At 70.0% G+C, this 57,092-nt stretch carries 46 protein-coding genes and 2 pseudogenes (1 of these 48 only partly in view); 23 read left to right on the forward strand and 25 right to left on the reverse strand.

Going from position 1 to position 57,092, the window contains the following annotated elements; genetic code table 11:
* The 3 genes and pseudogenes from CJ022_RS05565 to CJ022_RS05570 all read left to right on the forward strand — a co-directional run.
* Positions 1 to 1,860: pseudogene (locus tag CJ022_RS05565) on the forward strand (TonB-dependent receptor) (it extends 913 nt beyond the left edge of the window).
* Between the two features lie 878 nt (positions 1,861 to 2,738).
* Positions 2,739 to 2,882 (forward strand): hypothetical protein, encoded by a 144-nt coding sequence (locus CJ022_RS17035; RefSeq protein WP_158238360.1) that lies wholly within the window; start codon positions 2,739 to 2,741, stop codon positions 2,880 to 2,882.
* Complete coding sequence (locus CJ022_RS05570) at positions 2,879 to 6,706, forward strand: LamG-like jellyroll fold domain-containing protein (RefSeq protein WP_101925682.1); 3,828 nt, start codon at positions 2,879 to 2,881, stop codon at positions 6,704 to 6,706. Before CJ022_RS17035 ends, CJ022_RS05570 begins: the two co-directional genes overlap by 4 nt.
* Before the next feature lie 371 nt (positions 6,707 to 7,077).
* On the opposite strand, the gene CJ022_RS05580 is transcribed toward CJ022_RS05570, so the two are convergent.
* The 4 genes from CJ022_RS05580 to CJ022_RS05595 are packed head-to-tail and all read right to left on the reverse strand — an operon-like array spanning position 7,078 to position 11,711.
* Positions 7,078 to 7,977, reverse strand: coding sequence for a rhamnogalacturonan acetylesterase (locus tag CJ022_RS05580; protein WP_101925684.1), 900 nt, complete (start codon positions 7,975 to 7,977; stop codon positions 7,078 to 7,080).
* A 49-nt stretch (positions 7,978 to 8,026) separates the two neighbouring features.
* On the reverse strand, positions 8,027 to 9,097 hold the full coding sequence (locus CJ022_RS05585; RefSeq protein WP_101925685.1) for a glycoside hydrolase family 43 protein: 1,071 nt from the start codon (positions 9,095 to 9,097) through the stop codon (positions 8,027 to 8,029).
* Positions 9,094 to 10,719, reverse strand: coding sequence for a carboxylesterase/lipase family protein (locus CJ022_RS05590; RefSeq protein ID WP_101925686.1), 1,626 nt, complete (start codon positions 10,717 to 10,719; stop codon positions 9,094 to 9,096). The genes CJ022_RS05585 and CJ022_RS05590 overlap by 4 nt, the downstream gene beginning before the upstream one ends.
* On the reverse strand, positions 10,716 to 11,711 hold the full coding sequence (locus tag CJ022_RS05595) for an alpha/beta hydrolase (RefSeq protein ID WP_233198618.1): 996 nt from the start codon (positions 11,709 to 11,711) through the stop codon (positions 10,716 to 10,718). Before CJ022_RS05595 ends, CJ022_RS05590 begins: the two co-directional genes overlap by 4 nt.
* Positions 11,712 to 11,846: 135 nt before the next feature.
* Here CJ022_RS05595 and CJ022_RS05600 point away from each other — a divergent pair, with 135 nt between their 5' ends.
* From CJ022_RS05600 to CJ022_RS17040, 5 genes are all read left to right on the forward strand, one after another.
* The gene (locus CJ022_RS05600) at positions 11,847 to 12,683 is read left to right on the forward strand and encodes a 2-keto-4-pentenoate hydratase (RefSeq protein WP_233198619.1); all 837 of its coding nucleotides are present in this window, start codon (positions 11,847 to 11,849) and stop codon (positions 12,681 to 12,683) included.
* Positions 12,680 to 13,675 (forward strand): TRAP transporter substrate-binding protein, encoded by a 996-nt coding sequence (locus CJ022_RS05605; protein ID WP_101925687.1) that lies wholly within the window; start codon positions 12,680 to 12,682, stop codon positions 13,673 to 13,675. The genes CJ022_RS05600 and CJ022_RS05605 overlap by 4 nt, the downstream gene beginning before the upstream one ends.
* Complete coding sequence (locus CJ022_RS05610) at positions 13,675 to 14,214, forward strand: TRAP transporter small permease (protein WP_425490827.1); 540 nt, start codon at positions 13,675 to 13,677, stop codon at positions 14,212 to 14,214. The genes CJ022_RS05605 and CJ022_RS05610 overlap by 1 nt, the downstream gene beginning before the upstream one ends.
* Positions 14,214 to 15,497, forward strand: a complete 1,284-nt coding sequence (locus CJ022_RS05615; protein WP_101925689.1) for a TRAP transporter large permease — start codon at positions 14,214 to 14,216, stop codon at positions 15,495 to 15,497. The genes CJ022_RS05610 and CJ022_RS05615 overlap by 1 nt, the downstream gene beginning before the upstream one ends.
* A gap of 225 nt (positions 15,498 to 15,722) precedes the next feature.
* The gene (locus CJ022_RS17040) at positions 15,723 to 15,992 is read left to right on the forward strand and encodes a hypothetical protein (protein WP_158238361.1); all 270 of its coding nucleotides are present in this window, start codon (positions 15,723 to 15,725) and stop codon (positions 15,990 to 15,992) included.
* 391 nt (positions 15,993 to 16,383) lie between these two features.
* Here the strand turns inward: CJ022_RS17040 and CJ022_RS05625 are convergent, their stop codons facing one another.
* From CJ022_RS05625 to CJ022_RS17425, 3 genes are read right to left on the reverse strand one after another with little or no spacing between them, the layout of a single operon-like run.
* Positions 16,384 to 17,211, reverse strand: a complete 828-nt coding sequence (locus CJ022_RS05625) for a methylglyoxal synthase (protein WP_101925690.1) — start codon at positions 17,209 to 17,211, stop codon at positions 16,384 to 16,386.
* Positions 17,211 to 18,674: a sugar porter family MFS transporter gene (locus CJ022_RS05630; protein ID WP_255407552.1), complete on the reverse strand. Its 1,464-nt coding sequence runs from the start codon at positions 18,672 to 18,674 to the stop codon at positions 17,211 to 17,213. Before CJ022_RS05630 ends, CJ022_RS05625 begins: the two co-directional genes overlap by 1 nt.
* A complete protein-coding gene (locus tag CJ022_RS17425; protein ID WP_233198621.1) occupies positions 18,655 to 19,002 on the reverse strand; it encodes a hypothetical protein in 348 nt (115 codons plus the stop codon). Before CJ022_RS17425 ends, CJ022_RS05630 begins: the two co-directional genes overlap by 20 nt.
* A gap of 220 nt (positions 19,003 to 19,222) precedes the next feature.
* Between CJ022_RS17425 and CJ022_RS05635 the strand changes: the two genes are divergently transcribed.
* The 7 genes and pseudogenes from CJ022_RS05635 (at position 19,223) to CJ022_RS05665 (ending at position 28,314) form a co-directional block, all read left to right on the forward strand.
* On the forward strand, positions 19,223 to 20,836 hold the full coding sequence (locus tag CJ022_RS05635; RefSeq protein WP_101925692.1) for a family 43 glycosylhydrolase: 1,614 nt from the start codon (positions 19,223 to 19,225) through the stop codon (positions 20,834 to 20,836).
* 105 nt (positions 20,837 to 20,941) lie between these two features.
* Positions 20,942 to 21,994, forward strand: a complete 1,053-nt coding sequence (locus tag CJ022_RS05640; RefSeq protein WP_101925693.1) for a LacI family DNA-binding transcriptional regulator — start codon at positions 20,942 to 20,944, stop codon at positions 21,992 to 21,994.
* 645 nt (positions 21,995 to 22,639) lie between these two features.
* Positions 22,640 to 23,488, forward strand: a complete 849-nt coding sequence (gene kduI / locus CJ022_RS05645; RefSeq protein ID WP_101925694.1) for a 5-dehydro-4-deoxy-D-glucuronate isomerase — start codon at positions 22,640 to 22,642, stop codon at positions 23,486 to 23,488.
* 45 nt (positions 23,489 to 23,533) lie between these two features.
* Complete coding sequence (gene kduD, locus CJ022_RS05650) at positions 23,534 to 24,289, forward strand: 2-dehydro-3-deoxy-D-gluconate 5-dehydrogenase KduD (protein ID WP_101925695.1); 756 nt, start codon at positions 23,534 to 23,536, stop codon at positions 24,287 to 24,289.
* An 82-nt stretch (positions 24,290 to 24,371) separates the two neighbouring features.
* Entirely contained in the window at positions 24,372 to 25,010 is a 639-nt protein-coding gene (locus CJ022_RS05655) for an RpiB/LacA/LacB family sugar-phosphate isomerase (RefSeq protein WP_101925696.1), read from the forward strand.
* Between the two features lie 88 nt (positions 25,011 to 25,098).
* A complete protein-coding gene (locus CJ022_RS05660) occupies positions 25,099 to 26,205 on the forward strand; it encodes a GDSL-type esterase/lipase family protein (RefSeq protein WP_101925750.1) in 1,107 nt (368 codons plus the stop codon).
* 565 nt (positions 26,206 to 26,770) lie between these two features.
* Positions 26,771 to 28,314: pseudogene (locus tag CJ022_RS05665) on the forward strand (SDR family NAD(P)-dependent oxidoreductase).
* A 200-nt stretch (positions 28,315 to 28,514) separates the two neighbouring features.
* On the opposite strand, the gene CJ022_RS05670 reads toward CJ022_RS05665, so the two are convergent.
* A complete protein-coding gene (locus tag CJ022_RS05670; protein WP_233198622.1) occupies positions 28,515 to 28,766 on the reverse strand; it encodes a hypothetical protein in 252 nt (83 codons plus the stop codon).
* Positions 28,767 to 28,826: 60 nt separating this feature from the next.
* On the opposite strand from CJ022_RS05670, the gene CJ022_RS05675 reads away from it, so the two are divergent.
* Together CJ022_RS05675 and CJ022_RS05680 are read left to right on the forward strand one after the other, a co-directional pair.
* Positions 28,827 to 29,603, forward strand: coding sequence for an SDR family oxidoreductase (locus tag CJ022_RS05675; RefSeq protein WP_101925752.1), 777 nt, complete (start codon positions 28,827 to 28,829; stop codon positions 29,601 to 29,603).
* Positions 29,593 to 30,093 carry a methyltransferase family protein gene (locus tag CJ022_RS05680; RefSeq protein WP_101925697.1) on the forward strand — a complete coding sequence of 167 codons (501 nt, stop codon included), beginning with the start codon at positions 29,593 to 29,595 and terminating at the stop codon, positions 30,091 to 30,093. The genes CJ022_RS05675 and CJ022_RS05680 overlap by 11 nt, the downstream gene beginning before the upstream one ends.
* Positions 30,094 to 30,099: 6 nt before the next feature.
* Here CJ022_RS05680 and CJ022_RS05685 read toward each other — a convergent pair whose 3' ends face one another.
* From CJ022_RS05685 to CJ022_RS05740, 12 genes are all read right to left on the reverse strand, one after another.
* Positions 30,100 to 30,780 (reverse strand): DUF4124 domain-containing protein, encoded by a 681-nt coding sequence (locus CJ022_RS05685; RefSeq protein ID WP_101925698.1) that lies wholly within the window; start codon positions 30,778 to 30,780, stop codon positions 30,100 to 30,102.
* Positions 30,777 to 31,442, reverse strand: a complete 666-nt coding sequence (locus tag CJ022_RS05690; RefSeq protein WP_101925699.1) for a DUF4124 domain-containing protein — start codon at positions 31,440 to 31,442, stop codon at positions 30,777 to 30,779. Before CJ022_RS05690 ends, CJ022_RS05685 begins: the two co-directional genes overlap by 4 nt.
* A gap of 218 nt (positions 31,443 to 31,660) precedes the next feature.
* The gene (locus CJ022_RS05695) at positions 31,661 to 33,145 is read right to left on the reverse strand and encodes an FAD-dependent oxidoreductase (RefSeq protein WP_101925700.1); all 1,485 of its coding nucleotides are present in this window, start codon (positions 33,143 to 33,145) and stop codon (positions 31,661 to 31,663) included.
* A 112-nt stretch (positions 33,146 to 33,257) separates the two neighbouring features.
* Positions 33,258 to 37,715: a glutamate synthase large subunit gene (gltB, locus tag CJ022_RS05700; protein WP_233198623.1), complete on the reverse strand. Its 4,458-nt coding sequence runs from the start codon at positions 37,713 to 37,715 to the stop codon at positions 33,258 to 33,260.
* 198 nt (positions 37,716 to 37,913) lie between these two features.
* Positions 37,914 to 38,486: an L-threonylcarbamoyladenylate synthase gene (locus tag CJ022_RS05705; RefSeq protein WP_101925702.1), complete on the reverse strand. Its 573-nt coding sequence runs from the start codon at positions 38,484 to 38,486 to the stop codon at positions 37,914 to 37,916.
* Positions 38,487 to 38,505: 19 nt separating this feature from the next.
* On the reverse strand, positions 38,506 to 41,064 hold the full coding sequence (locus CJ022_RS05710) for a DNA topoisomerase I (RefSeq protein ID WP_101925703.1): 2,559 nt from the start codon (positions 41,062 to 41,064) through the stop codon (positions 38,506 to 38,508).
* 150 nt (positions 41,065 to 41,214) lie between these two features.
* A complete protein-coding gene (locus CJ022_RS05715) occupies positions 41,215 to 41,817 on the reverse strand; it encodes an RDD family protein (RefSeq protein ID WP_101925704.1) in 603 nt (200 codons plus the stop codon).
* The gene (locus CJ022_RS17770; protein WP_101925705.1) at positions 41,774 to 42,127 is read right to left on the reverse strand and encodes a DUF4339 domain-containing protein; all 354 of its coding nucleotides are present in this window, start codon (positions 42,125 to 42,127) and stop codon (positions 41,774 to 41,776) included. The genes CJ022_RS05715 and CJ022_RS17770 overlap by 44 nt, the downstream gene beginning before the upstream one ends.
* Positions 42,128 to 42,178: 51 nt before the next feature.
* Entirely contained in the window at positions 42,179 to 43,114 is a 936-nt protein-coding gene (locus tag CJ022_RS05725; protein ID WP_158238363.1) for an RDD family protein, read from the reverse strand.
* Between the two features lie 262 nt (positions 43,115 to 43,376).
* Positions 43,377 to 43,892 (reverse strand): DUF494 family protein, encoded by a 516-nt coding sequence (locus CJ022_RS05730; protein WP_233198624.1) that lies wholly within the window; start codon positions 43,890 to 43,892, stop codon positions 43,377 to 43,379.
* Positions 43,852 to 45,012 (reverse strand): DNA-processing protein DprA, encoded by a 1,161-nt coding sequence (gene dprA, locus CJ022_RS05735; RefSeq protein ID WP_101925708.1) that lies wholly within the window; start codon positions 45,010 to 45,012, stop codon positions 43,852 to 43,854. Before dprA ends, CJ022_RS05730 begins: the two co-directional genes overlap by 41 nt.
* A gap of 78 nt (positions 45,013 to 45,090) precedes the next feature.
* The gene (locus tag CJ022_RS05740) at positions 45,091 to 46,239 is read right to left on the reverse strand and encodes a LysM peptidoglycan-binding domain-containing protein (RefSeq protein ID WP_101925753.1); all 1,149 of its coding nucleotides are present in this window, start codon (positions 46,237 to 46,239) and stop codon (positions 45,091 to 45,093) included.
* A 146-nt stretch (positions 46,240 to 46,385) separates the two neighbouring features.
* Between CJ022_RS05740 and def the strand changes: the two genes are divergently transcribed.
* From def to CJ022_RS05760, 4 genes are read left to right on the forward strand one after another with little or no spacing between them, the layout of a single operon-like run.
* Entirely contained in the window at positions 46,386 to 46,901 is a 516-nt protein-coding gene (def, locus tag CJ022_RS05745; RefSeq protein WP_101925709.1) for a peptide deformylase, read from the forward strand.
* A 9-nt stretch (positions 46,902 to 46,910) separates the two neighbouring features.
* Entirely contained in the window at positions 46,911 to 47,843 is a 933-nt protein-coding gene (fmt, locus tag CJ022_RS05750) for a methionyl-tRNA formyltransferase (protein WP_101925754.1), read from the forward strand.
* Complete coding sequence (gene rsmB / locus CJ022_RS05755) at positions 47,843 to 49,138, forward strand: 16S rRNA (cytosine(967)-C(5))-methyltransferase RsmB (protein WP_101925710.1); 1,296 nt, start codon at positions 47,843 to 47,845, stop codon at positions 49,136 to 49,138. The genes fmt and rsmB overlap by 1 nt, the downstream gene beginning before the upstream one ends.
* 47 nt (positions 49,139 to 49,185) lie before the next feature.
* Positions 49,186 to 50,019 (forward strand): glycosyltransferase family 2 protein, encoded by an 834-nt coding sequence (locus tag CJ022_RS05760; RefSeq protein ID WP_101925711.1) that lies wholly within the window; start codon positions 49,186 to 49,188, stop codon positions 50,017 to 50,019.
* 281 nt (positions 50,020 to 50,300) lie between these two features.
* Here CJ022_RS05760 and CJ022_RS05765 read toward each other — a convergent pair whose 3' ends face one another.
* The gene (locus tag CJ022_RS05765; protein WP_101925712.1) at positions 50,301 to 51,080 is read right to left on the reverse strand and encodes a glycosyltransferase family 2 protein; all 780 of its coding nucleotides are present in this window, start codon (positions 51,078 to 51,080) and stop codon (positions 50,301 to 50,303) included.
* Between the two features lie 113 nt (positions 51,081 to 51,193).
* Here CJ022_RS05765 and CJ022_RS05770 point away from each other — a divergent pair, with 113 nt between their 5' ends.
* Positions 51,194 to 52,120 (forward strand): glycosyltransferase family 2 protein, encoded by a 927-nt coding sequence (locus tag CJ022_RS05770; RefSeq protein ID WP_158238364.1) that lies wholly within the window; start codon positions 51,194 to 51,196, stop codon positions 52,118 to 52,120.
* A 21-nt stretch (positions 52,121 to 52,141) separates the two neighbouring features.
* Here the strand turns inward: CJ022_RS05770 and ribA are convergent, their stop codons facing one another.
* The 4 genes from ribA to CJ022_RS05790 all read right to left on the reverse strand — a co-directional run bounded on the left by ribA (position 52,142) and on the right by CJ022_RS05790 (position 56,453).
* On the reverse strand, positions 52,142 to 53,278 hold the full coding sequence (gene ribA / locus CJ022_RS05775) for a GTP cyclohydrolase II RibA (protein WP_101925714.1): 1,137 nt from the start codon (positions 53,276 to 53,278) through the stop codon (positions 52,142 to 52,144).
* Between the two features lie 169 nt (positions 53,279 to 53,447).
* Positions 53,448 to 54,971, reverse strand: a complete 1,524-nt coding sequence (locus tag CJ022_RS05780) for a PH domain-containing protein (protein ID WP_101925715.1) — start codon at positions 54,969 to 54,971, stop codon at positions 53,448 to 53,450.
* Positions 54,955 to 55,536 carry a PH domain-containing protein gene (locus tag CJ022_RS05785; protein WP_101925716.1) on the reverse strand — a complete coding sequence of 194 codons (582 nt, stop codon included), beginning with the start codon at positions 55,534 to 55,536 and terminating at the stop codon, positions 54,955 to 54,957. The genes CJ022_RS05780 and CJ022_RS05785 overlap by 17 nt, the downstream gene beginning before the upstream one ends.
* Complete coding sequence (locus CJ022_RS05790; protein WP_101925717.1) at positions 55,533 to 56,453, reverse strand: lauroyl acyltransferase; 921 nt, start codon at positions 56,451 to 56,453, stop codon at positions 55,533 to 55,535. The genes CJ022_RS05785 and CJ022_RS05790 overlap by 4 nt, the downstream gene beginning before the upstream one ends.
* A 139-nt stretch (positions 56,454 to 56,592) precedes the next feature.
* On the opposite strand from CJ022_RS05790, the gene dtd reads away from it, so the two are divergent.
* Positions 56,593 to 57,033, forward strand: a complete 441-nt coding sequence (gene dtd / locus CJ022_RS05795; RefSeq protein ID WP_101925718.1) for a D-aminoacyl-tRNA deacylase — start codon at positions 56,593 to 56,595, stop codon at positions 57,031 to 57,033.
* Positions 57,034 to 57,092: the final 59 nt, after the last annotated feature.

Consider the following 57,092-nt stretch of genomic DNA (forward strand, 5'->3'; position numbering starts at 1 on the left):
CCGACCGACCGCCTGGAATTCGCGCTCGATGGGCTGTACTCGAAGATCGACGCGATCCGCGACGAGAAGTACATCGAAGCGATCTCGTTCAGCCGTAGCGGTGCCGGCAAGCCGGAAACGATCGTCCAGGACGGCGTAGTCGACGACAGCGGCGCGCTGGTCTACGGCGAGTTCGACAATGTCGACATCCGCTCGGAAAACCGCCACGACGAGTGGAATACGGTGTTCACGCAGCTGACGCTCGACGGCAAGTTCGACGTCACCGACGACTTCACGATCTCCGGCAAGGTCGGCACCTCGTCGTCGGAGCACGAGAATCCGATCCAGACGACGATCATCATGGACAAGACCAACGTCGACGGTTACAGCTACGACTACCGCGGCGACCGCTACAAGCCGGTGCTCAACTACGGCATCGATCCCACCGATCCGAACGGCTGGACGCTGGCCGAGATCCGCATCCGCCCGCAGTACGTCGAGAACGAGTTCGACACCGCGCAGCTGGACTTCAACTGGAACATCAGCCCGGGCTTCCGCCTCAAGGGTGGCGTGCAGGCCAAGGACTACACGTTCTCGACCCGCGAGCTGCGCCGCTCGACGGAATCGATGACCGGCGTGCCGACCTTCGCCGACGGCAGCTACATCGTGCCGGCGGAACTGACCGGGCAGGCCAGCCTCAGCGGCATCGACGGCTCGCCGGGCACGTGGGTCGTGCCGAACTTCAACAGCATCGCCGAGTTCTTCGACATCTACAGCAACTCCGGCGCGTTCGCCCTCAACGAGCGTGCGCTCAACAGCCGCAGCGTCGAGGAAGAGGACCGCGGCGTCTACCTGCAGGGCGAGTTCTCGACCGACCTCGGTGCGATCCCGTTCTCGGGCAACTTCGGCGTGCGCTACGTGCAGACCACGCAGACCTCGACCGGTACCGCGACGGCCAGCGGCAGCCCGGTGGTGTCGACGGTATCGCGCGAGTACAGCGACACGCTGCCGTCGATGAACCTCGTCGCCGAAGTCACCCCGGACTTCCTGGTCCGTCTGGGCGCGGCGAAAGTGATGTCGCGTCCGGGCCTCGGCTTCCTGACGCCCGGCGTGACGGTCAACGTCAGCGGCGGCGCGCGTACGGTCAGCGGCGGCAACCCGGCGCTCGATCCGATCCGTGCCAACACCGTCGACCTCGGGTTCGAGTGGTACTTCGACGAGGGCGCGATGCTGGGCCTGGGCCTGTTCTGGAAGGACATCGAAACCTTCGTGCAGACCACGCGCGAAGTGCGCAGCTACGCGTCCAGCGGCCTGCCGGCCAGCCTGCTCGAGGGTACCGGCGCGACTGTCAACGACGACTTCGTCTTCAGTGTCCCGCTCAACACGCCGGGCGGCGAGCTGAAGGGCTTCGAGGCCAATTACACCCAGCCCTTCACGTTCCTGTCGGGCCTCTGGAGCAACTTCGGCGCGCAGCTCAACTACACCTACGTCGACTCGCAGATCCAGTACGTGCTGCCTTCCGGCGCGAGCTCGCTGGAGACCGATCTCGTCGGCCTGTCCAAGCACGCGTGGAACGCGACGCTGTACTACGAAGGCACGGCGTTCTCCGGCCGCGTCTCGGCGACCAACCGCGACGACTACCTGCTGCAGGTGCCGGGCACGGAGCAGGGCTTCAACGAGGACGTGCATGGCCAGGACGGCACGACGACGATCGACGCGTCGCTGCGCTATCGCATCAGCGATCAGATCGAACTGAGCCTGGAGGGCATCAACCTGACCAACGAGCCGTCTGCATCGTGGGTCGGCGCAAGCTCGCGCCTGCCGCTGGATTACAGCGAAACCGGTCGCCAGTACCTGCTGGGCTTGCGCTACAAGTTCTGATCCGCGATCCGGGCGGAACACGAGGCCGGGGCGGCGACGTCCCGGCCTTTCTTTTGACGTGCGACGGCGACTGCGATCGCGAGGATCCGTGGCGCCGTCGTGCCGCGCGCTCTTTCGACCGCACCCGCAAACGGGCCCGCGGATGCGATACCCGCATCCCGTGGACGCGCGGAACGAACGCATCCACGCAGGATTTCGGCATCGCCGTCTCGTGGGGTGCAGGCGGAAACGCGTGTGTCCAAGCTCCCGGTGTGTTGCGCTGCAAGATGCTCTCGTCAGGCGCGGCTGTTACGTTGGCGCCCCGAATGACCATCGGTGTCATTTCCCGTGTGCGGCGTTGCGTCGCCCCATTGTCGTCTCGTCCCGGTCGTCCCGAAGACGCGCGCCGGCCTTCCTGGAGAGCGAACCCATGCCGTCCCTCCGTCTGCCACGCCCGCCGCGGGATCGCCCCGCCGCCGTGTTCCGACGCCGCGATGTCGATTCCAGCCCTGGCGTTGCGATGCGTCACCGGGGCGAGGGCGTCGACGACGGAGCCGGCGCGCGCACCGTCATCCGCGTGCCGTGTTGTCGGCCGTGACCGGCACGCATCCTCCGGCGCCCGTGACGTCTCGACATCGCGACGCCCGCAACCAGCGCTCTCGCCGTTCCGGTCCGTGCCGCACGGCCCTCGCGATGTCGCGGACGACAGGCGCGACGTCGACACACGGGCCCGCTCTCATCGACTCCCAGCGTCACCCGCATCCGTCGCGACTGCGGCGGATGCGGGGGCGCGTCTTTCGCCACGTGCGGTCGGGCGACCGCGACGGTCGCTCGTTACGCTGGATACGCGGTCCGGCCAGCGCCGTGACAGCGACGTCCGGCATGGCACCTGGCCGGAGATGCTGCTGCCGCGCGATCTGCCGCGCTGGTGCTCGGCCCGGACCGGCGCGGTGACGCGCGCCGATAATGCGCCGTGCGCGCACCTGACGTCGTCGCCCGGCATGGCCGCCGACCTGTTGTTCTTGTGCAAGGGGAATCCATGAGCCAGCTCCGCAGATCCGTCCTCGCCACCGCGTTCGCGCTGGCGCTGTCCACGCCCGCGTTCGCGGCCGATGCCGCGCCGACCCTGCTGTTCCACGTGTCGGCCGATCAGGATGTCGTCGCCGACACCGCGGCCGGCGAGCCGGTGCCGAACTTCAAGGACAAGGTGCGACTGGTCGACAGCGGCGTGCGTGGCGGTGCGATCGAATGGGACGATGACGGCGTGCTGGCCTGGGACGCGCCCGGCAACATCCAGGCGCAGCGCGGCACCCTCGGCTTCTTCTGGCGCTCGCGCGACGCGGTCGGCGAGGCGCCGTTCGTGATCTTCCGCGTCGGCTACGCCGACCACAGCAGCTGGGACATGGCCTGGCTGCGCATCGACTGGAACGGGCACGGCTTCGATGCCTTCGTCACCGATGCGAATCTCGCGCGTTCGCGCGTGTCGTTCCGACTCGACGCGCTGCCGGCGCCCGACGCGTGGACCCACGTCGCGTTCGCGTGGGACGAGGCGGTCGGCGTGCGCCTGTACATCGACGGCCGCGAAGTCGCGCGCGAGGATCGTCCGGCGAACGCGCAGGCCTCGTTCGACTACGACGCGGGCCTCGACCAGTTCGGCCTCGCGGCGCGCGTGCTGGCGCCGCACCAGGTGCAGAGCCGCTACAACTTCCTGCGTGGCAGCGATTTCGACGACATCCGCATCTACGACCGGATGCTCGACGCGGCAAGCGTGCAGGCCTTGCGCAGCTTCCGCGCACCGACGAGCGCCGTCGGTGATGGCGATCGGGCTGCGGCGTGGGCGTTCCGCCACGGCTGGCAGGACGGCGCGGCGCCGCCGCTGCTGGCCACGCCGACGACATCGATCCGCAAGATCGAATTCACCGACACCAGGGACCTGAAGCAGTGGATGTGGAAGGCCACCGACGGCATCGCCGAAACCACGTGGCCGGGCGTCTACAACCGCTCGCGGCTGCGCGGGCGCGACGACTACTTCCAGCTGCCCGACTGGGACACCTATGTCGACGGCGGCAAGGCGCTCGATCTGACGCTGCCCGACGAGCCGGTCAATCGGGTCGAGATCCGCGGCGCGGCCTACGGCGAGGCGACGTACGGCACCGGTGACGACGACCGGCAGGCGCTGTTCTCGCGGCCGCAGGGTGTGGTACGCAGCGTCGACAGCTTCGAGACGAAGCAGGGCGGCCATCTGCGCTTCGCCAACACCGCGCAGGAAACCCCGATCCAGGAAATCTGGGCCTATCACGTCAGCGATGCCGCCGAGCCGGAAGGCTCGGTCACGCAGGCCTACACGATCCGCAGCAACGCCGAGGTCGACTACACCAATCTCGCCGACCTGCGCGCCTTCATCGACGGCCGCTTCGCACCGGACGAACGCAGCACGGTGCTGGCGCTGCCGGGCCGCGCGGCGTTCCGCGCGCGCGGGGCGACGCCGTCGGCAGCGGCCACGCAGCCGGTCGTGCACGTGCTGGTTCCGTCCGGCATCGGCGATGCGCCCGCCGCGCAGCCGCTGATCCGCAGCTGGGCGCACAGCTGGGAGAACATGTACGACGGGCTCGACGGCATCGCCATCGACATTCCCGCGCTGGACCTGCCGGCGACGCACACCGTCGACGGCGCGCCGGCGATCCCGCTCAACATCCGCATCAAGGATCCGATCTGGCCGGCGCGCGACATGATCGACGTGTCGGTGTCGGTGCGCCCGGGCGAGGCGCGCACGCTGTGGCTGGATCTGCGCGACCGCATTCTCACCGACGACAGCCTGTGGATCAGCATCGCCTCGGCCGCACCGGGCTTCGATGCGGCCGCGCTCGACGGCGCCGAAGTGCGCATGGTCTACAAGCCGCGCGACGAGGCGATTGCCGAGCACGTCACTGATCGCTTCAACCAGGTCCGCGACAACTGGGGCTTTCTGGTCGAGGAACACACGACGTCCAAGCGCCAGCGCCTGTACGCGCGTGCGTATGCGGACATCAGCGATCTGCTGCGCGTCGACCCGGGCCACGCGCTCGGCCGGCTGTACTGGAACTACATGAGCTACAACAGCCAGGGCCGGCCGCCGTTCGAGCAGCCCGAACCGCCCGAAGGCGTGCCGTTGTGGGCCTTCCGCCAGCTCGAGGATCTCAAGGCCGTACGCCGCTTCGTCGAGTGGTGGATCGACGAGCGCCAGGTGGAATACGGCGATTTCGGCGGCGGCATTTCCGACGACAGCGATCTGTCGCAGCAGTGGCCGGGCCTGGCGCTGATGGGCGTGATCCCCGACAAGCTCAACGCCTCGATCACCGCGCTGGCCGACGCGGCGTACGCCAACGACATGTTCGCCGGCGGCCTGTCGAAGATCGAGACCGACGAGCTGCACGCCTACGAGGAAGGCATCAACACCAACAGCGCGATGGTGCTGCTCAACTGGGGCGATCCGCTGAGCATGACGCGGCTGATGGACACCGTGCGCGATCTCGACGAGAAGATCGTGCTGCGCAATCCGCAGGGCCACGTGCTGTTCTCGAGCAACTGGTTCGGCGGCAACAAGGTCTACCGCGAGCCGCGCTGGCAGTGGCAGAAGCCGTATTCGTTCCCGGTGCTGCATCCGGCCTTCGTGCTCGGCGTGTTCAATGCCGATCCGACCAGCCGCGCGATGATCACCGGCCTGGCCGATGGCTATCTCGCCCACGCCTACACCGACGACAAGGGCGCCTGGCAGCTGCCGAACGAGATCAACTGGGCGACGGGCGAGCGCCGCGGCGGCGATCTGTTCGACGGTTCCGGTGGCGCCGACACCATGCACCTCTACTGGGCGGCGTGGCGCTGGACCGGGGACGCCAAGTACCTGCAGCCGCTGCAGTACCGCGTGGACCGCAGCGGGCCGGCGGGTCTGTCGAATCTGGCCGAGAACTACGTCGACGTGCTCGGCAGGCGCGAGGACTGGGGCAAGCGCCTGCAGCAGTCGGCCGACAGCGGCGACACCGGCGTGCAGAGCGTGTTCGCCTGGCAGCAGACCGGCGACAAGGCCTATCTGGAAGCACTGCATGCCGAGGGCATCCAGGCCAAGGCGATGCGCGAATACATGAACACCGAAGGCCACTGGTGGTCGGATCGTGTCGAGGCGCCCAGCGAATTCCTGCAGCGCGCGCGTCTGGGCGGGCTCGCGCTCAAGCGCAACACCACGTATCCGGGCCACACGGTGAGCTGGCGTTTCGCCGACGACGCGCAGGCGGAAACCGTTGCGCTGCTGGTGTCGGCGCCGTCGCGCGAGGCGTTCAAGGTCATCGCCCACAACACCGGCGCGCGCGGTGCCGAGGTGGCGATGACGGGCTGGAACGTCGCGCCCGGCCGCTGGCGCATCACCAGCGGCGTGGACCGCACTGGCGACGAGGCCATCGACGGTCGCGCGCAGACGCGCGAGGTGACGCTGGAATCCAGCAGGTCGGTGGATCTGGCGTTCGCCGCTGGCCAGACCCAGGTGTTCGAGTTCGAGCTGGTCGAAGCCGGTACGCCGGTGGAAACGCGTGCCGACATCGGCATCGGTCGCGGCGACGTGCGCGTGGTCGACGGTGCGGTCGAGGTGACGGTGCACAGTCTCGGCCATGCGGATGCCGCAGGTGGTGTCGCGATCCTCGAGGACGCGCGCGGCCGGGAACTCGCGCGAGCCGAGATCCCCGCGCTCGATGCGCCGCTCGATCTGCGCCCGCGCAACGCGACGCTGCGGCTCGCGCCTGCAGCGGGTGTCGATCCGCGCGGCGGCCGCGTGCGCATCGCGCTGCCGGCGGATGGCGAGGAAATCACGCGGCGCAACAACGTCGCCGACGTGCGTTGATGCAGGCCGTCCGTGCGGTCTTCGGACCGAGGGGACGGCGATCCGCGCGGGCGCGCGGGTGGCATCGGGCCGATGGACGGGAACGCGGCGCGGGATGGCCGCGCAGAGGCGTGAGTGCCTGCGGCCGTTCCGGCATGCGCGCGCACGCGCACGCGGGAGCGTGCTCCGGTAGCGCGGCTATCGCGCGAGCGCTTGCCTGCGGGGAAACCGATTTTCTGTAGGAGCGCGCTCGCGCGCGATGCCGCGTTCCCGGTAGAGCCTCGTTCGCGCGCAAGCGCGCTCCTGCACGCAAGTTGCGGACCGGTCAGTGGTCGCGTTGTGCCCGGACTGTCGTGCTTCCGGCGTCGCGTCAGGCCTGCGGGCGTCTGCGCCTATGGAATCAGGTTCCGCCGCAACGCCGGCACCTGCTGCGCGAGTTCGTCGGCGACGATCGCGGCGAACAATGCGGCGCCTTCGGGGCCGAGATGGGTGTAGTCAAACGCCAGCCTGGCCTGGCCCATGGGTTCGGCGGCGGCGTTGTCCTGCGTGGCGACGGGCGCGGGCACGGCGGTCATCGCCGCATCCGACGTTGCCGCTGCGGGCGTGGCCGGGGGCGGCGTGCCGATCGTCGTGCCGGCCTGCGCGGCAACGACCTGCCCGGGCGATGCAGGTCGCTGCGCGGCGCGCATCGCCAGGACCGGCCCCATGCCCTGCACGAGATCGCGGCTGCGCGCGTGCAGGTCGACCAGCGGGACATCGAGCTCGCGTGCGACCACGCGCGTGGCCTCGGCCCAGGGCGCGAGATCGTCGAGCAGGCGACCGGCCTCGAACTGCCGTCGCGTCAGCGGCGTCACCAGCACCGGATGCGCGCCGGCGGCGCGGATCTCGGCGACGTAGCGGCGCAGGTTCTGCGGGTATTCGGTCGCCAGATCGGTCGAACGGCCCGGCTTGCCCGGCTGGTCGTTGTGGCCGAACTGCACCAGCACGTAGACCGCTTCGAACGGGCCGGCGCGCATCTCGTGCAGGGCGATGTCCCAGGCGCCTTCGGCGCGGTAGCTGGCGGTGCTGCGGCCGCCGCGCGCGAGGTTGACGCAGGCGAGGAGCGAGGCCACGTGGCGGTCGCAGAATGCGCCGCCCCAGCCGCCTTGCACGGCCGTCGTGGAATCGCCGACGAGCACGATCTTGCTGGCGTGGATCGGCGTGGCCGGCGGCGACACCGGAGCGTCCGCTGCGATGGCGTTGAACGGCAGGCACAGCGCCAGACCGAGGGTGGGCAGACGCGGGTGGCGCATGGAGACAGCTCCGGAGCAGGACGTGGGGACGCGCGCCTGGGCGCGGCCGTCAGCGCACGAAGGGATCGATCGTGCGGATGCGGCCATCGGCCTCGTGGACCAGCTCGGCGACCTTGGCGCTACGCAGGTGGGTGCGGTCCGTCAGCTCGGTGTCGTGATAGAAGAGCTGCCAGCGGCCGTCGACCTCGACGATGGAGTGGTGCGTGGTCCAGCCCTGCACCGGCGTCAGCACGACACCGCGATACGTGAACGGTCCGTACGGCGAGTCGCCCGTCGCATAGGCGATGGTGTGGGTATCGCCGGTGGAGTAGGTGAAGTAGTAACGGCCGTCGTGCCGGTGCAGCCAGGCCGCCTCGAAGAAACGCCGGTCGGCGTCGCCGCCGCGCAGCGGCGCGCCCGAGGCGTCGAGCAGCAGGACCTCGCGCGGCGTCTCGGCGAACGACAGCAGAGTATCGGACAGGCGCGCGACCCGAGGCATCAGCGCCGGCGCATCGGGCTGCTGCAGGTCGGTCTCGCCCTTCGAGGCGTCGTAGGTGCCCGAGACCCAGCGCTGCAGCTGGCCACCGTGGATGCCGCCGAAATACAGGTAGCGCGCGCCGTCGTCGTCGACGAACACGGCCGGATCGATGCTGTAGCTGCCGGGGATCGGTGTCGGCTGTGCGGTGAACGGCCCTTCCGGGCGATCGCCGACGGCGACGCCGATGCGGAAGATCCCGTCGGCGTCCTTCGCCGGGAAATACAGGTAATAGCGGCCGTCGCGTTCGGTCGCGTCGGGCGCCCACAGTTGCCGGACCGCCCACGGCACGTCCTCGAGCCGCAGGCCCGGCGCATGCACGGTGACCGGCCCGCCGATGCGGTCCATCGACAGCACGCGGTAATCGCGCATCACGAAGCTGCTGCCGGGTTCATCGTCCAGTGGCGGCTCGTCCACGTCGTGCGACCCGTAGACGTAGACGCGGCCGTCGAACACGTGCGCCGAGGGATCGGCGATGTACAGGTCGCGGACCAGCGGGGCATGGCGGAAGACCGGTGCAATCGCGGCCGGATCGGCCGGTGCGGTCGTCGCGCAGCCCGCGAACAGCGCGGCGGCGAGCGTCAGTGCGGCGGTGCGTCGGATCATTGCGTTCCCCTCTGGACGAACGGAGCCTGCTGGTAGAGGCGGCGCTCGCCGCCGCGCGGGTCGTGTTCGAGTTGCGGCGCGCCATCGAACACCATGGTCTCGCGCGCCGCCATCGAATACGGGACCCAGCTTGGCATGCCGGCGTGGTTGGGGTCGCCGTCGCGCGCGAACGCGAGCAGCGCATCGCGCATCGCGGCCGCGACCGCGCGCGCGTCGGCCGTGTCGCCGGTCTTCGCACCGGCGACGGCGGTGTTGCCGAACACCAGCGGGATGTCGAGCGTATGGAAAGCGCGGCTGCGCCGACCCGCCTCGGTGTCGGGATACCAGTCCAGCTGGTAGGCCCAGGTCCTGTGTCCTGCGCGTGCGCGCGCCTCGAGTTCCTCGATCGCCCCGCGCCAGGAGCGGCCGGCCGTCGTCGCAGCGAAGAACACTTCCGACGGCGTGTAGTCCGGATACAGCCGGCGGTATTCCGCGACGACGACATCGGGATCGAGATCCACGAACTGCTGCGTGCGCAGCCTGTCCGGCAGCGCGTTCCAGTCCAGCGTGAAGTGGTCCGGATCGTTGCCGAGGAAGGCGCGGGTCTCGTCGCGGGTGTTGCCCACGACCAGCGGGATGTCGGCCGACTGCGGCGGCGCGTCGGGCCAGAACGGATGCCGCGGCAGGGTCACGGTGTCGACGACCGGGCCGAAATACAGCGCGCTGCGTTCCACCCGCGACGGATCGCGGACGGTCTGCGCGTCGAGCAGGCGCTGCATCGGCAGCGTGCACAGCGCGTCGACGTCTCCGGGCGCCAGCCCGAGGGCGTCCAGGTAGAGCGCCGCGCGCTGGGTCGCCGCGCGCGGGCCGGCGGCCGTGACCTGCTGGCCGCTCATCGTCCAGGCGCGGTGGAACAGGCCGCGCGCGCTCGGCATCGCCATCAGTGTCGCGATCTTCGCGCCGCCACCCGACTGGCCGAACACCGTGACGTTGCCGGCGTCGCCGCCGAATTCGGCCGCGTGCTGGCGCACCCATTGCAGTGCCTGCACCAGGTCCAGCTGGCCGACGTTGCCCGACTGCGCCAGCGACGCGTCGCCGAGATCGCGCAGGTGCAGATAGCCGAACGCGTTGAGCCGGTGGTTCAGCGTCACCACGACGACATCGCCGTGGCGGCACAGGTGGCCGCCGTCGTAGAGCGGGTCGCTGCCGGAGCCGGTCGTGAAGCCGCCGCCGTGGATGTAGACCAGAACCGGGCGGCGCGCGCCGTCGCGCAGCGCGGGCGTCCACACGTTGACGAACAGGCAGTCCTCGCTGCCCGGTCCTTCGTCGCCGCGTTGCGGCGCGGAGGCGCCATAATCGAGCGCCTCGCGGACGCCGCGCCAGGCGGGTTCCTGCAGCGCCGGCTGGAACCGGCGCGGCGCGGTGTCGGCGCCGTAGGGGATGCCGCGGAACACGTGCACGCCGTCCTCGACGCTGCCGCCGATGCGGCCGCCGCGCACGCGCGCGGAGGTCGCGGGCGGCGACGCGGCGAACAGCGGGGCGATCGGCAGTGCGGCGGCGGTACCCGCCAGCAGGGCCGCGCGCAGCATGCGACGGCGACCGGGGTCGGCGGGCGTGGGGTCGACGATGGAAGATGAGGTCATGGTGCAGTCCGTTCCTGGATCCAGTCGATGGCGAGCGCCGGCCAGGCCGCCAGCGCACCGGTCGCGCCGCGGATGCCGAAGCCGTGTCCGCCGTAGGGAAACACGTGCAGCGAGGTCGGCACGCCGACGGCCAGCGCCGCGGCGTGCATCGCGAGGGTATTGGCGACCGGCACCACGTCGTCGTCCTGCGCATGCAGCAGGAACAGCGGCGGCGTGCGGGCATCGACCTGCCGCTGCGGCGACAGCGCGGACGCCTGCGCGGGCGTCGGATGCGGCCCGAGCAGCCGCGTGCGCGAGCCGGCGTGGGCGATGTCGGGGGCCATCGAGATCACCGGATACACCAGCAGGGCGAAATCCGGGCGCACCGGTCCGGCGTCGACCGCATCGCGCGGGGCGTAGACCGCGGTGTGCGTCGTCGCCAGGCGCGCGGCGACGTGGCCGCCGGCGGAGAACCCCATGACGCCGACGCGGTCGGGGGCGATGTGCCAGTCGGCCGCCTGTGCGCGGATCAGGCGCAACGCCCGCTGCGCATCGGCCAGCGGAGCGTCGGCGTCGTCCGCATGCGCGCCGCCGGGCAGGCGATAGCGCAGCACGAACAGGGTGATGCCCGCCTGCTCGACGAATGCGGGGACGAGCGCCGTGCCCTCCTTGTCGAGCACGATGCGCGCGTAGCCGCCGCCGGGTGTCACCAGAAGGGCCGTTCCGTTCGGCCGCGCGGGCGCATAGACCGCGAGGTAGGGCGCGCGGACCTCGTCGATGACGCGGTCGGGCAGCGCCGGATCCTCGCTGCGCTCGACGATGCGGCCGGCGCCGGCATCCGCGCGATCGCCGGGCCACAGCGCGAGACGCGGGACGGCGTCATCGGCTGCCGGTCGCGCGACCGGCGGCGTGGTCACGTCGTGGCCGACAGGCGCACCGGCGATTGCCGACGCGGATCCCAGCATCGCGCCTACGAGAAAGCCGCAGTACCACATGCGGGCGGGAGGTCGCATCGTGACGTCCGGTCGAGGTGGAAAGGGCGCGCCGTTATGCCGCACCGCACATTGAAAATGACACCGGTTTACCATACAAGACATCGACAGCGGCCGCGATCTGCGGCGCAGCATCACCTTCGCCAGGAGACCGCGTTGAACAACGGCAACGAGCATTCCACCGCCGGGGATACGACCCACGGCATCGTCGACGCCTTCCTGCAGGCGCGCCGCGACGGTCGCGCACTCGACGCGTTTCCGGGCGAGATTCCCGGCGACCTGGTCGCCGCCTACGCGGTGCAGGACCAGGCGATCGCCGGCTGGGACGACACGGTCGTCGGCTGGAAGGTCGGGTACATCGCTGCCGAAAAGCGCGATGCCTCCGGCGACGACCGGCTGCTGGGGCCGGTCTTCCAGCGCAGGCTGCAGCATGCGGACGACGCGACGGAATTCGCGGTGTTCGAGGGCGGCTTCGGTGCGATCGAGGCCGAGTACGTGCTGCGCCTCGACGTCGATGCACCGGCCGACAAGCTCGAGTGGACACCGGAGGACACCGCGCAGGTGCCGGCGACGCTGCACATCGGTGTCGAGATCGCGAGCAGCCCGCTGGCGACGATCAACATCCTCGGGCCGCGCGTGGTCGTCTCCGATTTCGGCAACAACAACGGCCTGATCCTGGGCGGCGAGATCACCGACTGGCGCGCGATCCCGGAACAGGATCTCGTCGCCCACAGCTACATCGACGACGTGCAGGTCGGCACCGGCGGCGCGACGACGTTGCCCGGCGGCCTGCTGGCCGCCTATGCGTTCGCGCTGTCGCGTTCGGCGCGGCGCGGCCGGCCACTGAAGCGCGGCGACCTGATCGCGACCGGCAATGCCACCGGCATCCACGACATCACCGTCGGCCAGCGCGCCCGCGTGGTGTTCGTCGGCCACGGCGAGATCACCGCGGTCGCCGCGGCGGCGCAGCCGCAGACGGTGACCGCGCGATGAGCACGCGGCGCGGATTCCTGGCCGCAGGCGTCGGCGCCCTGTGCGCGGCGCCGTTGCTGCCGCTGATGGGCCGGGCCGACGCGGGCGTGACCGAACTGACCGCGACCGATGTGCATGTCGCCGGCTACCCGACGGTGGCCGCGGTCGAATGGATCGGCGAGACCATGGCGCGCGAAACCGATGGCCGCGTACGCCTGCGCCAGTACCACTCCGGCCAGCTCGGCCGCGAGTCGGAGGCGATCGACATGGCGCGCTTCGGTGCGATCGACATGACCCGCGTCTATGCCGGCGCGCTCAACAATGCGTTCCCGCTGACCACCGCGCTGTGCCTGCCGTACGCCTTCGATTCGGTCGCGCACATGCGCCACGCGCTCGATGGCGGCATCGCGCAGACCGTGCTCGACGGCTTCGGCACCCGCGACCTGGTCGGCCTGGCGATCTACGACAGCGGCGCGCGCTGCTTCTACAACACGCGCCATCCGATCGTGACCCCGGCGGACCTGCATGGCCTGAAGCTGCGCGTCGCGTCGTCCGACATGTTCATCGACCTGATCCGCCTGCTCGGCGCGAATCCCACGCCGATGTCGCTCGGCGATACGTTCTCCGGCATGGAGACGCACATGATCGACGGCGCCGAGAACAACATGCGCAGCTTCCACTCGAGCCGTCATTTCGAGGCTGCGCGCTACTGGTCGCAGAGCGAGCATTCCTATGCGCCCGACATCCTGCTGATCTCGCGCCGCACGCTCGACGCGCTGCGTCCGGGCGACCGCGACCTGCTGGTCGACACGGCGCGCGCCTCGGTGCCGGTGATGCGCAGGCTGTGGGACGACTCCGAAGGCGCGGCGCGCCAGCAGGTCCGCGACTACGGCATCGAATTCAACGATGTCGACATGGACGCGTTCCGCACCGCCGCGGCGCCGCTGCGCGAGCGCTACCTGCGTCAGCCCGAGCTGCAGTCCCTCTACCGTCGCATCCGCGACTCCGCCTGATGTTACGGGAGCCCCAGATGTCCGATGTCACACCCGTTCCACGCGCGCGCGGTGCGCAGCGCCTGCTCGACGCGATCGCCAATGGCGTCGTCGCCATCGCCGCGACCGCCCTGCTGGGGCTGGTCGTCGTGCAGGGCTGGCAGGTCTTCGCCCGCTACGTACTCAATGATTCGCCGAGCTGGACCGAGCCGGTCACGCTGCTGCTGCTGGCCACGGCGATGAGCCTGGGGGCGGCCGCCGGCGTGCACACCAACCGCCACTTCGGTTTCTTCCTGCTGCACGACCACGTGCGTCCGGCGTTCCGACGGGCCATCGACGTCATCGTGCCGCTGGTGATCGTCGCCATCGGCGCGGTCATCGCGTGGTGGGCGGCGGTGCTGCTGTTCGACGGCCTGCACATCAAGGCGGCCGGCGCGGCGCTTCCGCAGAGCATCAACTACCTGCCGCTGTCGCTGGGCGGCGCGCTGATGGTGCTGTTCGCCCTGCTGCGCCTGGCACAGGCGTTCACGACGCCGTCGACCGAAGAAGGAGCCCTGTGATGGCGATCGCCCTGTTGTTCCTCGTCTTCGCCGGCCTGCTGATCATCGGCGTGCCGGTCGCGTTCGCGCTCGCGGCGGCCGCGCTCGCGGTGCTGCTGTATCTGGATCTGCCGAGCATCGTGCTGGTGCAGCAGATTTCGGCCGGCACCGGCTCGGCCTCGCTGATCGCGATCCCGCTCTTCATCTTCGCCGGCGAGATCATGATGCGCGGCGGCATTTCCGAGCGCCTGATCTCGCTCGCCTCGTCGCTGGTCGGTCGCATCCGCGGCGGCCTGGGACAGGTGTCGATCCTGTCGTCGCTGTTCTTCGGCGGTGTATCGGGATCGGCGATCGCCGACGTCTCGGCGGTCGGCGGCACGATGATCCCGCAGATGGTCAAACGCGGTTACGACCGCGACTTCGCCGTCAACGTCAGCATCACCGCCGCGCTGGTCGCGCTGCTGGTGCCGCCGTCGCACAACCTGATCCTGTTCTCGGCGGCGGCCGGTGGCGGCCTGTCGATCGCCGACCTGTTCGCGGCGGGCATCGTGCCGGCGTTGCTGATGACGGTCGTGCTGATGATCACCGGCTACGCGGTCGCACGCCATCGCGGCTACGGGGTCGAGATCTTCCCGGGGTGGCGGGCCGTGTTGCTGCGACTGGTGTCGGCGCTGCCGGGCCTGGGCCTGGTCGGCCTGATCTTCTTCGGCATCCGCGCCGGCATCTTCACCGCGGTCGAGAGTGCGGCGATCGCCGTGGTCTACGCGCTGCTGGTGACGACCGTGCTGTACCGGCAGCTGGACCTGCGCGAATTCCTCGGCACGGTCGCGCATGCGGCGCGCAGCACCGGCGTGATCCTGTTCGTCATCGCCACCGCGTCGGTGTTCGGCTGGCTGCTCGCGTACCTGCAGGTGCCGGCCGCGGCGGTCGAGTTCCTGCAGTCGTTCGCGCACAGCAAGCTCGCGGTGCTGCTGCTGATCGTCATCATGCTGCTGCTGCTCGGCACCTTCATGGACCTGGCGCCACTGATCCTGATCTGCACGCCGATCTTCCTGCCGGTGGCGCGCGCCTACGGCATCGACCCGATCCATTTCGGGCTGGTGCTGGTGCTCGCGGGCGGGCTCGGCCTGGTGACGCCGCCGGTCGGCTCGGTCCTGTTCATCGGCACGGCGATCGGCAAGATCACGGTCGGCGAGAGCATGCGGACGATCTGGCCGTTCTGGATCGCGGGCTTCGTCGTGCTGATGATCGTGACGCTGTTTCCGGCGTTGTCGTTGTGGCTGCCGGCGTTGTTGCGGGCGTGATGTCGCTGGTGTGATGCGTGGCAGAACGGCCCCTTTGCGGGGCCGTTCTGGTTTTAGGATTCGTTTTCGCTGCGCCTTTTGCGGCTGCGGTTGTTTCGGCTTTTGCTCTGCTGGGCTTTGCTCTGCTGGGCTTTGCTGTTGCTGTTGCTCTGGCGGTCGGCTGTTGCCTTACCGAGCCGTAAAGCGAGCCGAGCACCGGAGGCCGATCCGGCCGAAGAGCTGCCCATGTCTGAGCGCAGCGAGTTTGGGCAGCGTGCCGGATCGGGCGAGGAGCGGAGGGGACCGATGCGGCTTCATCGCATCGGCGAGTGTCCGGCGAAAGGACTTTTTGGTTCCTTTTTGGTCCTTCAGAAAGGAACTCGCACGCGCAAGCGGGCGAAAGCCCTGCAATTGATTTCGCTCTTTTCTTCCCTGCTGTCGCGCGACTCTGCTGACCCGCGAAGAACAGAGCTTCCGCGCTGTTCGCGCGGCTTACTTTTGTCTTGGCAAAAGTAAGCAAAACCGCCGTCGCCGGACACGAGTCGATGCGATGGAGCCGCATCGGTACCCTGCGCTTCTCGGTCCACAAGGCACATTGGCTCCTTCACGGTGCCGCAGCCCAAACTCGCTGCGCTCAGACATGGGCTGCTCTCCGGCCTTGCGGCCCTGCGATGCTGGGCTCGCTTTACGGCTCGATAGATCAAGAGCTGGCAAGCAACGGCAGGAACAAGAGCAAGAGCAAAAGCCGGAGCAGAGCCGGGACCAGAGCCGGAGCCCAGCCAAAGCCAAAAACCGGAGCCGGTCCCCAGATCGCGTCGGGACGTGCGCACGACACCGACCCGCGACGGGAGTCGGAAACGCAGCCCGTGTCGCAAACGGCGACGACTGTGTCAGCGGCGCATGAGCCTCACGCCGCACCCGCCCGCCGCGTCGCCGCCTGCGCCCACCGCTCTGCAACCGGCGGCGACGTCAGGCACGCCACCGTATCGGTCACCGTCGTCACTGCGCGCTCCAGCAGCTGGATGTCGGCCTCGTGTTGCCGCGCGACATGCGGATCCTCGAAGAAGACGGCGCCGCCGAGCGGGCCACTCTGGAAACGCCGGGTCCAGGCCCGGTCGAGCGGCCAGCCGCGTTGCCAGGCCAGATCGTTGAGCAACTGGCCGGTCGTGCCGGTGGCCACCCGTTCGCCGAAGCGCGACAGCAGGTCGAAATGCCCGGCGACGAATTCCACCATGCGCGGCTTCATCGCATCGTGGGCGATCAGCGCCAGCGTCTGCCCGCCGAAGGCGTGCAGGTCGTCGGCGCCCGGGTCGGCGTCGAGTCCGGCGTGCAGGCGCTCGCTTTCGATGAAGTCGCGCGCCGAGGCGACGGTCGACAGGAACGGCTTGCCCTGGATCACGCATTGCCGCTTCAGCGCCACGGCCTCGGGGAAGATCGACGAAGGATCGACCGGGTCGATCAGGTAGACCACGCCGTCGAGCGTGCGCCCGGGACCGAGGCCGACGATCTCGGCGACCAGGGTCATCAGCCCGCCTTCGCGGCCGTAGGGATAGCGGCGCAGGCCCGCATGTCCGGCCAGGGCCTCGCGCCGCACGATGGCGTCGTAGGTGCGGCCGACCGCATGCAGATCGACGCCGAGCTCGCGAAGCCCGGCGCCACTGGCGCGCAACCAGCGGAACAGCGCGGCGTCAGCGTCGGCGTGGTGCCGGCGGTTGGCCGCGAGTCCGAGGCGCATCAGCCTTCCATCTGCTCGAGTTCGCGGCCGCGGGTCTCGTGCACGTAGCGCAGCACGAAGACCACCGACAGCGCGGCGGCGATCGCGTACAGACCGTAGGCGCCGGCGAGGCCGATCCCGGCGAGCAGCATCGGGAAGGTCCAGGTGATGAGGAAGTTGGCGCCCCACTGGAACAGGCCGGCTACTGCGAGCCCCGAGCCGCGGATCTGGTTCGGGAACATCTCGCCGAGCATCACCCACATCACCGGGCCCCAGGAGGCGTTGAAGAAGATCACGTAGAGGTTCGCCGCGACCAGGGCGAGCACGCCCATCGAGTCCGACAGCACCAGGCGGCCGTCGTCGCCGAGCGTGCCGGTCCAGAACGCGGCCGTCACCGCGGCCAGCGTGACCGCCATGCCGGCCGAGCCGACCCACAGCAGCGGCTTGCGGCCGATGCGGTCGACCAGCAGCAGCGAGACGATGCAGGCGCCGATGCTCAATGCGCCCGACAGCACGTTGATCAGCAACGCGTCGTTCTCCGAGAAGCCGACCGCCTGCCACAGCACCGCGCCGTAATAGAACACCACGTTGATGCCGACCAGCTGCTGGAACACGGCCAGGCCGATGCCGACCCAGACGATCGGGCGCACGCGACCGGTGGTCTTCGCGATCAGGTCCGAGAATTTCGGACGATGCTGGTCCGACGCCAGCGAATCGCGGATCTCGCCGAGCTTGCGGCGTCCTTCGCTGTCGCCGTACAGGCGGACCAGCACGGCCTCGGCCTGCGTGTGCCGGCCGCGGGCGACGAGGAAGCGCGGGCTTTCCGGAATCGCGAACAGGGCCAGCAAGAACAACACGGCCGGCGCGATCTCGATCCAGAACATCCAGCGCCAGGCTTCGAAGCCGGCCCAGAACTCGGCGGTCGAGCCGCCCGCCACGCGCGCCAGCAGATAGTTGCTGAGGAAGGCGGCGAACAGGCCGCCGATGATCGCGATCTGCTGCACCGTCGCCAGCCGGCCGCGGTAGCGCGCCGACGAGACCTCGGCGATGTAGGCCGGCGACATCACGCTGGCCGCGCCGACGGCCAGGCCGCCGACGATGCGGTAGATCACGAACTCCAGCGAACCGGTCGCGATGCCCGAGCCCCAGGCCGAGATCAGGAACAGCACCGCTGCGACGATCAGCAGGGTGCGCCGGCCGAACACGTCGGCCAGTCGGCCGGCGAAGAACGCGCCCACCGCGCAGCCCAGCAGCATCGAGGCGACGTTGAAGCCGGTGCCTACCGAATCCGAATTGAAAGCCCGCTGCAGGCCGTCGACCGTGCCGTTGATGACGCCGCTGTCGAATCCGAACAGGAAACCGCCGATCGTCGCGACACAACTGATCAGGATGATCAGTCGCGTGTTCTCTCCCGCCTGTGTTGCCGTCATGTGCATCCCCTCCCGAGGGCGTGTCGTCGTGCGCTCAGCGCCGCAGGTTCGAATTCGACCAGGTCGTGTCGAGCGCCTGTCGTCCGCTGCGCTGGCGCGGCTCGCCGGAGCGTAACGCAATCGTGGGCAGGTCCTGCAGCCCGCAGTCGCGATCGGCGACGACGGCCGCTGGACCGTCGCGACGGTCGCGGGCCGGTACGAGCCCGGGGGCGTCGTGCGGCCGCATGTCGCGCGTCGCGCGCTTGGCGTCCGCGTGGCGAAGCGTCGATCGGCCAGCCGTGGCCCGGACGCGAGCCGCCGGCCAGCGCGGTACGTCGACCGGTGCCGCGAACGGGTCATCTGGAGCGCTGCGTTGCGGTCTCGACACGGGCGACACGCTCATGCATTCCGCGCACGGCGACCGCGTGCCCGGCTGGCTATCGGTGTCATCGGGTCGTGTCGGCGGGCCGCATCATCCCCGGCGACTCTACCGACCACACCGGGAAAAGCCTTGCTGCGACGCAAAATGCCGGATCGCAACCGCTCTGCTACGGTCGGTTGACCAGCGGTGTCATCGATACCGTGCGTTGCGTCACGCCTGTCCGAACGTCCTGGAGAACCCGATGCCGTTGTCGAATCCCCGTGTGCCCTTCCTGCTCGCCGCGTGTCTGGCGGGCCTGTCGCTCGCAGCGGGGATCGCGGCCGCGCCGCCGGCACCGGCGGCGTCCCACTGGGTCCGTGGTATCGAACACCAGCGGCAGGCCGATCTCGGCGACGGCACCTTCCTCAATCCGGTGTTCGCGGGCGACCGGCCGGACCCGTCGGTGCTCAAGGACGGCGACGACTACTACCTCACCTCGTCGTCGTTCGATGCGTACCCGGGCCTGCCGGTATGGCATTCGCGCGACCTGGTGAACTGGCAGCCGCTGGGGCACGCGATCACCCGAAACGTCGGGTCGATCTGGGCGCCGGACATCATCAAGCATGGCGAGCGCTATTACATCTATTTCCCCGCGCGCACTGGCGGCACCGAAGGCACCACGCGCAGCAATTACGTGGTCTGGGCCGACGACATCCGCGGCCCGTGGAGCGAGCCGGTCGAGATCGGCCTCGGGCGCTACATCGACCCGGGTCACGCGGTCGGTGAGGACGGCAAGCGCTATCTGTTCCTCAGCGGCGGCGACTACGTGCAGCTGTCCGACGACGGCCTGCGCGTCGTCGGCGAGCCGAAGCACGTCTACGACGGCTGGGAGTATCCGGAGGAATGGGACGTCGAGGCTTACGCGCAGGAAGGTCCGAAGATCAATTTCCGTGACGGCTGGTACTACATGACGACCGCCGTCGGCGGCACCGCCGGTCCGCCGACCGGGCACATGGTGATTACCGCGCGTTCGCGCTCGATCCACGGCCCGTGGGAGAACTCGCCGCACAACCCGATCGTGCGCACCGTGGATCGCAGCGAGCCGTGGTGGTCGCGCGGGCACGCGACGATCGTCGAAGGGACCGACGACCGCTGGTGGATGATCTATCACGGTTACGAGAACGGCTACTGGACGCTCGGCCGCCAGGCACTGCTCGAGCCGATCGAATGGACCGACGACGGCTGGTTCGTCGCCAGAGGCGGCGACCTCGGCCAGCCGTTGGTCAAGCCCGCAGGCGAGTCCGTCGGCCAGCACGGCATGGCGTTGTCGGACGACTTCAGCGGCAGCACGCTCGGTGCCCAGTGGTCGTTCTACGATCCCGAACAGAACGAATACGAGCGCCTGTCGTTCGGCGACGGCACGCTGACGCTGCAGGCCAAGGGCACCCAACCGCGCGACAGCTCGCCGCTGACGGTGATCGCCGGCGACAAGGCCTACGAATTCCAGGTGGCAATGGAGATCGAGCCCGGCGCGCAGGGCGGCGCGCTGCTGTTCTACAGCGACAAGCTCTACGTCGGCGTCGGCAGCAACGGCGAGCGCTTCATCATGCATCGCTACGGCGAGGAGCGGCCGTCGCAGCTGCCGGGCAGCGCCCGCGGCGGCACGCTGTGGATGCGGGTCAGGAACGACCGCCATATCGTCACCATCCACACCAGCACCGATGGCGAGACCTGGACCAAGTATCCGGTGCAGATGGAAGTCTCGGGCTACCACCACAACGTCGCGGGCCGGTTCCTGGCGCTGAAGCCGGCGATCTACGCCGCGGGCGAGGGCCGGGTGCGCTTCCGCGATTTCCGCTACCGCGCGCTCGACTGATGCAACGGCCGCGGCGCCGGCCCCGGACGGGCCCGCCGGCGCGGTGGTGGTACGGCATCTGCCGCTAGAATGAGCTGCGCGACACCCTCACGGACGGAACGGCCGATGCCTGCAGCGAAGAAGACAACGAAGGCGGCGGTCGCGAGGGACCTGACGCGGCCGGCGACGATCAACGACATCGCCCGCCTGGCCGGCGTTTCGAAGAAGACCGTGTCGCGGATCATCAACAACTCGCCGCTGGTCCGGCAGGACACGCGCGAGAAGGTCGAGACGCTGATGCGCGAGGTCGGCTATTCGCCCGATCCGCTGGCACGCGGCCTCGCGTTCCGCCGCTCGTTCCTGATCGGCATGGTCTACGACAATCCGACCGCGCAGTTCATCGTCAACATGCAGTACGGCGCGCTGGATTCGCTGCGCGGCTCGGGCTTCGAGCTGGTCGTGCATCCCTGCGACAGCCGCAGCCCGGACTATGTCGACGGCGTGCGCCGCTTCGTCCAGCAGCAGAAACTGCATGGCGTGATGCTGGTACCGCGCGTGTCCGAGGATCCGGCGCTGGCCGACATGCTCGATTCGATCGGCATGCGCTACGTGCGCATCGCCGCGGTGTCGATGGACAAGCCCGAGCGCATGGTCGTCACCCACGACCACGACGGCGCGGCGGAAGTCGCCGATTACCTGCAGTCGCTGGGCCATCGCGACATCGCCCTGATCACCGGCCCGCGCGATTACCGCTCGTCGATCGAACGCACCGGCGGCTTTTTGTCGGCGTTGGCGAAGCGCGGCATCGAACTGCCGAAGGCCCGCGTCGTCGAGGCCGGCTACACCTTCGAATCCGGCGTGGCCGCGGCCGAGAAACTGCTGTCGGGCAAGAAGCGTCCGACCGCGATCTTCTGCGGCAACGACGAGATGGCGGCCGGCGTGTACCGCGTGGCGATGCGCGACGGCATCAACGTGCCGCGCGATCTGTCGGTCGTCGGCTACGACGACAGTCCGCTGGCGACGCGGCTGTGGCCGCCGTTGACCTCGGTGCGGCGCGACACCCGCGACACCGGTCGCATCGCCGCGGCGATGCTGATCCAGGCCGCGGACGGTCCGCGCGCGCTGGCCAGCGTGCGGCCGCATCTGATCCTGCGCGATTCCTGCCAGCCGCCGGCCTAGATTCCGCCTGCCGCCTTTGAAGGGCGTGGCGCGCGTTTCCGCTGGGGCAGCGTCGCGCGTGGTTTGGCGGACCGTGACGCTGCCGATCGTCACTCCGCGAAAGCGGCAGGCGATCTGCCGAGCAGACGCCGTGGCACGGGGGGCGCGTGAGCCGCTGCGCGAGGCGCCGTCGAATCTGTACGAGCGCGCTCGCAGGGGATGCCGGTCGCGCGCGGGCGCGCTGCTACACAGGCGATGTCCATGCTGCGCGAGAGGCTTGCGACAGCGGCGTATCACCGACGTCCGGCCGATCGGCCGACCCTGGATTTCACGGCAACGCTGTCGACGTTGCAGCCGTCGTCGATCCGCCTGCCTCGGCCGGTCCAGCGTCGTGCGATAGCGCCGAATCGATGCGTCCAGACGCGCCCTTCGTTCACGGGCGGAGAATCCCCAACGGGTACAGCGCGGCGGCTCCAGGGGCAGGGACAGCCTCGGCGCAGAGCGCGCCCGGGAACCGACGCCTCGCGGCGCGGCCATTGATCGACGCATCGTGTCCATGCCGCGGCGCGCAATGACACCGGTTACCGGACATCATAGAATGACGGTCCGCGCATGATCCCGGCGTTGTGCATCCGGTGACCGCGCCCCGTCCGTCTGGAGCCCGTCATGTACCAGAAGACCTATCACGCGACCCATCCCGGTGTGATGCAGGGCATCGACAACGACGCACTGCGCGATCTGTATCTGCTCGACGGTCTGTTCGCCGACGACGCGATCCGGTTGAGTTACACGCATTACGAGCGCTTCGTCATCGGTGGCGCATCGCCGGTCGCCGGTCCGCTGTCGCTGCCGGCGCAGACCGAACCCGCGTCCGCCTTTGGACGCCCGTTCCTGGAGCGTCGCGAACTGGGCATCGTCAATGTCGGTGCGGGCGCCGGCACGGTGACCGTCGACGGCACCGCGTACGCGCTTGCACCGAAAGACGGCCTCTACGTGGCGATGGGCAGCGCCGAGGTCGTGTTCGCGTCCGACGACGCGTCCGCGCCGGCGACGTTCTATCTCGCCTCGACGCCGGCGCACGCGCGCTTCGAGACGAAGAAGATTTCGATTTCCGATGCGGTGCCGCTCGAACGCGGTGCGCTGGAAACCAGCAACGAACGCACGATCTACCAGTACATCGTGCCGGCCACCTGCCAGTCCTCGCAGCTGCTGCTGGGCCTGACGATCCTCAAGCCGGGCAGCGTCTGGAACACGATGCCGCCGCATCTGCACGACCGGCGCAGCGAGGTCTATTTCTACTTCGATCTCGGCGACGCCGATCGCGTCTACCACTTCATGGGCGAGCCCGACGCGCAGCGCCACATCGTGGTGCAGAACAACGAAGCCGTCGTGTCGCCGCCGTGGTCGATCCACATGGGCGCCGGCACGTCGAACTACTGCTTCATCTGGGCGATGGGCGGCGAGAACCTCGATTACACCGACATGCACGTGCTGGACATCTGCCAGCTCAAGTAACCGGCCGCACGTGGCCACTCACGCATCGCTACAGGGAGCAACGCAATGACGAATCCGTTCAGTCTCGAAGGCAAGGTCGCGCTGGTTACCGGCGCCAACACCGGCCTGGGACAGGGCATCGCCGTGGCACTGGCGGAAGCCGGCGCCGACATCGCCGCGGCCGGCATCAGCCCGCCGACCGAAACCGAAGCCAAGGTCAAGGCGCTGGGCCGGAGGTTCGTGTCGATCGAAGCCAACCTGACCAGCATCGAGCCCGTCGCGCGTCTGCTCAAGGAAACGCTCGACGGCCTCGGCGGCGTCGACATCCTGGTTAACAACGCCGGCCTGATCCGCCGCGCCGACGCGGTCGATTTCAGCGAGCAGGACTGGGACGACGTGATGAACGTCAACATCAAGTCCGCGTTCTTCCTGTCGCAGGCCGTGGGTCGCCACTTCATCGCGCAGGGCAGCGGCAAGATCATCAACATCGCGTCGATGCTGTCGTTCCAGGGCGGCATCCGCGTGCCGTCGTACACGGCCAGCAAGTCGGGCATCGCCGGCATCACCCGCCTGCTCGCCAACGAGTGGGCCGGCAAGGGCGTCAACATCAACGCCATCGCGCCGGGCTACATGGCGACCGACAACACCGCGCAGCTGCGCGCCGACGAAGCCCGCAACAAGTCGATCCTCGACCGCATCCCGGCCGCGCGCTGGGGCGAGCCCTCGGATCTCGGCGGCACGGCGGTGTTTCTCGCCAGCCGCGCGTCCGACTACGTCAACGGCGCGGTGATTCCGGTCGACGGCGGCTGGCTCGCGCGCTGATCCCCTCCCACGTCCGCGGAGCACGCCGGACTGGCGTGTTCCGCAGTTCCACCTCCCCTCGAATCACGCAAAGAGAGTGTTCATGAAAATCGCATTGATGCAGGAATTCAGCCAGGCCGCCAAGAACCCGGTCGTGCTGGAGCAGCTCAACACCGTCGCTGCGGACAAGGGCCACACCGTCTTCAACGTCGGCATGGACGGCGACAACGATCACCGCCTGACCTACATCCATCTCGGCATCATCGGCAGCCTGCTGCTGAACGCGAAGGCGGTCGACTTCGTCGTCGCCGGCTGCGGCACGGGCCAGGGCGCGCTGATGTCGCTCAATGCCTGGCCGGGTGTGTACTGCGGTTACTGCATCGAGCCGACCGACGCGTTCCTGTTCGCGCAGGTCAACAACGGCAACGCGCTGGCCATTCCGTTCGCCAAGGGCTACGGATGGGGCGCGGAGATCAACATCCGCTACATCTTCGAGAAGGCGTTCGACGGCGAGCGCGGCCAGGGTTATCCGGCCGAGCGCAAGGACTCGCAGATGACCAATGCCGGCATCCTGGCCGACGTCAAGAAGGGCGCGTCGAAGGATTTCATCGAAGGCCTGAAGGCGATCGACCAGGACCTGGTGAAGCAGGCCGTCGGCGGCGCGCGCTTCCAGAAGGCCTTCTTCGACAACGCGCAGGACGAGGCCATCGTCGCCTACGTCAAGGGTGTGCTCGGCAAGTAAGTCACCCGCGACACCGCAACAGCGCAGGCCGCTGCCACCCGTGCAGCGGCCTGCGGTTCCATCCCGAATTCCGCAGGGCGCCATCATGATGAAACGTCTGCTGTCGCTCCTGCTCCTGTGTGCATCGGGCACTGCGTTCGCCGCATCGCCCGCACCGCATCGCATCTTCATCGCCGGGGATTCCACCGCGGCGACCTACGGCGCCGAGCGCGCGCCACAGGCCGGCTGGGGCCAGAAACTTTCGCAGTGGACGGCCGAAGGTTGGGACGTCCGCAACCACGCCGTAGGCGGGCGCAGCACGCGCAGCTTCATCGATGAAGGCCGGCTCGACGGCATCGCCAGTGAGATCGGCGCAGGGGACGTGCTGCTGATCCAGTTCGGCCACAACGACGCCAAGCGCGAGGACGCCACGCGCTACACCGATCCCGCGACCGATTACCCGCGTTTTCTCCAACGCTACATCGAGGTCGCGCGCGAGAAAGGCGCGACGCCGATCCTGGTCACCCCGGTCGCGCGGCTGCTTTACGATTTCCGTTCGCTGGTTGACACCCATGGCCGCTACACGCTGGCGATGCAGGATCTCGCGGCTCGCGAAGGCGTCGCGCTGATCGATCTCAACGCCACGTCCAGCGACTGGATCCGCGTGCACGGCGAAGACGGCGCCAAGCCTTATTTCATGTTCACGCAGGGCAAGGCCGACGGCACCCATTTCAGCGAGGCCGGCGCCAATGCCGTCGCCTGTCTCGTCGCCGCCGGCTGGCGCGGCATCGATGCCGATGCGCCGGTCAAGGCCGTGACGGTCGCCGAGTGCAACGCCTTGCCGGCACCGCCCGCTGCGCCCGTGTCGCCGTCGGTCTTCGTGCAGGAGCGCGACATCGCGATCGAACAGCCCGGCCCGCACGAGGGTCTCGGCACGACGACCGCGTATCCGTTCTTCTCGGACGCCACCGGCTTCGACCTGATCTTCCGCAAGCGTGCCTTCCACCCCGGCGCGACGATCGGCGACCACGTCAACGACAAGGACGAGATCTATTACGTGCTGTCGGGCCGTGGGCGACTGACGCTGAACGACACCGTCCGCGAGGTCGGGCCGGGTGACGCCATCCTGACCCGCAACGGCGACCGCCATGCGCTGGAACAACTCGGCGACGAGGCACTGGTGATCTTCATCGTGTATCAGCCGGTGAAGCGCTAGGGCCTTTTCAGCGAATCGTTTTGGGCGTTCTGACGGGGTGGGCGGCTTTCGAACGGTTCGCGAATCGCTGAAATCGTCGTTCCCGCGAAGGCGGGAATCCAAGGACGTTGTGCCTTCCAAAGCAAAGTCCCTGGATTGACCAGCCGTTCGGCTGTTGAAAAGGCATCCGCCTTCGCGGGAATGACGGCTGTTAGCCTGGCGCCGTCCCAAAGCACCTTCGTTTCTTAACCCGTGCAGTCAAGCTTCCAGCTGACCGCAGAACGGACTCCAGCGTGAACAGTCATATGGCGTGTCAGGCGTGAGCTTCGGACAACCGCAGCCAGTGAAAGCCAGCGCAACCGGAACCTCGCCCCAGCCCCCCGATGGCACAGCCCCCGCCAATCGGCGAAAATGCCCCGGTCGTGGATCCCATCCGATCCCGGCACGGCCACGCACCAGGCATCCCACGCCGCTGTCGTGACCGCTCCACGCCCGCGACGGCCGACCGGCCGATGCAACGCACGCTTTCCCGCTCGACACCGGACGCTCGCGTCCGGAATGTTGCGCACGCCCCACGGACACGCTCTTGAATTCGACCTCTGCACCGCCTTCCGCATCCGACGCCGACGATTCCCTGCCGCAGCGCGCACGCATCGCCGCCGACCTGCTCGAGGCGATCCGCGACGACCGCAGCGTGCTCGACGGTCTGCCGGACGAGGACCGCATCCGCCTGCTGCAGGCGGTCGCGCTCGTGCACCATCCCGAGCCGCGCGCGCGGCGCAAGCAGGCCAAGGAAGCGCTGCGCGAAGCCAACCGCGAGAAGGCGCGGCGCACCGAGGCGCTGCTCGACCAGACCGGAATCCGCGTGCTGCGCAGCAAGCCGGTGTTCACCACGCCGAACTATTTCCCGCCGCAGCCGCCGGGCCAGCACGACCCGCGCAATGCCGCACCCGAAGAACCGCGCTTCGCGGAGTCGCCGGAGCTGCTGCACTGCTACGTCTGCAAGCAGACCAACTGTGCCCGAGCTGCGCGGACTTCAATTTCCTCAAGCGCACCGAGACCGCCGACCTCACCGGGCGCGTCGCGCTGCTGACCGGCGGCCGGGTCAAGATCGGCTACCAGGCCGGCCTGAAGCTGCTGCGCGCGGGCTGTTCGCTGATCGTCACCACGCGTTTCCCGCGCGATTCCGCGCAGCGTTATGCGCAGGAGCCGGACTTCGGCGAGTGGGGCCACCGGCTGGAAGTCTTCGGCCTCGATCTGCGTCATACGCCGAGCGTCGAGGCGTTCTGCGCCGAACTCGTCGCCACGCGCGACCGGCTCGACTTCATCGTCAACAACGCCTGCCAGACCGTGCGCCGTCCGCCGGCGTTCTACGCGCACATGATGGCCGGCGAAACCGCCGCGCTGCACGACCTGCCCGAGCACGTGCGCAAGCTGGTCGGCGGTTACGAGGGCCTGCGCGCGGCCGATCTGCTGCCCGGCGGCAGCCAGTCGCTGGTCGAGAGCAGCGCAGGCCGCGCGGGTCTCGCGCGCGCGGCCGAGCTGTCGCAGGTACCGCTGCTGGCCGACGAACTGGTCGGCCAGGCGCATCTGTTCCCGGAAGGCCGCGTCGACAAGGACCTGCAGCAGGTCGATCTGCGCGGGCGCAATTCATGGCGCCTGCAGATGGACGAAGTCCCGGCGGTCGAGCTGCTGGAGACGCAGCTGGTCAACGCGGTCGCGCCCTTCATCCTCAACGCGCGGCTGAAGACGCTGATGGTGCGGACTCCGGAGCGCGACAAGCACATCGTCAACGTGTCCGCGGTCGAGGGGCAGTTCTACCGCAACTTCAAGACCACCAAGCACCCCCACACCAATATGGCCAAGGCCGCGCTCAACATGATGACGCGCACGTCGGCCGCGGATTACCACGGCGACGGCATCCACATGAACGCCGTCGACACCGGCTGGGTGACAGACGAGGATCCGGTGGAGATCGCCGAGCGCAAGATCGTCGAGGAGCGCTTCCATCCCCCGCTCGACATCGTCGACGGCGCGGCGCGCATCGTCGATCCGATCATCGACGGCATCAATACCGGCACCCACGTCTGGGGCCAGTTCCTCAAGGACTACAAGCCGACGGACTGGTAAGCGTCCGTCCGGACGCCGCTGCGCTTGACCTGACTGACAACGGCCAGTCTGGCAGCGCGGTGTCCATGCGGGCAGTCGCCGGCGCGCGTTGCGGATGCCGACGGCTCGTCCGGATGGCGAAGCTTCCACGTGCTGCCATGCCACGCAGGCTGCGCACACGACCGCCCTCGAACAGAGCGCCGACCGTCGCGATACGGCGCTCAGCCGCCGGCGTCTTCGATTGCCTGGCGTTGGCGCGCCGCCGCCGCGTCGAGCGTCTGCTGCGTCTCGCGTGCCGTATCGAGCGGTTGCTGGATCGTGTCGCGCAGCTGCGTGACCTGCGGTTCGGCCGGTTTGTCGGTCGGCGTGTCCGGCGGCGGCGTGCACGCGGCGCACGCGAGCAGAACGGATGCGGCTGCGCACCGGAGGCGGCGACGGGACGCGGACAGCGGCGACGTGCGTGGCAGCGACATGCGGTACTCCGGCGGTCGGGCTCGGCGCTATCCTACGCCCACGCAATCGAGGGGATGTCGATGGATCCGCACCGCTGGCGCCTGGACGGGCAACTGGCTCTGGTCACCGGTGGCAGTGCCGGCATCGGCCGCGCGATCGCGCGCGAACTCGCCGGTTTCGGCGCGACCGTGCTGATCGTCGGCCGCAATGGCGACGCGCTCGAAGCCGCGCGCGAAGAGCTGCTCGAGGCGATTCCCGACGCCGACGTCCGCGCGCTGATCGCCGACGTCGTCGACGAGGACCAGCGTCGCGAGATCCTCGACTGGGTCGAGGACCAGGGCGACGGCCTCAACATCCTGGTCAACAACGCCGGCGGCAACGCGCCGCGCCCGGCGACCGAGTACAGCGAGGACGAGTGGCGCGAGATCTTCGAGATCAATGTTTTCAGCGCGTTCGAACTCACGCGCTATGCGCATCCGCTGCTGGCGCGGCACGCCGCGTCGAGCGTCGTCAACGTCGGCAGCGTGTCGGGGCTGACCCACGTGCGCACCGGCGTGGCCTACGGCATGAGCAAGGCGGCGCTGCACCAGATGACGCGCAACCTCGCCGTCGAGTGGGCCGAGGACGGCATTCGCGTCAACGCCGTCGCGCCCTGGTACATCCGCACGCGGCGCACGTCGGAGCCACTGTCGGATCCCGATTATCTGGACGAGGTGCTGCTGCGCACCCCGATGGGGCGGATCGGCGAGCCCGAGGAGGTTGCGGCCGCGGTGGCGTTCCTGTGCCTGCCGGCATCGTCGTACATCACCGGCGAATGCATCGCCGTCGACGGTGGATTCCTGCGTCATGGTTTCTGACGACGCGTCGCCCGCGCGGCCGGCGGCAGCGTCCTGGCTGGTGCGCACCACCGCGCCGCTGCACTTCGCGCTCGCGTTCGCGGCCGGCGCGCTGCTGCAGACCGGGCTCGACCTGCCGCTGCCGACCGGCGACGCGCGCACCGCGATGCATCTCACCGGCACGGTGTTCGCCAATGCCGGCGGTCTGCTGGCATTAGCGTGTTTCGCGCTGTTCGTCTGGCGGCGCACGACGATCCTGCCGTCGCAGACGCCGAGCAGGCTGATCGTGCGCGGGCCGTACCGGCTGTCGCGCAATCCCTTCTATCTGAGCCTGCTGCTGACCTACACCGGCCTCGCGGCGATCCTCGACGTGCCGTGGGCGCTGCTGACCCTGCCGGCGCCGCTGCTCGCGCTGCAGCGTGTCGTCATCCCGTTCGAGGAAGCGCAACTGCGCGCGCAGTTCGGCGGCGACTACGCGGCGTACTGCAGGGCGGTCGGGCGCTGGTGGTGACCCGCCTCAGCCGAGGCAGTCGCTGTCGCGATAGACCTTGAACACGGCCTCGTAGGCCTCGCGCAGCATTTCGCGTTCGCGACCTTGCGCGAACTGCCAGCGGAACTCGGCCTCGCGCACGCGGGTCTCCCAGACCTGGCACAGCGTGTCGGCCGGCACCGCCGCGCAGACGTCGACGACCTGCTCGCAGGCCTGGCCCGCGCCGAGGCCCGGCAGGTTGCCGATGCCGATCGTCTGCAGGGGCCGGCAGCGCGGCGGCGGGGCGTCGTCCTCGCGGTAATAGACGCTGTCGTCGTAGACCCGGCAGGTGTAGAGCGGCGGCGGTGGCGTGCGCGGCGTGGCCTCGTCGCCTGCGTCGGCGTCCGCAGCGAGGGCTTCGTCCCCCGCCGGCGTCGCGCCGGTGACGGGCGCCACCTGCGGCAGGGTCAGGGTCGAGATCAGCGGCACGCCGGGCGGCGCGTCGTTGCGCGGTGGCGGCTGGAAGGCGGGCATCGGCGTCGGAATGTCGATGACCCGGCGCTGCTGCTGGCTGCCCGGCGGGCAGGCGGCGCCGTTCTGGAACGTCACCGCACCACTGGCATTGGTGCAGCGATAGACCACGTTGTCGGTCTGCGCCGGGACCGGCGGCGCGAGCATCAGCAGCGCGGCGGCCAGCCCCAGGCCGCGCTGGCGCGTGCGTGGCCTCATGCGCGGCAGTCGTTGGCGAGGCGTGCGTTGATGCTGCGCTCCTCGCCGCGCAGGCGGTCGCGTTCGGTCGGCTGCGCGTTGAAGAACCGTCGGCGGATCTCGCTGCGCCTGTCGGTCAGCAGATCGCAGACCTCGTTCTGCGGGATCGGCCGGCAATCGTCGCGGATCCAGGTGCCGGCCACGCCGGGGTAGCCACCGCGCCGCGGCGGACGCGAACCGCTGCCGGCCTCGATCTGCGACGGCGGCCGCGGGCCGTCGCCGGTGCCACGCCGCACCGGTGCATAGCCGTAGCCCCGGGTCCACAGCGGCACCCAGCGCGGATTGCCGGCGTCGGAATCGCTGGTGTAGCTGTCGCCGTCCGGCGTCACGCAGCGGTACATCGGCAGCGGTGCCTGGAGCACGATGACCTGCGGCGCGGGCGCCTCGACAATGGCAGCGGTCGGCGCGGCGGGCGGTGCGGGCGGCGGCGGGCCGTCGACGGGCCGCAGCATCGTGCGTTCCCGCTGGGTTTCCCCGTCACTGCACGGCGTGTCCTGCAGGGCGATGCGGCCTTGTCCGTCGGTGCAGCGGTAGACGGTGACGCCGTCCTCCGCGCTCGCCGACGTCGAGGCCAGGGTCAGCATCCATGCGAGCAGCAGGGTCGATATCCGGGGAGCGTCCATGGGCCCATCATGCGACGAGCGGCGGGCCGGTTAAACCCTCGCGGTCGCCCGGATCGCGGGACATTCAGGCGATGGCAGCGCGGCCCGGGCGCCCGAAGGGCCGCGAGACGCACACGGCGACGCCGGATGGAGCGGGCGCGGGCCAGACCCGGCACACGACCCTGCCGCGCGCAGCGGTCCAGGCGTGACCTGTGGCGGCGTCCGCGCCGGCAGCCGGTTCAGACCGCGTCGAGCGCCGAGACCGGATCCGGCGTCGAGCGCCGCAGCATCCGCGCGATGCTGGCCGCCGCGTCGCGGCCTTCCTGCACTGCGGTCACGACCAGATCCGCACCGCGCACCGCATCGCCGCCGGCGAACAGCTTCGGATGCGCGGTCTGGTAGGGCAGGCGCCGTTCGCCGCCGACGCGGATGCGCCCGTTGCCCTGCGATTCCACCTGCTGCACCGCCAGCCAGTCCGGCAGTGTCGGCGAGAAGCCGAATGCGATGATCACCACGTCCGCGTCGATCAGCGACTCGCTGCCGGCGACCGGCACCGCGGCGCGGCGACCGTTGGCGTCGGGCTCGCCGAGCGTCGTCTCGATGACGCGCACGCCGCAGGCGTTGCCGGTGGCATCGGCTTCGATCGCAAGCGGCTGGCGGTTGAACAGGAAGCGCACGCCTTCCTCGCGCGCATTGCCGACCTCGCGCGCGGAACCGGGCATGTTGGCCTCGTCGCGGCGGTAGGCGCAGGTCACGCTGCGCGCGCCGAGCCGCACGGCGGAACGCACGCAGTCCATGCCGGTGTCCCCGCCGCCGAGCACGACGACGCGCTTGTCGGCCAGCTTCGGCAGCACCAGCGTGTCTTCCCAGCCCGCAATCGGCCGGCCCCAGGTGTCGCCGCCGGTGACGATGCGGCCGTTGTGCACCAGGAACGGCAGGGCCGGCAACACGCCCGGCAGGTCCTGGCCGACCAGGCCGCCGTCCGTGTAGCGGTAGGCGCCGGTGCCGACGAAGACCGCGTCGAACTCCGACAGCAGGCTGTCGAGCGACACGTCGCGGCCGATCTCGACGCCGAGGCGGAAGCGCACGCCCATCTCCTCCAGCACCGTGCGGCGGGTCGCGATCACCGACTTGTCGAGCTTGAAACTGGGAATGCCGAACTGCAGCAGGCCGCCGATCTGTTCGTAGCGGTCGAACACCACGGCCTCGATGCCGGCGCGCACCAGGCGATCCGCGCACGACAGCCCGGCCGGTCCGGCGCCGACGACGGCGACGCGCCGACCGGTCGGCACCACCTTCGACAGATCCGGGCGCCAGCCCTGCGCGAATGCGGTGTCGACGATGTATTTCTCGACCGCACCGATGGTCACCGCGCCGAACCCGTCGTTGAGCGTGCAGGCGCCTTCGCACAGGCGGTCCTGCGGACAGACGCGCCCGCACATCTCGGGCAGCGGATTGGTCTCGTGGACCAGCGCGGCGGCTTCCAGCACACGGCCTTCCTGCACCAGCTTCAGCCAGTTCGGGATGTAGTTGTGCACCGGGCACTTGGCTTCGCAGTAGGGATTGCCGCAGTCCAGACAGCGGTCGGCCTGGTGCGCGGCTTCGGCGTAGGCGAAGTTGCCGTAGAGCTCGTTCCAGTCGCCATCGGTGCGCAGGACCAGCGGCACCTTGTCGGGCATTTCACGCGGTTCGTTCAAGAACCGGAACACATCCCGCTTCGTCATGAGGTGGGCTCCTTCGCGCACAGCGGGCCGAGCAAGGGGCGGGGAACGGGTGCACGGCGCGGGGCCCGCGGGATGCGACGCCGATCCTGGCGGTGTGTACGCGGCACGGACATCACGCGGCGCGCCTGAGGTCTTCGGCCAGCGCTTCCAGGCTCGCCGCCTTCGGCTTGACCAGCCAGAACTTGCCGACGAAATCGCGGAACTCGTCGACGATCTGCGCGCTCCACGCACTGCGCGTCAGCCGCGCGTGGGTCTCGATCAGATCGCGCAGGTGCGAGCGGTAGTTGTCGAAGCTCTCCGGCGTGACCCGCAGGATGTCGATCAGCTCGTGGTTGTAGCGGTCGACGAAATCGCGATCGAGATCCAGCACGTAGGCGATGCCGCCGGTGAAGCCGGCGCCGAAGTTCAGGCCGATGCGGCCGAGCACCGCGACCGCGCCGCCGGTCATGTATTCGCAGCAGTGATCGCCCGCGCCTTCGATGACCGCGACCGCGCCGGAATTGCGCACGCCGAAGCGCTCGCCCGCGCGGCCCGCGGCGTAGAGTTCGCCGCCGGTCGCGCCGTAGAGGCAGGTGTTGCCGAGGATCGGCGTGTGGCGCGATTCGAACACGCTGCCCTCGGGCGGCCGCAGCACGATGCGGCCGCCGGCCATGCCCTTGCCGACGTAGTCGTTGGCTTCGCCCTCGAGCTCGATCTGCAGGCCGCCGGCGTTGAACGCACCGAGGCTCTGGCCGGCGCTGCCGGTCAGCTGCAACGTCAGCGGCCGGTCGCTCATGCCGGTATTGCCGTGGTGTCGCGCGATCCGCCCCGACAGGCGCGTGCCGATGCTGCGGTCGGTGTTGCGGATCGTGTGCGCGAAGCTGCCGCCGGCGCCGTTCGCGATGACCGTCGCCAGGGCGGCGTCGAGCGTCGCCGCGAGGCCGCCCGGCGGCGCCTGCAGCGCCGGCGCGCCGCAGTAGGCGTCGGGCTTGGCGGCGTCGCGCTGCAGCAGCATCGACAGGTCGACGTCGACGAAGTCGCGGGTCGCGCGCACGTGCTGTTCCAGCAGATCGGTGCGACCGACGATCTCGTCGAGCGAGCGCACGCCGAGCGCGGCCAGATGCTCGCGCACGTCCTCGGCGACGTTGCGGAAGAACGTTTCCACGCGCTCGGGCAGGCCCCTGAAGTGGTTCGCGCGCAGGCGGTCGTCCTGGGTCGCGACGCCGGTCGCGCAGTTGTTGAGGTGGCAGATGCGCAGGTACTTGCAGCCCAGCGCGATCATCGGCGCGGTGCCGAAACCGAACGTGTCGGCGCCGAGCAGCGCGGCCTTGACCACGTCGTAACCGGTCTTCAGGCCGCCGTCGGTCTGCAGCAGCACGCGGTCGCGCATGTCGTTGTACTGCAGCGCCTGGCGCGCTTCCGACAGGCCCAGTTCCCAGGGCGCACCGGCGTAGCGGATCGAGCCCAGCGGACTCGCGCCGGTGCCGCCGTCGTGGCCGGAGATCGTGATCAGATCCGCGCCGGCCTTGACCACGCCCGCCGCGATCGTGCCGACGCCCGCGTGGCTGACAAGCTTCACCGAGATCAGCGCGTCGGGATTGATCTGGCGCAGGTCAAAGATCAGCTGCGCCAGATCCTCGATCGAGTAGATGTCGTGATGCGGCGGTGGCGAGATCAGGCCGATGCCCGGCTTGGCGTAGCGCAGCCGCGCGATCAGCGCGTTGACCTTGCTGCCCGGCAGCTGGCCGCCTTCGCCGGGCTTGGCGCCCTGGGCGACCTTGATCTGCAGCACGTCGGCATTGATCAGATATTCGGGCGTGACGCCGAAGCGCCCCGAGGCGATCTGCTTGATCTTGCTGCGCCGGTCGGTGCCGTAACGCGCGGGATCCTCGCCGCCTTCGCCGGAATTGCTGCGACCGCCGAGCCGGTTCATCGCGATCGCCAGCGCCTCGTGCGCTTCGGGCGACAACGCGCCGAGACTCATCGCCGCCGAATCGAAGCGGCGCACGATCGTCGACACCGGTTCGACCTCGTCGAGCGGGACCGGCGCGCCGGCCGGTCGCAGGCGCAGCAGGTCGCGCAGCGCGGCCGGTGGACGCGTGTCAACGAAATCGGCGTAGCGCTTCCAGTCGTCGCGCTCGCCGGTCAGCACCGCGCGCTGCAGCGAGGTCACGACATCCGGATTGAACTGGTGGTACTCGCCGCCGTGCACGTAGTGCAGCAGGCCGCCGGGTTCGGGCAGGGCGGTGTCGTCCCAGCCGTAGTCGGCGAGGTGGCGCGCGTCCGCTTCGAGCCGCGCGAATCCGGCCCCGCCGATCCGCGACGGCGTGCCCTCGAAGCACAAGGCGACGACGTCGTCGGCCAGGCCGACGATCTCGAACAGCTGCGCGCCGCGGTAGCTGGCGATGCTGCCGATGCCCATCTTCGACAGGATCTTCAGCAATCCCTTGCGGATGCCGCGCCGGTAGCTGCGTCCGATCTGCAGGGCTTCGTCGCCGCTGCGGCTCGACAGCACGCCGCGCCGCCCGAGCGCATGCAGCGTCTGGAATGCCAGGTAGGGGTACACCGCCGTCGCGCCGTAACCGATCAGGCAGGCGAAATGGTGCGGGTCGCGCGCCGTGCCGGTCTCGATCAGCAGGTTCACGTCGCAGCGCAGGCCGGTGCGCACCAGGTGCAGGTGGATCGCACCGGTGGCGAGCAGCGCATGCACGGCCGCCGTGCCGCGCCTGGGATAGCGGTCGCTGAGCAGCAGGATCTCGACGCCGGCGCGCGTCGCCGCCTCGGCCTCCGCGCACAGGCGGCGCAACGCGGCGTCGAGTGTTTCGGTGTCGGGATCGAAATACAGGTGCAGCAGCCGGTTCGCCTCGGCGAAACGCGGCAGCGCCAGCAGCTGGCGCAACTTGCGCTGCGACAGCACCGGCGAGTTGAGGAGCACGTGGTGCACGTTCTCGGGCCGGTCGGCGAAGATGTTGCCCTCGCGTCCGATCTGCGTCGCCAGGGTCATGACGCTGCCTTCGCGCAGCGGATCGATCGGTGGATTGGTGACCTGGGCGAAGGCCTGGCGGAAGCAGTCGTACAGCGGCCGCACGCGCTGGCTGATCGCCGCCATCGGCACGTCGTCGCCCATCGAGCCGATGCCTTCCTGCTCGGTCTCGGCCAGCGGTCGCAATACCGATTCCTGCTCCTCGCGGGTGAGCTGGAACAGCTTCTGGAACGCGACGAGGGTGTCGGGTGCGAACGGCTCGGCGGCGAGCGCGGGGTCGATGAGCTCGCTGTGCAGATAGCTCATGCCGCGCTTGAGCCACTGCTTGTAGGGGGCGCGCGCGCGGTTCACCGCATCGATCGCGTCGTTGTCGAGCAGGGTGCCGGTGTCGAGGTCGATCGCGATCATCTCGCCGGGCCCCAGTTTGCCCTTGGCCTTGACCTGTCCGGGCGCGAGATCCCAGACGCCGGTTTCCGAGGCGATGCAGAAGATGCCGTCCTGCGACAGCGTCCAGCGCGCGGGGCGCAGGCCGTTGCGGTCGAGCGTGCACGCGGCATGGCGGCCGTCGCACATCACCACGCCCGCCGGGCCGTCCCACGGCTCGGAATTGATCGCGTAGTACTCGTAGAACGCGGCGAGGTCGGCGTCCTTGTATTCCAGCGACTGCGTCGCCGGCGGCATCAGGATGCGCATCGCCTGCAGCAGGTCCATGCCGCCGAGCAGCATCCACTCGAGCATGTTGTCGAGGGTCTGCGAGTCCGAGCCGTGCATGGTCACGGTCTCGTCGAATTCGCCGACATCGAGCAGCGGCGAGGCCCACACGCCGCGGCGCGCCTGTGCCCAGCGCCGGTTGCCCTCGATGCTGTTGATCTCGCCGTTGTGGGCCAGGCGCCGGAACGGGTGCGCCAGCCGCCAGCGCGGCAGGGTGTTGGTCGAGAAGCGCTGGTGGAACACGACCGTGCGCGCGCCGAGATCGGCGCGCTGCAGGTCGGGAAACAGCTGCGGCAGATGGCTCGGTAGCACCATGCCCTTGTAGCCGAGCAGGCGCGGCGTCAGGCCGACCACGTAGAAATCCTCGATGTCGCGCAGTGCCTGCTCGCTGCGCCGGCGGGCGAGGAACAGCGCACGCTCAAACGCATCGACGTCGCCGTCGGCGGTCACGAAGACCTGCTCGATGCGCGGCATCGACGCTTGCGCGAGCGCGCCGCACGCGGCGGCATCGACCGGCACCACGCGCCAGCCGACGACGGCGACGCCGACATCGCGCAGCCGCGCGGCCAAGGTGTCGCGACAGCGCGCAGCGGCATCGTCCGCATGCGGCAGGAACACCATGCCCGCGGCGCGCAGGCCCGCGTCGAAGGGAATGCCGGCTTCCCCGGCCAGGGTGGCGACGAAGTGCTCGGCGCCTGCCAGCAGCACGCCGCAGCCATCGCCCGACAGGCCGTCGGCGGCGACGCCACCGCGGTGCGCCATGCGCCCGAGCGCCTGCAGGGCAAGGTCGACGATGTCGCGCGCCCCGTCGCCACCGATCCGGGAAATCAGGCCGAATCCGCAGGCATCGCGTTCATCTGCGGGGTCGTAGAGACCCCGATCCGGGGGGACCCGCATCGTCGTCATTCGTCGTCACGTCGTCGGAAGGGGGACCAGCGCGGGAATCGGAGCGCCATGGTCCATATCGCGACAACGCATCCACGCCGGCCGTCGAATAGAGCATAGATTGTGCGGTGCGACAACCAGCCGCGAGCGGCGTTTTCGTTGCACTTGCAACCGCAATGCGAGCGGATCGCGGCAGGATGCCGAACGTGCTCAGGCGCGCAGGATCGTCCCGGTCGCGGCGTCCCGGATCGTGGACGGCTGCCGCCGTCCGCCGGTGTCGCCGGTGAGCACGCCGTCGATCTCGGTCAGCAGCGCGGGATCGAGCGTGTCGTACGACACCGCGGCCGGCGCGCCGGCGCGGTTGGCGCTGGTCGACACCAGCGGCCCGTGGAAGGCGGCGCAGAGGCGGACGACGTCGGCCTGCGCCGTGACCCGGACCGCGACGCTGTCGTGCGCGCCGGTGATCCACGCCGGCACGTGCGACCGCGCGGGCACGATCCAGGTGTTCGGGCCCGGCCACGAGGCCTGCACGGCGGCGCGGCGACTCGGATCGAGCCGGGACCAGTCGGCCACGAGTTCCAGCTGGGCGACGTCGCCGGCGATCAGGATCACGCCCTTGTCGACTGGGCGCTGCTTGATCGCGAGCAGCCGCAGCACCGCGTCGCGGTTCGCGGGATCGCAGCCCAGGCCCCAGACGCCTTCGGTCGGATAGGCGAGGATGCCGCCGCGCGCCACGAGCGTGGCGGCGGCGGCGATGTCGAGGCGCGATGGCGAAGCCGGCATGGCGGACGCGACGCCGGCGTCAGAACGGGGCGTCGTCGACGGTCGCCTTGACGACGCGCTTCTTGCCCGGCACGACCTTGGCCGGCGTCAGCAGCGACTTCTCCGGCTCGGGCGCGGCGGCGACCGCTTTGGCGACCTTCTTCGTCGCTTTCTTCGCGGTCTTCTTGGCGGCCTTCTTCGCCGTCGTCCTGGCGGGGGCCTTCTTGGTCGCCGCCTTCTTGACCGCGGGTTCCTTCTTCGCCGCGACCTTCTTGGCCGGCGCCTTCTTGCCGAAGCCCTTGCGCACCGGCTTGCCGGTCTCTTCGAGCAGCTTCGTCACTTCCTCGAACGTCAGCGAGGCCGGCTCGCGGTCCTTCGGGATCTTGCCGTTGAGCTTGCCGTCGCTGATGTACGGCCCGAAGCGGCCGTTGAGCACCTGGATGTCGCTGTCGTCGAAGGCCTTGATGATGCGGTTGCGCGCGATCTCTTCCTTCTCCTCGATCAGGAACACCGCGCGGGCGAGGTCGATCTTGTAGGGATCGTCCTCCTTCTTCAGCGACGCGTAGACGCTGCCGCGCTTGGCGAACGGTCCGAAACGGCCGATGCCCACGCTGACGTCCTCGCCCTTGTCCTCGCCGAGCGCGCGTGGCATGAGGAACAGCTCCAGCGCATCCTCCAGCGAGATCGTGTGCATGCTCTGGCCCGGCCGCAGCGACGCGAACTTGGGCTTGTCCTCGGCATCCTCGGCGGTGCTGCCGATCGCCGCGTACGGGCCGAACCGGCCCAGGCGCACGCTGACCGGCTTGCCGGTCTTGGGATCGGTGCCGAGTTCGCGCGCGCCGGTGGCTTCGGTGCGGTCGACGGATTCGCTCTTGTCGTCGACGAGTTCCTTGAACGGCCCCCAGAACTTCTCCATCAGCGGGATCCAGTCTTCCTCGCCGCGCGAGACGGCGTCGAGGTCGTCCTCCAGCTTCGCGGTGAAGTCGTAGTCCACGTAGCGGGTGAAGTGGCTCGACAGGAAGTTCGAGACCGCGCGGCCGACATCGCTGGCGCGGAAGCTGCGGCCTTCCATCTCGACGTACTTGCGGAACTGCAGGGTCTGGATGATCGACGCGTACGTCGACGGCCGGCCGATGCCGTATTCCTCGAGCGCCTTGACCAGCGAGGCTTCGGTGAAGCGCGGCGGCGGCTGGGTGAAATGCTGGTCGGCGTGGATGCGCTCGAGGGGCACGCGGTCGCCGGTCTTCATCTGCGGCAGCTTGCGGCCTTCGTCCTCGTCTTCCTTGCCCTTGTTGTCCTTGCCTTCCTCGTAGACGGCGAGGAAGCCCGGGACCACGACCGTCGTGCCCGAGGCGCGGAAGCTGTGCTCGCTGCCGGCGGCGAGATCGACGCTGACGGTGTTGAGCGTCGCCGGGATCATCTGCGAGGCGACGGCGCGCTTCCAGATCAGCTCGTAGAGGCGGCGCTCGTCGTCGGTGAGGAAGCGGCCGACCTGGGTCGGCGTGCGCAGCGCGGAGGTCGGGCGCACGGCCTCGTGCGCTTCCTGCGCGTTCTTGGACTTGGTCTGGTAGACGTTGGGCTTGTCGGGCAGCGACGCCGTGCCGAAATCGCGCGCGATGACGTCGCGGATCTCGCCCAGCGCGTCCTGCGACAGGCTCACCGAGTCGGTACGCATGTAGCTGATCAGGCCGACCGTGCCCTCGTCGCCGATGGCCACGCCCTCATAGAGCTTCTGCGCGACCTGCATCGTGCGCCGGGTGGTGAAGCCGAGCTTGCGCGAGGCCTCCTGCTGCAGCGTCGAGGTGGTGAACGGCGCGGCCGGACGGCGCTTGCGTTCCTTGCTGGCGACATCGGTGACGTGCAGCGCGCCCTGCGCGGCGGACTGGATCCGCGCGCGGGCCGCTTCGGCGGTGTCGCCGTCGGTCACGGTGAACTGTTCGAACTTCTGGCCGTCGAGCTTGGCCAGGCGCGCAGTGAAGCCCTGCGAGGGATGCGCGCACTCGGCCTCGATGCTCCAGTACTCGCGGGCGACGAAGGCTTCGATCTCTTCCTCGCGCTCGACGATCATGCGCAGCGCCGGCGACTGCACGCGGCCGGCGGACAGGCCGCGCTGCACCTTGCGCCACAGCACCGGCGACAGGTTGAACCCGACCAGGTAGTCCAGTGCGCGTCGCGCCTGCTGGGCATCGACGAGGTCGCCGGCGATCGCGCGCGGATGCAGCATCGCTTCCTTGATCGCGCGCGGCGTGATCTCGGTGAACACCACGCGCTGCAGGGTGCGGTTCTCGAGCAGGCCGCGTTCCTTGAGGATTTCCGCGATGTGCCAGCTGATCGCTTCGCCCTCGCGGTCCGGGTCGGTCGCCAGGAAGATGCCCTCGGCGCCCTTGGCGGCCTTGGCGATCGCCTCGACGTGTTTCTCGTTCTTCTCGATGAGGTCGTAGCGCATCGCGAAGTTCTGCGTCGGATCGACCGCGCCTTCCTTCGGAATGAGGTCGCGCACGTGGCCGTAGGACGCCAGCACCTGGAAGTCCTTGCCGAGGTACTTGTTGATCGTCTTGGCCTTGGCAGGCGACTCGACGATGAGGAGATTCTTGGCCATGGTTTCGAAACATCCGGGTGCGTCGGGGGGACGGACGCACCGCAAAAAAGGTGAAGATGACGACGCCCGGGGACAGGCCCCGGGCGGTCAGTTGCTTTTATAGTGGAATCACGGGCGGGGTGGCGTGTCAAGCGCCGGCATGGCTGCCAGTCAGGAAGAGCCCGCGATTCCGAGCACTGCCAGCAGGGCCAACAGGCCCAGCGCGCCCAGGCTGCCCGTCAGCACGAGCACCACCACCGTGACCGTACCCAGTTCGCGGCGCTGCAGTTGCGGCTGGTCCGTGAAGGCCCAGCGGTCGACCACCAACGTGTCGCAGATCATGTCGTGCAGGGCCTGCTGGCGTCGGGTGAATCCGGCCATCAGGAAACCGATCATCAGGATCAGGGTGCTGGGGATGGTCGCGAGATAGCGGCCGACGCCCCGCAGGAACGAGATCCGTTCGCCGTCGAGGCGGACGACCTTGATGCCGACGGCCATCTTGCCGGGCGTCGCCATCGCATAGGCGGCATGGAACCAGGCGAAGTAGAGCACCGAAAACACCAGCGAGACCGCGTTGACGACCTGTTGCCTGAGCCAGAAGCCGCGACCGAAGCCGCCGACGCCCAACAGTTCATAGATGAAACCGCCGACGATCGCGGTGGCGATGCCGAGAATGACGACGTCGATGGCATAGGCCGCGAGGCGCTTGCGGAAGCCGGCCAGCACCACGTCATCGCCGCGGGCGATGGCGCCGGGCGAGGCCACGGGGGCCATCGGCGGCGCATAGGGCGATCCCGCGATCCGGCGGCGGTGGTGGCGACCGGGCTCCAGCTCGCGTCCGCCTCGGCGCTCGTGGCCCCGGTAGCAGTCGGAGCCACCGGTTCAAGTGCCCACGCGTCGATGCCGGGCGATGTTGCGACACCCAGCTCGGACGCCAGCGCGCGGGCAGCCAGCCGGCGAGGCCGTCGCGCCAGACCAGGGTGGCATCGCCGACGATCCCTTCCTCGCGGAGTTGCAGCAGCGCGCGCTGCGTGACGGGGCCGTGGCGTGTGTTGCGCGCGTCGGTGTAGTACCAGTGGTTCATCGGTGGACGTCCTTGTCGAGTGATGGGTTCGGGCGGGTGCGACGGGTGGGGTCAGAACGACGCGGCGATGCCGGCCAGGATCACCAGGCCGACGCCCAGCAGCATCAGCACCGCCCAGATCACCAGGATGACGGTCGCGACCGTGCCCAGCCCGCGTTCCTGCCGCTCCGGAAAGCCGGTGTAGGCCCACTGGTCGACGACGTAGGTGCTGGCGACCAGATCGTGCAGGCCCTGCTTGCGCCGGGTGAAGAGCGCGACGAGATAGCCGATGTAGAGCGTCAGGTAGTTCAGCAGGTGCGACGCCCAGCGGCCCAGGGCGTGGCCGCGCGACAGGCGCGAGCCGTCCAGCGCCGCGACCTTGATCCCGACCGCCAGCTTGCCCAGCGTCGCCTGCCGCGCCGAGGATTCCATCGACACGTAATACAGGCCGCTGATCACCGGATAGCCCAGGTAGACGGCGGCCATGAGGCCGAAGACCGCGCCGCCGAACTGCGACGGGTCGCCGCTCGACATCGCCGAGAACATGCCCGAAAGGCCGAACACCATCATCACCGCGAAGATCAGCGCGTAATAGACGACGGTGATCAGCACCGCATCGATGAACAGTGCCGCCGCGCGCTTCAGGAATCCCGCGTCGACGACCTCGCCGCCGTGCGTGACCTGCGCCGCCGCGACGACCGGCGCGACGGGCGGGGCATAGGGCGACGTCGCGGCCGGCGTGTCGCGATCGATAGCGGGGTGCCAGCCGGTGCCGGAATCCGGGTGGGCCGCCGTCGGTCCGGCTGCGTCCGGTCTCCAGGCGGCGGCGGCAGACGTGGCGTCGAGCTCCGCCGCCAGGTCGGCCAGCGGCCGCCACCCGGGCAGGCCGTCGCGCCACAGCAGCGTCGATGCGTGGATCCGGCCCTCCTGCCGGAGCGCCAGCAGCGCGGCGGTCGTCACGGGGCCGTGCTGCGTGTGGGTGGCGTCGGCGTAGTACCAGTCGGTCATCGAGATAATCCTTTGGGCGTGTGCGTGGTGCGGATCGGGCAGGGCGGCAGCAGGCAACATGCGATCCCTGAGGTCGTGCCGCCGGCGCGCCCACGGCCCGCCGGCATCGGCGGGCGACGGTGGTTGCAGGACGGCGATGCGCGATTCCCCGGCCGGCATCGTAGCGCGCGACCCGGTCGCCGCCCATCGGCGCATGCCGGAACTACGTGACACGCGCGCATGAAAAAGGCGCCGCGAACGGCGCCTCCATCGACCCGCCGGTTCAGTGCACCGGTTCGGGCTCGTCGACGAACATCTGCGTTTCCATCCACGCATACGCCGCTTCGCTGCCGGGCTGGTTGAACAGCACCATCAGCACGACCCACTTCAGGTCGTCGAGGTCCAGCTCGTCCTGGTCCAGCGCCATGACCCGGTCGAGCACCAGCTCGCGCTGGTCGTGGTCGAGCACGCCGTGCTGTTCGAGGAACAGCAGGAAACCCCGGCACTCGACGTCCAGTCGGTCGAGTTCCGGCCCGTGGTAGACGCGGGTCGGGCCGTTCGCACGCACCACCGAGGCGGCCGGGCGCTGGTCGGCCAGGGCATCGAGCCAGTCGAAGGCCTTGTTGATCTCCGCCGGGCTGAAACCCGCCTGGAGCAGGCCGTTCTGGAGCGAGTCGCGGTCGCGGACGAGGTCCGCAGCTTCGCATCCAGGATGCTTTCTTTCATTTCCCCCGGCCTGCGCCCTTGGGCGCGTTGTGTCAGGACTTTCGGGAATACCGACCGTGTGCGGCTTCGACACGTCCATCCAGCTCCATGGACAGCAGCATGGCCGACGCGCCGGCGACCGTCAATCCACTCCGTTCGACCAGTTCATCCATACCCGTTGGGTCGTGACCCAGTGCGGTCCACAAGCGGTGGTAGTCGGGGTCGGCGCCGAAATCGGGTGCGACGGACGCCGGAGACGGGACATTCCCTCTCGTGCGGACCTCCTGGATGGGGGCATCGAGGCGCCGGCGCAAGGCGGCCGCCAGGTCGGCCGCGACCGGCGCGAGCGCGCTGACGACCTCGTCCGGCGTCTCGACGAGCATCGCCCCGTCGCGCAGCAGGCGATGGCAGCCGCGCGCCATCGGGTTGTGGATCGAGCCGGGCAGGGCGAACACCTCGCGCCCGGCATCCGCGGCCAGGCGCGCGGTGATCAGCGCGCCGGAGCGGTGCGCGGCCTCGACCACCAGGGTGCCGAGGGCGAGGCCGGCGATGATCCGGTTGCGGCTCGGGAAGTGTTCCTTGCGCGCGTCGGTGCCCGGTGGGTACTCACTGACCACCGCGCCAGCCGCGGCGATACGTGCGTGCAGTTCGGTGTTGGCGCGCGGATAGGGCTGGTCGATGCCGCTGCCCAGCACCGCGAGTGTCGCGCCGCCGGCGGCCAGGGCTGCGGTGTGCGCCGCCGTGTCGATGCCGCTGGCCAGCCCGCTGGTCACTGCGAACCCGCTGGCGACGAAGCGGCGGGAAAACGCGGCGGCGTTGTCGCGGCCGCCCGCGGTCGGGGCGCGGCTGCCGACGACCGCGACCGAGGGATGCCACAGCAGCGTCGGATCGCCGGCGACGAACAGCGCCAGCGGCGGGTTGGCGATGCGACGCAGCAGCGCGGGGTAATCGGCATCGTGCCAGCCGATCAGGTGGCGCCCCGGCCCGGCGTCGAGCCAGCGGCGTGAGGCGTCGACGGCCTCCGCGGGCGTCTGCAGCGCGGCGATCTGCCGGGTGTCGAGTCCGGCGGCGCGCCAGGTCGCTGCGCCCGCGTCGAGCACCCGTGCGGGCGGCGTGCCGCCGGCGAGCAGGGCGCGGCGCGGGGCCGATGCGCCGCCGGCGTGGACGAGCCGCAACAGCGCATCGGTATCGAGGTCGGGATTGGCGTCGGTCATGCGACCAGCCTAGGCCGCAGACGACGACGGCACCCGAAGGTGCCGTCGCGAAACGCCGTCAGGAAACGCCCTGGCGCTTTACTGGGTGGCGTCCGGGTGCTTGAGCCGGTAACCGACCTGGGACGGCTTGTGGCCTTCCATGATCAGCGCGTAGCTGACGTGGTCGAACGTGCGGAACACCATCGCGTGCGCGGCCTGCTCGTCGGGCATGCGGTAGCGACGGCTGCCGGGGTTCGGGGAATCGTCGATGCGCGAGGTGTTGGGATGCAGCACGCGGTCGACGGTGTTGGAACCGCTGCGCCAGACCGAGAACACCGTGCCGTTGTCGACGCCCTGCTGGTAGCCGGCCGAGATCGCGATGACGTCGCGCGGCCCGCCCGTGATCAGCGTGTCGGCGACCGCGAGCACGCGCGGTTCGGCGGCAAGCGCATCGGCGCTCGGCGGATGCGGGAAGAACTGCAGGTCGTAGGGCTGCGGGTTGACCGGCACCAGACGATCGCCGACACGTGCTTCGAAGCCGTTGTCGTCCAGCGCGAGCGTGGCCGTGTCGCTCTCGGCGGTCGGCGCGTGCACCACCGTGCCGACGCCCATGCGCACCATCTCGAAGCCCAGGAACGCGTCCTGGCCGTTCTCGCGCGGCTGGGTCTGGCGCCACAGGTTGCTCTCGCCGGGAATGCGCTTGCCGCGGAAATCCAGGTCGCGCGAGCGGCGGGCGCCGTAGAACTCGGTCGCCGCGCGCAGCACCGCGTAACGCTGGCCGGGCTGGGCGCCGTCGAGGCCGGTCACGTAGATGTTGCGATCGACGCTGCCGCGCATGCGCGCGTCCTCGTACCCCTGGACGTAAGGCAGCTGCTCGAAATCGAACACGATGCTGCGGTCCTTGAGGAACGGCTCGATGTCCGCCAGCGAGATCGCGTTGATCGGCGCCACGGCTTCCGGACGCGGACCCGGCTGCAGCGTCACCCGGTTGAGATACGCCAGGCTGATGATGTCGCCCGGGTAGATCAGGTGCGGGTTCGCGATCTGCGGGTTGGCCTGCCAGATCTCCGGCCACAGCCACGGCTTGTCGAGGAACCGGCCTGCGATATCCCACAGCGTGTCGCCGCGGACCACTACATACGTATCCGGATGATCGCCGCGCATCCCCTGCGCGGCGGCAAACGTCGTGACGGTCAGCAACGCCACGGCGGATGCCGTGCGAAGCGACCGGGAAAGGCGCTGAAGCATGCCGGCCATTACCGCTCCCCTAATTTAGATGTCATCCCCTTGCAGCGCCGCAATATAGCCTGAAACCATCGCGCGGACGCAAGTCGTGCTGCCGTTACAATGGCAAGTCTCGCCCGCGGCTGTGACCGCCTTTGCGTTTCGACCCCATGGCCCTGCTTCCGATCCTCGAATATCCCCATCCCCGCCTGCGCAAGATCGCGGCGCCCGTCGTCGGCGATGCGATCGCCGATCCGGCGTTCCAGCGTCTGCTCGACGACATGTTCCAGACCATGTACGAGGCCCCCGGCATCGGCCTGGCCGCGACCCAGGTCGACACCCATTCGCGCTTCATGGTCATCGACGTGACCGAAGGCCGCGAACAGCCGCTGGTCTTCATCAACCCGACCCTGCGCGACGCCTCGAAGGATCTGCGCGTCCACACCGAAGGCTGCCTGTCGATTCCCGGCATCTTCGCCGACGTCACGCGCGCCGACGGCGTGGTGGTCGAGGCCCTCGACCGCCACGGCAGGCCGTTCGAGATGACGGTCGACGGGCTGCTGGCCACCTGTGTGCAGCACGAGCTCGACCACCTGGACGGCAAGCTGTTCATCGATTACCTGTCGCCGCTGAAGCGCGACCGGGCCCTGAAGAAGCTCGAAAAACTGCGCAAGCAGGACGACTGACCGGTGTCGCTGCGCATCGTATTCGCCGGCACGCCGGATTTCGCCGTGCCCGCGCTGCAGGCCGCCGACGCACGGCGCGAAGTCGTCGCCGTCTACACCCAGCCCGATCGTCCCGCGGGCCGCGGCCGCGTGCTGACGCCGTCGCCGGTCAAGCGCGAGGCGCTGGATCGCGGCCTCGTCGTGCGCCAGCCCGAGGGTCTCAAGGACGCCGAGGTCCAGGCCGCGCTGCGCGCGCTGGAGCCGGACCTGATGATCGTCGTCGCCTACGGGCTGCTGCTGCCGCAGAAGGTGCTCGACATCCCGCGCTTCGGCTGCTGGAACGTGCATGCCTCGCTGCTCCCTCGCTGGCGCGGCGCGGCGCCGATCCAGCGGGCGATCCAGGCCGGCGATGCCGAGACCGGCGTCTGCCTGATGCAGATGGAGAAGGGGCTCGACACCGGCCCGGTGCTGCTGCGGCAGACCACCCCGATCGGCCCGCAGGACACGGGCGGCCAGCTGCACGACCGCCTGGCCGCGCTCGGCGCCCAGGTGATCACCGACGGGCTCGGGCTGCTGCGCGCGGGCATCCGCCCGGTGCCGCAGCCGCAACCGGCAGATGGTGCGACCTACGCGCGCAAGCTCGACAAGGCCGAGGCGCGGCTGGACTGGGCGCAGCCGGCCCAGCGTCTGGCCGACCAGGTGCGCGCGTTCAATCCGTGGCCGGTGGCCGAAGCCGAGATCGCCGGCGAAACGCTGCGCATCCATGGCGCGGTGGCGCTGCCGCTGGCCCACGGCCGCGCGCCGGGGACCCTGCTGTTCGCGGGTCGCGAAGGCATCGACATCGCCTGCGCCGACGGCGCGCTGCGCATCCGCACGCTGCAGCGCGCCGGCGGCAAGGCGATCACCGCGGCCGACTACCTCAACGCGCGCGGCGACCTGCTGCGCGCGGCGGCGGGCGCCTGATGGACCACGGCGCGGCGACCCGGGTCGCGGCAGCGCGGGTCATCGACGCGGTGCTGCACGACGGCCGCTCGCTGAAGGCCGAACTCGCGACCTCCCTGCGCGGCATTCCCGACACGCGCGACCGCGCTCTGGTCGAGGCGATCTGTTTCGCCGCCATGCGCCACCACGCGCGCTACGCCGCCGCGCTCGCCCGGTGGATGCCGCGTCCGCTGCCGCGCCGCGACGCTCCGCTGCGCGCGCTGCTCTACACCGGCTTCGCCCAGCTCGATCCGATGGGCCTGCCCGCGCACGCGGCCCTCAACGCGACCGTCGATGCGGCGCGCCTGCTCGGCCGCACCCACCAGGCCGGTCTGGTCAATGCGCTGTTGCGACGCGCCCAGAAGGACGGCCTGCCGGCCGCCGCCGCGGATGCCGCCTGGCCGACATGGCTGCTGGCCGAGCTGCGGCGCGACTGGCCGGCGGATGTCGAGGCGATCGTCGCCGCCAGCGCTTCGGCCGCGCCGCAATGGCTGCGTGTGAATCGCCGTCAGGGCACGCGCGACGCGTACCTGCAGCGGCTGACGGACGCCGGCCTCGCCGCGCGTCCGTCCCCATTGGCCGCCGAGGCGCTGGTGCTGGACACCCCGGTGCCGGTCGATGCGCTACCCGGCTTCGCCGACGGCGCCGTCTCGGTACAGGACGGCGCCGCGCAACTCGTCGCCGATGCGCTCGCACCGCCCGCGGGTGCGCGCCTGCTCGACGCCTGCGCCGCGCCGGGCGGCAAGAGCGCGCATCTGCTCGAACGCGATCCGGCGTTGCGGCTGCTGGCGCTCGATGTCGCCGCGCCGCGCGTGGCGCGCATCGGTGAAACCCTGGCACGCCTGCGCGTCGGCGAGACCGCCGGCCTGCGCGCGGTCGATGCACTCGACGTCGCCGGCTGGTGGGACGGCGTGCCCTTCGACGCGGTCCTGATCGACGCGCCGTGCTCGGCGACCGGCATTGTCCGCCGCCAGCCCGACGTGCTGCTGCACCGGCGCGAGCGGGACGTCGATGCCGTCGTCGACCTGCAGGCGCGCCTGCTCGATGCACTGGCCGCCGTCGTCGCACCAGGCGGCGTGCTGCTGTACGCGACCTGTTCGATCCTGTCGCGCGAGAACGCGGGCCAGGTCGACGCGTTCCTCGCGCGGCACGCCGCGTTCCGCGCCGATGCGCTCGACCCGCGCTTCGGTCGCGACGTTGGCAATGGCCGCCAGCGCCTGCCCGGCGACGACGACACCGACGGCTTCTTCTATGCGCGCTTGCTGCGCGAATTCTGAGTTGTCCCGGGGACCGGGCGACTGGGGCGTCGCCTAGAATGGCCCGCATGCAGACGCCCGCCGCCAGCCTGATCATCAGCGCCTACAACAATGCCGACTGGTTGCAGCGCTGCCTGTGGGGCTACGCGCAGCAGGACCGGCTGGATTTCGAACTGATCGTCACCGACGACGGATCGGGTCCCGCGGTCGGCGAGCTGGTCGCGGGCATGGCCGACGACCTGCCGTTCCCGGTGCGCCACGTGTGGCACGAGGACGCGGGGTTCCGCAAATGCACGATCCTCAACCGCGGCATCGAGGTGGCGCGTTCGGATTACCTGGTGTTCTCGGACGGCGACTGTGTGCCGCGCGCCGACTTCGTCAGCCAGCATCTGCGCCTGCGCGAACCGGGGCGCTATCTCGGCGGCGGCTATTGCAAGCTGCCGATGGACCTGAGCCTGAAAATCGATCGCGCCGTCATCGAACGCGGCCTGCACACCGATCTCGATTGGCTCAAGGCCAACGGCCTGCCGCGCAAGAAGCGGTCGCTGAAGCTGTGGGCGCGCCCCGGCTGGCGCGAACGCGCGCTCAACGCATTGACCCCGACCAAAGCGCGCTGGGCAGGCAACAACGCCTCGGGCTGGAAGGCCGACCTGGTCCGCGTCAACGGCTTCGACGAACGCATGACCTACGGCGGTGAAGACCTCGAGCTCGGCGAACGGCTGGCCAACGCCGGCGTCACCGGGAAGCAGATCCGGTTTTCCGCCGTCTGCATCCACCTCGACCACGCGCGCGGTTACGTGAAGCCCGACATGAAGGCGGCGAACCAGGCGATCCGCGATGTCGTGCAGGCCGAGCGGCGCACGTGGACGGACTACGGCCTGGTGCGCGGGCCGAAACGCTGAGGAATGCTTTGCATCCTCGGTGATTTCTCTGCGGAGGCACTCGGCTGTGCCGCGCGACTGCGGACCTGCAAGCCCGCCGCAAATCGCGTGGCCCGGCGCGTCTTGTAGGAGCGCCTGCGCGCGATGGACGCGTCCCCGGGGAAACGCCCGTCGCGCGCAAGCGTGCTCCTACAGCGCCATGCGCCTCGCCGACGCCGTATGCGCCGCGATTTCGGACAACACCGGGGCTGCAACGCCACCGCGGACCTGCACGGGTCGCGACGCTTCGAGGCGACGCCCGCTCAGCGCGGCGACGACAAGGCCCGCAGCACGCGGTATTTCTCCAGTACGTAGACCGCCTGCGCGCGATGGAAGCGCCAGCCGGCGGCGCCATCGAGCAGGGCGCCGCGCAGCAGGTACTGCTTGAGCAGGTAGGCGGCCGCGTGCAGCGGGCCGTCGAGCGCATGGGCGCGCTTGCCCGCATCGCGACGCTGCTGCGCCCACAGCGCGGCGTACTTCGCCAGTTTGGCGACGTGTTCGCCGTGGCTGCGCGAGGTGTCGTGCTCGAAATCGGCGTCGAGCCTGGCGACCGTCTTGCCTTCGAGATCGGGCCGTTCGTGCACCTGCGACGGCAGATACCGCCAGCCCGCACGCACGAGCCGCTCCATCGGCTCGCCGCCGCGCAGGCGATGGCCGAGGAACCGGTTGCGACGGGTCAGCAGCCAGGCGTCGGCGGTCTCGACACGCCCGTCCGCGAACAACGCGCGGATTTTTTCGTCCGTGCCCGGCGACAGCCATTCGTCGGCATCGAGCAGCAGCAGCCAGTCGTGCACGGCCAGCGTATTGGCGAAGGTCTTCTGCGCGGCGTATCCCAACCAGTCCTGCTGCACGACACGTGCGCCATGCGCGGTGGCGACGGCGACGGTGTCGTCGGCCGAGCCGGAATCGACGACGATCAGCTCGGCGCACAGGCCGCGCATCGAATCGAGACAGCGGCCGATCCGGTCGCCCTCGTTCTTCGTGATGACGACGCCGGAGACGGGCAGCGGCGCGGGCGATGGCGTGTGGGGAGAAGACGGCATGGCCGCGATTGTCGCGCACCGGAGGAGCCACGTGTCGGCGTCGGGACGGGCGGGCCGTCGGCGGCGCGTTGCTATGATGCCGGCGCCGCATGCGCGGCGTCGCCCCGATGTCCATGACCGCTTCCGTCCGTCCCACCGTCAGCGTGCTCGTCTCGAGCTACAACTACGCCGCGTTCGTCGTCGAGGCGATCGAGTCGGTGCTCGCGCAGACGGAACCCGCGCTGGAGATCATCATCGTCGACGACGGCTCGCGCGACGGCTCGCCCGAGCTGCTGCGTCGGCACTACGGCACCCATCCGAAGATCACGCTGATCGAGCAGACGAACGGCGGCCAGCTGCAGGCCTGGATCACCGGCTTTGCACAGGCGCGCGGCGACATCGTGGCGCTGCTCGATTCCGACGACCGCTGGAATCCCGACTACCTGCAGCGCATCGTCGACGTCTACGCCGCGCGCCCCGAAGTCGATTTCGTCTATACGAACATGCAGCTGTTCGGCGATCTCGATGAACCGATGTTCAAGCCCGGTCCGGATCGCGATCTCGGGCTGTCGATCCTGCTCAACGCCTACTACCACCGCTTCCAGGGCGCGGCGACGTCCGCGGTGAGCCTGCGCAGCACGCTGATGGCACGACTGCTGACACTGCCGCCCGAGCGCGCCGCCGACTGGCTCTCGCGCCCGGACGACTGCATCGTCTACGGCGCCGATATTCTCGGCGCGCACAAGGTCTATCTGGCCGACACCCTGGTCGGCCACCGCGAGCACGGCAGCAATGCGCTCAAATCCTTCGGGCCGTCGCCGCTGCGCGTGTACCGCCACGTCGTGGGCAGCGAACGCATGCTCGAGTTCTATCGCCAGCAGGCCGGCATCACGCCGCGCTGGCTGCGCATGGCCAAGGCCGAATTTCGCACCAAGCCGGCGCCGACGTTCTGGGAACTGCGCGCCTACAGCTGGCTGCTGTTCCAGGCCCCGATGCCGCTGACGAAGCGTATCGAGCACTGGGTCGGCATGCTGTCGCACTATCTCAAGTCGCGCCGCTGACGCGGCGCCGCGTCGGCGCCTTCAGTCCGCCGGGCGCAGCAGCGCGTCGACGTCGAGCGCGTGGCCGGCGCGGCGCGCCTTGGTGCGCAGGTACTGTTCGTTCTCGGCGGTGACCACACCGGTCAGCGGATGGCGGTCGACGACGTCGATGCCGGCCGCGCGCAGGTGCGCCACCTTGTCCGGATTGTTGGTCAGCAGCGCGACGCGGCGGATGCCCAGGCCCTGCAGCATCGCTGCCGCGGTGCCGTAGCGGCGTTCGTCGGCGCCGAAGCCGAGCTGCGCATCGGCATCGATCGTGTCCAGGCCTTCGTGCTGGTAGCCGTAGGCGCGCATCTTCGCGGCGATGCCGGTGCCGCGGCCCTCCTGGTCGAGATACAGCAGCACGCCGCCGCCGAGCGTCTTCAGCGTCGCCAGACCCGCGCGCAGCTGGTCGCCGCAGTCGCATTTCAGCGAGCCGAACAGATCGCCGGTCAGGCACGAGGAATGCACGCGCACCGGCACCACGGCATCGAGATCGGGCTGGCCGACGACGACCGCGACCTGGTCGCGTTGCGCCACGCCGCCGCGGAACACCACGAAATCGGTCATGCCGACGTCGCGCAGCGGCACCGGCGCGCGCGTCACCAGTTCGAAATCGTCGGCTTCCCCGGCGCTGCCGGCCTGCAGGTCGGCGATCGACACGCGGCCGCAGCCGTCGAACGTCGCGTCGTCGTCGGCGAGATCGACGGCCACCAGCGCCGGCAGCATCAGGCCGAGGCGGGCGAGGGCGAAGCCGGCCGCATCGAGCGCGGTCGCCGGCATCCAGGCACCCGGTGGCTGTGCGCCGCGCAGGAAGCCCAACGTCGCCAGCGTGTCGTAGGCGAGTGCCTGCAGCGGAATGCGCGCGCCGGACGCGGCATCGAGGCCGAGCACCTCCGCGCGTTGCGCGGTGATCGCCAGGTGCTGGCGCTGGCCGGCGGCCTCGGCGAAGCGTGCATAGCTGCAGGCGGTGCTGCCGTCGAGCGTGATGCAGGCCAGCCGCGCGCCGGCGCCATCGGCGATGACGACCGGACGGCCCTGGCGCAGTTCGGCGACCGCGCGTTCGCAGCGGATCACGGCGGGGTCGCCGAACGCGGCGACGGGCGCGCCGGGTCGGCTGGATTCGGAAGTAGCGGACATCGGAACTCCTGCCGTTACCGGTGCGGGCGCAGGCACGGGCAGCGGGTCGATACGGTGGGGCGGCGCGGGTTCGATATGGCGCCGGGCCGCGCGAAATCCAGAGGGCCCGACGCGGAACGCTGTGTGCGTCGACCGCGTGCGTCCCAGGCCGTCGGGGGCAGGATCGCGCTCACCAGCGCAAGGGCCGCCGGGCGATCTCGCGCGCCAGCATCGCGTGCAGACGCGTGGCCACGTCCAGCGGCAGGTAGCGCAGGCGCAGCTGCGGCGCGAGCGGGCTGGCGCCGGCGGTGTCGACCCAGACCGCGGCCATGCCGAAGCGCCGGTCGAGCGGCGACTGCCGCAGCTCCACGGCCTGCAGCTTGTCGAGTTCGGCGAAGCGCCAGTGGCGCGACCACCAGCCTTCACGGACCGCGACCACGTGCCCATCCACCGCGAAGCCCGCGCGCGCGGCATGCCGGCGCGCGACGAAGACCGACCACGGCAGCCACGCCAGCCCCAGCACGCCCCACCACTGGAACAGCCAGCCGAGCGCCGCGCACAGCAGCGCGGTCAGCACCACGTCGCCGGGCAGCAGGCGCAGCCACGCGCGCGGATGCAGCGGCTGCCAGTCGGTCGGCGGCCAGGCCGGCAGGCGTGCGATGTCGCGCACGATCGCGTCGCATGCGTCGGGCGGCGCGATCGGCGCCAGCGCGTCGAGCCCGCGCTGGGCATCGCCGCCGCCCTGGCCATCGCCGCCGCGCGCGGTCGCGGTGTCGATCTCCAGCGTGCGGCGCGCGAACAGGCGGTGCAGCACGCCTTCGCGCAGGGTCCAGGCCTGGATGCGCCGGCGCGGCACGCTGCTGCGTGAGCGGCTCAGCAGGCCGCGCTCGACGGTCAGCCGCCGGCCCAGCCGCCGCAGCGTGAAACCGTGGTAGCGCACCACCGCCAGCACCACCGCCTTGGCCAGCCAGGTCGTCGCGAACCCGCTGGCGTAGCCGAAGGCTTCGCGTCCGGTGCTCGCCAGCCACGCGCCCAGGGCGCGTTCGGGCAGGACTTGGAACGACAGCGCGACCGCGCCCGCGACGACGATCATGCCGCGGTTGGAGATCAGGCCGAGCTTGATCACCTCGGCCGTCGACAGCGCCAGCAGCGTCTCGCCACTGGCGTCCGCAGCGTCGGGCACGGCCGTCGCGTGCGCGGCCTCGCGCTGGCCACGGTCGCGGATCAGCTGTTCCAGCGCCAGCGCCTCGGTCAGGCGCAGCACCCGCATCTGCGCCTCGGGCTTCTGGCCGCCCGCCGATTCCAGCCGCACCTCGGCCACGCCCATCACCCGGTGCAGCAGCGACTGGTGGATGGCGACGTTGTGGATCCGCGAGTAGGGGATCTGGCGCACGCTGCGTTCGAACAGGCCGCTGCGCACGATCAGGCGGTCGTCGGCGACGCGGTAGCGGAACGTCAGGTACTGCCAGACCGACACGACCACGAGCGCACCGACGCCGAGCATCGGCAGCCACCACGGGTAGCCGTCGTCGCCGCGGCCGCCGGCGAACAGCACCACCAGCAGCGGCACGATGAACTGGCGCAGGTTCTGCAGCAGCACGAACAGCCACGAGCCCGGATGCAGCCGGCGCTCGTCGTCGACCGGCAACGCCGCGTCGGCCTGTTGCGCGAGCGGCGGCAGCGGCGGCGGTCCGGACTCAGGCGTCGTCGTCATGGTCGTCGTCGCGCGCCGCCCGGCTGGCCAGCGCATCGCGCAGGCGTTCGGCCTCGGCCTCGTCCAGCCCGGAGACGGCCACCGAATTGTTGCGGGTGCCGGCGGTGTGCACGGTGAGCGTGGACAGGCCGAACGCCCGCTCCAGCGGGCCACGCCTGATGTCGAGATGCTGCACCCGGGTGCCGGGCACGCGGGTGTCGCTGCGCCACAGGTGACCGCGGCGGATGCCGAAGCCGTCGGCGTCGAGGCGCCAGCGCGTGCGCAGCCAGCGGCGCCGCGCGATCCACACCGTCCACGCCGGCAGCAGCACCAGCACGGCGCCGGCGATCGCGAACGACAGCGGCCGGCGCTCGCTGGCGATCAGGCCGACGCCCAGCGCGATGCCCAGCGGCAGCAGCGTGCCGATCAGCGTGCTGATCGTGGCCAGCGTGCGGGCGCGGACCGGCAGCGGCTGCCAGACATCGGTCTCGACCTGCGCGGCGGCGTCGGGGGGGGCGAGCGGCGCGGTGGGCAGCGGCGGGACGAGGGCGTCCGGATCGCGGGCGGTCGTCGGCGTGGCGGTCATCGTCGACGCTCCAGGTCGAGGTAGGGATTGTCGTCGCCGGAGCCCGAGGGACGCGCCTTGTAGCGCTTGTAGGTCCACTGGTACTGCGCGGGATCGCGGCGGGCGATGTGTTCGACCGCGGCGTTGAGCGCGGTCGTGCCGCGCACCGGATCTTCGTCGGCGATGCCGTCGGGAGCCTCCTCGATGCGCAGCGCGAAGTCGGGGCCGTCGCCGATCCGCTCGCAATAGGCGAACAGCACCGTCGCGCCGGTGCGTTCGGCCAGGCGCGCCACCAGCGTCATCGTCAGCGCGGGCAGGCCGAAGAACGGGGCGAACGCGCCGTCGCCCGCCTTGGGCTGCTGGTCCGGCAGGATGCCGACGACGCCGCCGTCCTTGAGCGTCTTCCACAGCTGGCGCACGGCCGGCCCCTCGGCGCGGACCTGGCGCACGCGGTCCGGCACGCCGGCGCGGACCAGGCGCAGGAAGGCCTCGCCGACGGCGGAATCGGGCGCGCGGTAGAGGATCGAGATCGGCGTGCGCGCGGCCAGCCACTGGTTCAACAGTTCCCAGTTGCCGTAATGCGGCGCGGCGACGATCAGGCCACGGCCGGAGGCGAGCGCCGCGTCGAACAGACCGACGCCGTGGGTCTCGCGGATCGCGCGCAGGTTGCGCGTGTGCGGCCGGGTCCAGAGTCGCAATGTCTCCAGGGTCTGCAGCGCGGTGGTGCGCAGGATTGCGCGGTGCAGCGCGTCGCGCTCGCCGGGCGACAGCTCGGGATAGGCGAGTTCCAGGTTGCGGCGCGCGACCTGGCTCTCGCGGCTGTCGACGAGGCGCGAGAACGCGGCGAAGGCGGCCGCGATCGCGCGCAGGACCGGCGTGGGCAAGGCCCCGACCAGGGTCGCGAGCAGATACAGCAGGCGGGCGGACAGTGCGGACATCCGGCAAGTCTATCGGCAAGCCGCGCAGCGTCGGTCCGTCGGGGCGTGGCAGGCCCCGACGTGCCTGTCGCGGGTGCGCGGACGGATGACGCCGCGCCATCGGCTGTGGTCTGCTGGTCCGCCCACTGCCGGTCTCGCCATGCTTGCCCTGATCCAGCGCGTCAGCCGTGCGGCCGTCAGCGTCGAAGGCGAAGAGATCGGCGCCATCGGGCCGGGACTGCTGGCCCTGGTCGGCATCGAGCCGGGCGACGGTGACGCCCACATCGAACGGATGACGACGCGGCTGCTGGGTTACCGGGTGTTCGCGGACGAGGCGGGCCGGATGAACCGGTCGCTGACGGACATCGCCGGCGGTCTGCTGCTGGTCAGCCAGTTCACCTTGGCCGCCGACACCCGCTCGGGCCTGCGTCCCGGCTTCAGCACCGCGGCGCCGCCGGAGCTCGCCGCGCCGGTGTTCGGGCGTCTGCTCGCGCTGTGCCGGTCCCGGCACGCGGGGGCGGTGGAAACGGGCCGCTTCGGCGCCGACATGGCGGTGAGCCTCGTCAACGACGGGCCGGTGACCTTCCTGCTGCGGGCCTGAGGCCGCGACCCGAGGGGGTGCCCTAGGCGGTCCGGGACCTTTTTCCGCGGCCCGGGTGG

The organism is Luteimonas rhizosphaerae (assembly GCF_002849595.1).
Taxonomy (GTDB): Bacteria; Pseudomonadota; Gammaproteobacteria; order Xanthomonadales; family Xanthomonadaceae; genus Luteimonas; species Luteimonas cellulosilyticus.

Coding starts and splice junctions, on each gene's coding strand:
- CJ022_RS17035 (WP_158238360.1), top strand. CDS start 2,739: ATGCTGCTGCCGCGCGATCTGCCGCGCTGGTGCTCGGCCCGGACCGGC.
- CJ022_RS05570 (WP_101925682.1), top strand. CDS start 2,879: ATGAGCCAGCTCCGCAGATCCGTCCTCGCCACCGCGTTCGCGCTGGCG.
- CJ022_RS05580 (WP_101925684.1), bottom strand. CDS start 7,977: ATGCGCCACCCGCGTCTGCCCACCCTCGGTCTGGCGCTGTGCCTGCCG.
- CJ022_RS05585 (WP_101925685.1), bottom strand. CDS start 9,097: ATGATCCGACGCACCGCCGCACTGACGCTCGCCGCCGCGCTGTTCGCG.
- CJ022_RS05590 (WP_101925686.1), bottom strand. CDS start 10,719: ATGACCTCATCTTCCATCGTCGACCCCACGCCCGCCGACCCCGGTCGC.
- CJ022_RS05595 (WP_233198618.1), bottom strand. CDS start 11,711: ATGCGACCTCCCGCCCGCATGTGGTACTGCGGCTTTCTCGTAGGCGCG.
- CJ022_RS05605 (WP_101925687.1), top strand. CDS start 12,680: ATGAGCACGCGGCGCGGATTCCTGGCCGCAGGCGTCGGCGCCCTGTGC.
- CJ022_RS05610 (WP_425490827.1), top strand. CDS start 13,675: ATGTTACGGGAGCCCCAGATGTCCGATGTCACACCCGTTCCACGCGCG.
- CJ022_RS05615 (WP_101925689.1), top strand. CDS start 14,214: ATGGCGATCGCCCTGTTGTTCCTCGTCTTCGCCGGCCTGCTGATCATC.
- CJ022_RS17040 (WP_158238361.1), top strand. CDS start 15,723: ATGTCTGAGCGCAGCGAGTTTGGGCAGCGTGCCGGATCGGGCGAGGAG.
- CJ022_RS05625 (WP_101925690.1), bottom strand. CDS start 17,211: ATGCGCCTCGGACTCGCGGCCAACCGCCGGCACCACGCCGACGCTGAC.
- CJ022_RS17425 (WP_233198621.1), bottom strand. CDS start 19,002: ATGAGCGTGTCGCCCGTGTCGAGACCGCAACGCAGCGCTCCAGATGAC.
- CJ022_RS05635 (WP_101925692.1), top strand. CDS start 19,223: ATGCCGTTGTCGAATCCCCGTGTGCCCTTCCTGCTCGCCGCGTGTCTG.
- CJ022_RS05640 (WP_101925693.1), top strand. CDS start 20,942: ATGCCTGCAGCGAAGAAGACAACGAAGGCGGCGGTCGCGAGGGACCTG.
- kduI (WP_101925694.1), top strand. CDS start 22,640: ATGTACCAGAAGACCTATCACGCGACCCATCCCGGTGTGATGCAGGGC.
- kduD (WP_101925695.1), top strand. CDS start 23,534: ATGACGAATCCGTTCAGTCTCGAAGGCAAGGTCGCGCTGGTTACCGGC.
- CJ022_RS05655 (WP_101925696.1), top strand. CDS start 24,372: ATGAAAATCGCATTGATGCAGGAATTCAGCCAGGCCGCCAAGAACCCG.
- CJ022_RS05660 (WP_101925750.1), top strand. CDS start 25,099: ATGAAACGTCTGCTGTCGCTCCTGCTCCTGTGTGCATCGGGCACTGCG.
- CJ022_RS05670 (WP_233198622.1), bottom strand. CDS start 28,766: ATGTCGCTGCCACGCACGTCGCCGCTGTCCGCGTCCCGTCGCCGCCTC.
- CJ022_RS05675 (WP_101925752.1), top strand. CDS start 28,827: ATGGATCCGCACCGCTGGCGCCTGGACGGGCAACTGGCTCTGGTCACC.
- CJ022_RS05680 (WP_101925697.1), top strand. CDS start 29,593: ATGGTTTCTGACGACGCGTCGCCCGCGCGGCCGGCGGCAGCGTCCTGG.
- CJ022_RS05685 (WP_101925698.1), bottom strand. CDS start 30,780: ATGAGGCCACGCACGCGCCAGCGCGGCCTGGGGCTGGCCGCCGCGCTG.
- CJ022_RS05690 (WP_101925699.1), bottom strand. CDS start 31,442: ATGGACGCTCCCCGGATATCGACCCTGCTGCTCGCATGGATGCTGACC.
- CJ022_RS05695 (WP_101925700.1), bottom strand. CDS start 33,145: ATGACGAAGCGGGATGTGTTCCGGTTCTTGAACGAACCGCGTGAAATG.
- gltB (WP_233198623.1), bottom strand. CDS start 37,715: ATGCGGGTCCCCCCGGATCGGGGTCTCTACGACCCCGCAGATGAACGC.
- CJ022_RS05705 (WP_101925702.1), bottom strand. CDS start 38,486: ATGCCGGCTTCGCCATCGCGCCTCGACATCGCCGCCGCCGCCACGCTC.
- CJ022_RS05710 (WP_101925703.1), bottom strand. CDS start 41,064: ATGGCCAAGAATCTCCTCATCGTCGAGTCGCCTGCCAAGGCCAAGACG.
- CJ022_RS05715 (WP_101925704.1), bottom strand. CDS start 41,817: ATGGCCCCCGTGGCCTCGCCCGGCGCCATCGCCCGCGGCGATGACGTG.
- CJ022_RS17770 (WP_101925705.1), bottom strand. CDS start 42,127: ATGAACCACTGGTACTACACCGACGCGCGCAACACACGCCACGGCCCC.
- CJ022_RS05725 (WP_158238363.1), bottom strand. CDS start 43,114: ATGACCGACTGGTACTACGCCGACGCCACCCACACGCAGCACGGCCCC.
- dprA (WP_101925708.1), bottom strand. CDS start 45,012: ATGACCGACGCCAATCCCGACCTCGATACCGATGCGCTGTTGCGGCTC.
- CJ022_RS05740 (WP_101925753.1), bottom strand. CDS start 46,239: ATGCTTCAGCGCCTTTCCCGGTCGCTTCGCACGGCATCCGCCGTGGCG.
- def (WP_101925709.1), top strand. CDS start 46,386: ATGGCCCTGCTTCCGATCCTCGAATATCCCCATCCCCGCCTGCGCAAG.
- rsmB (WP_101925710.1), top strand. CDS start 47,843: ATGGACCACGGCGCGGCGACCCGGGTCGCGGCAGCGCGGGTCATCGAC.
- CJ022_RS05760 (WP_101925711.1), top strand. CDS start 49,186: ATGCAGACGCCCGCCGCCAGCCTGATCATCAGCGCCTACAACAATGCC.
- CJ022_RS05765 (WP_101925712.1), bottom strand. CDS start 51,080: ATGCCGTCTTCTCCCCACACGCCATCGCCCGCGCCGCTGCCCGTCTCC.
- CJ022_RS05770 (WP_158238364.1), top strand. CDS start 51,194: ATGACCGCTTCCGTCCGTCCCACCGTCAGCGTGCTCGTCTCGAGCTAC.
- ribA (WP_101925714.1), bottom strand. CDS start 53,278: ATGTCCGCTACTTCCGAATCCAGCCGACCCGGCGCGCCCGTCGCCGCG.
- CJ022_RS05780 (WP_101925715.1), bottom strand. CDS start 54,971: ATGACGACGACGCCTGAGTCCGGACCGCCGCCGCTGCCGCCGCTCGCG.
- CJ022_RS05785 (WP_101925716.1), bottom strand. CDS start 55,536: ATGACCGCCACGCCGACGACCGCCCGCGATCCGGACGCCCTCGTCCCG.
- CJ022_RS05790 (WP_101925717.1), bottom strand. CDS start 56,453: ATGTCCGCACTGTCCGCCCGCCTGCTGTATCTGCTCGCGACCCTGGTC.
- dtd (WP_101925718.1), top strand. CDS start 56,593: ATGCTTGCCCTGATCCAGCGCGTCAGCCGTGCGGCCGTCAGCGTCGAA.